The organism is Methylobacterium sp. Leaf465 (genome assembly GCF_001424705.1).
GTDB lineage: Bacteria > Pseudomonadota > Alphaproteobacteria > Rhizobiales > Beijerinckiaceae > Methylobacterium.
Genome location: NZ_LMRA01000001.1, coordinates 561,445 through 610,732, shown reverse-complemented (window position 1 = coordinate 610,732; position 49,288 = coordinate 561,445). Strand labels below are relative to the sequence as shown.

40 protein-coding genes, 1 tRNA gene and 1 riboswitch are annotated in these 49,288 nt (G+C 65.6%); of the genes, 14 read left to right on the top strand and 27 right to left on the bottom strand.

Annotation, left to right across the window (positions count from 1 at the left end; translation table 11 throughout):
- Nucleotides 1–74: 74 nt before the first annotated feature.
- The 11 genes from ASG51_RS02785 to ASG51_RS02725 all read right to left on the bottom strand — a co-directional run bounded on the left by ASG51_RS02785 (nucleotide 75) and on the right by ASG51_RS02725 (nucleotide 10,988).
- Nucleotides 75–1,426 (bottom strand): IS3 family transposase gene (locus ASG51_RS02785; RefSeq protein ID WP_156389537.1). Its coding sequence is split into 2 segments (ribosomal slippage): nucleotides 75–1,090 and nucleotides 1,090–1,426, totalling 1,353 coding nucleotides; the frame shifts between segments, so codons are not numbered across the junction.
- A 972-nt stretch (nucleotides 1,427–2,398) separates the two neighbouring features.
- Complete coding sequence (locus ASG51_RS02775; protein ID WP_156389536.1) at nucleotides 2,399–2,791, bottom strand: hypothetical protein; 393 nt, start codon at nucleotides 2,789–2,791, stop codon at nucleotides 2,399–2,401.
- 1,010 nt (nucleotides 2,792–3,801) lie between these two features.
- Nucleotides 3,802–4,032 (bottom strand): hypothetical protein, encoded by a 231-nt coding sequence (locus ASG51_RS02765; RefSeq protein ID WP_056378878.1) that lies wholly within the window; start codon nucleotides 4,030–4,032, stop codon nucleotides 3,802–3,804.
- Between the two features lie 111 nt (nucleotides 4,033–4,143).
- Nucleotides 4,144–5,007: a hypothetical protein gene (locus tag ASG51_RS23120; RefSeq protein ID WP_082513837.1), complete on the bottom strand. Its 864-nt coding sequence runs from the start codon at nucleotides 5,005–5,007 to the stop codon at nucleotides 4,144–4,146.
- 110 nt (nucleotides 5,008–5,117) lie between these two features.
- Nucleotides 5,118–5,486 (bottom strand): DUF2513 domain-containing protein, encoded by a 369-nt coding sequence (locus tag ASG51_RS02755; RefSeq protein WP_082513836.1) that lies wholly within the window; start codon nucleotides 5,484–5,486, stop codon nucleotides 5,118–5,120.
- A 62-nt stretch (nucleotides 5,487–5,548) separates the two neighbouring features.
- Nucleotides 5,549–6,244, bottom strand: coding sequence for a recombinase family protein (locus ASG51_RS02750; RefSeq protein WP_056378972.1), 696 nt, complete (start codon nucleotides 6,242–6,244; stop codon nucleotides 5,549–5,551).
- A gap of 60 nt (nucleotides 6,245–6,304) precedes the next feature.
- Entirely contained in the window at nucleotides 6,305–6,499 is a 195-nt protein-coding gene (locus tag ASG51_RS02745) for a hypothetical protein (RefSeq protein ID WP_056378872.1), read from the bottom strand.
- A 1,248-nt stretch (nucleotides 6,500–7,747) separates the two neighbouring features.
- Entirely contained in the window at nucleotides 7,748–9,325 is a 1,578-nt protein-coding gene (locus ASG51_RS02740; RefSeq protein ID WP_056378870.1) for a hypothetical protein, read from the bottom strand.
- 83 nt (nucleotides 9,326–9,408) lie between these two features.
- Nucleotides 9,409–9,494 (bottom strand) — tRNA-Leu (locus ASG51_RS02735).
- Between the two features lie 37 nt (nucleotides 9,495–9,531).
- Nucleotides 9,532–10,716: an FAD-dependent monooxygenase gene (locus ASG51_RS02730; protein WP_056378869.1), complete on the bottom strand. Its 1,185-nt coding sequence runs from the start codon at nucleotides 10,714–10,716 to the stop codon at nucleotides 9,532–9,534.
- A gap of 17 nt (nucleotides 10,717–10,733) precedes the next feature.
- Nucleotides 10,734–10,988 (bottom strand): zinc-finger domain-containing protein, encoded by a 255-nt coding sequence (locus tag ASG51_RS02725; protein ID WP_055956304.1) that lies wholly within the window; start codon nucleotides 10,986–10,988, stop codon nucleotides 10,734–10,736.
- 213 nt (nucleotides 10,989–11,201) lie between these two features.
- Here ASG51_RS02725 and map point away from each other — a divergent pair, with 213 nt between their 5' ends.
- From map to ASG51_RS02695, 6 genes are all read left to right on the top strand, one after another.
- The gene (gene map / locus ASG51_RS02720; protein WP_056378867.1) at nucleotides 11,202–12,032 is read left to right on the top strand and encodes a type I methionyl aminopeptidase; all 831 of its coding nucleotides are present in this window, start codon (nucleotides 11,202–11,204) and stop codon (nucleotides 12,030–12,032) included.
- A 10-nt stretch (nucleotides 12,033–12,042) separates the two neighbouring features.
- On the top strand, nucleotides 12,043–12,756 hold the full coding sequence (radC, locus tag ASG51_RS02715; RefSeq protein WP_056218856.1) for a DNA repair protein RadC: 714 nt from the start codon (nucleotides 12,043–12,045) through the stop codon (nucleotides 12,754–12,756).
- 103 nt (nucleotides 12,757–12,859) lie between these two features.
- On the top strand, nucleotides 12,860–14,299 hold the full coding sequence (locus ASG51_RS02710) for a circularly permuted type 2 ATP-grasp protein (protein ID WP_056218853.1): 1,440 nt from the start codon (nucleotides 12,860–12,862) through the stop codon (nucleotides 14,297–14,299).
- Nucleotides 14,300–14,427: 128 nt separating this feature from the next.
- Nucleotides 14,428–15,372, top strand: coding sequence for an alpha-E domain-containing protein (locus tag ASG51_RS02705; RefSeq protein WP_056218850.1), 945 nt, complete (start codon nucleotides 14,428–14,430; stop codon nucleotides 15,370–15,372).
- A gap of 37 nt (nucleotides 15,373–15,409) precedes the next feature.
- Complete coding sequence (locus ASG51_RS02700) at nucleotides 15,410–16,237, top strand: transglutaminase family protein (RefSeq protein WP_056273412.1); 828 nt, start codon at nucleotides 15,410–15,412, stop codon at nucleotides 16,235–16,237.
- A 31-nt stretch (nucleotides 16,238–16,268) separates the two neighbouring features.
- Nucleotides 16,269–17,021 carry a hypothetical protein gene (locus ASG51_RS02695; protein ID WP_056218845.1) on the top strand — a complete coding sequence of 251 codons (753 nt, stop codon included), beginning with the start codon at nucleotides 16,269–16,271 and terminating at the stop codon, nucleotides 17,019–17,021.
- Here the strand turns inward: ASG51_RS02695 and ASG51_RS02690 are convergent, their stop codons facing one another.
- The 9 genes from ASG51_RS02690 to ASG51_RS02650 all read right to left on the bottom strand — a co-directional run bounded on the left by ASG51_RS02690 (nucleotide 17,022) and on the right by ASG51_RS02650 (nucleotide 27,444).
- Nucleotides 17,022–18,095, bottom strand: a complete 1,074-nt coding sequence (locus tag ASG51_RS02690) for a nitronate monooxygenase (RefSeq protein WP_056273414.1) — start codon at nucleotides 18,093–18,095, stop codon at nucleotides 17,022–17,024.
- Nucleotides 18,096–18,113: 18 nt separating this feature from the next.
- On the bottom strand, nucleotides 18,114–18,770 hold the full coding sequence (locus ASG51_RS02685; protein WP_056273417.1) for a thiamine phosphate synthase: 657 nt from the start codon (nucleotides 18,768–18,770) through the stop codon (nucleotides 18,114–18,116).
- Between the two features lie 40 nt (nucleotides 18,771–18,810).
- The gene (locus ASG51_RS02680; RefSeq protein ID WP_056218835.1) at nucleotides 18,811–19,596 is read right to left on the bottom strand and encodes a thiazole synthase; all 786 of its coding nucleotides are present in this window, start codon (nucleotides 19,594–19,596) and stop codon (nucleotides 18,811–18,813) included.
- 36 nt (nucleotides 19,597–19,632) lie between these two features.
- A complete protein-coding gene (thiS, locus tag ASG51_RS02675) occupies nucleotides 19,633–19,845 on the bottom strand; it encodes a sulfur carrier protein ThiS (RefSeq protein WP_056218832.1) in 213 nt (70 codons plus the stop codon).
- Nucleotides 19,842–21,023 carry a glycine oxidase ThiO gene (gene thiO / locus ASG51_RS02670; protein WP_244479679.1) on the bottom strand — a complete coding sequence of 394 codons (1,182 nt, stop codon included), beginning with the start codon at nucleotides 21,021–21,023 and terminating at the stop codon, nucleotides 19,842–19,844. The genes thiS and thiO overlap by 4 nt, the downstream gene beginning before the upstream one ends.
- 101 nt (nucleotides 21,024–21,124) lie before the next feature.
- A riboswitch (TPP riboswitch) is annotated at nucleotides 21,125–21,253 on the bottom strand.
- A 45-nt stretch (nucleotides 21,254–21,298) separates the two neighbouring features.
- Nucleotides 21,299–22,546, bottom strand: coding sequence for an adenylate/guanylate cyclase domain-containing protein (locus tag ASG51_RS02665; protein WP_056218825.1), 1,248 nt, complete (start codon nucleotides 22,544–22,546; stop codon nucleotides 21,299–21,301).
- Nucleotides 22,547–22,784: 238 nt separating this feature from the next.
- Nucleotides 22,785–24,779: an RNA polymerase sigma factor RpoD gene (gene rpoD, locus ASG51_RS02660; RefSeq protein WP_056353193.1), complete on the bottom strand. Its 1,995-nt coding sequence runs from the start codon at nucleotides 24,777–24,779 to the stop codon at nucleotides 22,785–22,787.
- Between the two features lie 200 nt (nucleotides 24,780–24,979).
- Nucleotides 24,980–26,896 carry a DNA primase gene (dnaG, locus tag ASG51_RS02655; protein WP_056378863.1) on the bottom strand — a complete coding sequence of 639 codons (1,917 nt, stop codon included), beginning with the start codon at nucleotides 26,894–26,896 and terminating at the stop codon, nucleotides 24,980–24,982.
- Between the two features lie 86 nt (nucleotides 26,897–26,982).
- On the bottom strand, nucleotides 26,983–27,444 hold the full coding sequence (locus ASG51_RS02650; protein WP_056218815.1) for a GatB/YqeY domain-containing protein: 462 nt from the start codon (nucleotides 27,442–27,444) through the stop codon (nucleotides 26,983–26,985).
- Between the two features lie 208 nt (nucleotides 27,445–27,652).
- Here ASG51_RS02650 and carA point away from each other — a divergent pair, with 208 nt between their 5' ends.
- The 8 genes from carA (at nucleotide 27,653) to trxB (ASG51_RS02610) (ending at nucleotide 37,332) form a co-directional block, all read left to right on the top strand.
- Entirely contained in the window at nucleotides 27,653–28,894 is a 1,242-nt protein-coding gene (gene carA / locus ASG51_RS02645; protein WP_056273425.1) for a glutamine-hydrolyzing carbamoyl-phosphate synthase small subunit, read from the top strand.
- Nucleotides 28,895–29,106: 212 nt separating this feature from the next.
- Nucleotides 29,107–29,484: a hypothetical protein gene (locus tag ASG51_RS02640; RefSeq protein WP_056218810.1), complete on the top strand. Its 378-nt coding sequence runs from the start codon at nucleotides 29,107–29,109 to the stop codon at nucleotides 29,482–29,484.
- 163 nt (nucleotides 29,485–29,647) lie between these two features.
- The gene (gene carB / locus ASG51_RS02635) at nucleotides 29,648–33,133 is read left to right on the top strand and encodes a carbamoyl-phosphate synthase large subunit (RefSeq protein ID WP_056378861.1); all 3,486 of its coding nucleotides are present in this window, start codon (nucleotides 29,648–29,650) and stop codon (nucleotides 33,131–33,133) included.
- Nucleotides 33,134–33,258: 125 nt separating this feature from the next.
- Nucleotides 33,259–33,735, top strand: a complete 477-nt coding sequence (greA, locus tag ASG51_RS02630) for a transcription elongation factor GreA (protein ID WP_181017364.1) — start codon at nucleotides 33,259–33,261, stop codon at nucleotides 33,733–33,735.
- Nucleotides 33,736–33,742: 7 nt separating this feature from the next.
- A complete protein-coding gene (locus ASG51_RS02625) occupies nucleotides 33,743–34,255 on the top strand; it encodes a hypothetical protein (RefSeq protein ID WP_056353182.1) in 513 nt (170 codons plus the stop codon).
- A 50-nt stretch (nucleotides 34,256–34,305) separates the two neighbouring features.
- Complete coding sequence (locus ASG51_RS02620) at nucleotides 34,306–35,331, top strand: mitochondrial fission ELM1 family protein (RefSeq protein ID WP_056378858.1); 1,026 nt, start codon at nucleotides 34,306–34,308, stop codon at nucleotides 35,329–35,331.
- A gap of 14 nt (nucleotides 35,332–35,345) precedes the next feature.
- Nucleotides 35,346–36,281, top strand: a complete 936-nt coding sequence (trxB, locus tag ASG51_RS02615) for a thioredoxin-disulfide reductase (protein ID WP_056378970.1) — start codon at nucleotides 35,346–35,348, stop codon at nucleotides 36,279–36,281.
- 46 nt (nucleotides 36,282–36,327) lie between these two features.
- Nucleotides 36,328–37,332: a thioredoxin-disulfide reductase gene (gene trxB / locus ASG51_RS02610; protein WP_056378856.1), complete on the top strand. Its 1,005-nt coding sequence runs from the start codon at nucleotides 36,328–36,330 to the stop codon at nucleotides 37,330–37,332.
- Between the two features lie 217 nt (nucleotides 37,333–37,549).
- On the opposite strand, the gene ASG51_RS02605 is transcribed toward trxB (ASG51_RS02610), so the two are convergent.
- From ASG51_RS02605 to ASG51_RS02575, 7 genes are all read right to left on the bottom strand, one after another.
- Nucleotides 37,550–39,865: an AAA family ATPase gene (locus tag ASG51_RS02605; protein WP_056378854.1), complete on the bottom strand. Its 2,316-nt coding sequence runs from the start codon at nucleotides 39,863–39,865 to the stop codon at nucleotides 37,550–37,552.
- Nucleotides 39,862–40,362 (bottom strand): hypothetical protein, encoded by a 501-nt coding sequence (locus tag ASG51_RS02600; protein WP_056378852.1) that lies wholly within the window; start codon nucleotides 40,360–40,362, stop codon nucleotides 39,862–39,864. Before ASG51_RS02600 ends, ASG51_RS02605 begins: the two co-directional genes overlap by 4 nt.
- Nucleotides 40,362–41,000, bottom strand: coding sequence for a hypothetical protein (locus tag ASG51_RS02595; protein ID WP_056378850.1), 639 nt, complete (start codon nucleotides 40,998–41,000; stop codon nucleotides 40,362–40,364). The genes ASG51_RS02600 and ASG51_RS02595 overlap by 1 nt, the downstream gene beginning before the upstream one ends.
- 2 nt (nucleotides 41,001–41,002) lie before the next feature.
- A complete protein-coding gene (locus tag ASG51_RS02590) occupies nucleotides 41,003–44,584 on the bottom strand; it encodes a site-specific integrase (RefSeq protein WP_162245226.1) in 3,582 nt (1,193 codons plus the stop codon).
- 689 nt (nucleotides 44,585–45,273) lie between these two features.
- Complete coding sequence (locus ASG51_RS02585) at nucleotides 45,274–46,734, bottom strand: site-specific integrase (RefSeq protein ID WP_162245225.1); 1,461 nt, start codon at nucleotides 46,732–46,734, stop codon at nucleotides 45,274–45,276.
- A 185-nt stretch (nucleotides 46,735–46,919) separates the two neighbouring features.
- A complete protein-coding gene (locus ASG51_RS02580) occupies nucleotides 46,920–47,165 on the bottom strand; it encodes a hypothetical protein (RefSeq protein WP_056378844.1) in 246 nt (81 codons plus the stop codon).
- Nucleotides 47,158–49,158 (bottom strand): AAA family ATPase, encoded by a 2,001-nt coding sequence (locus tag ASG51_RS02575; RefSeq protein WP_056378842.1) that lies wholly within the window; start codon nucleotides 49,156–49,158, stop codon nucleotides 47,158–47,160. Before ASG51_RS02575 ends, ASG51_RS02580 begins: the two co-directional genes overlap by 8 nt.
- Between the last annotated feature and the right edge of the window lie 130 nt (nucleotides 49,159–49,288).

Here is a 49,288-nt window from a genome sequence, read left to right as displayed (position 1 = left end):
TGTCTGTCGTCAGATGATTTGGGACATTCAGCGGTGTTCAGGAGCGGAGGCTCTGGTCCATCTGGGGTAAGAGGTTAGGCAGCCTGCGCGTGATGGCGCAAGCGGCGATCCATCAGGGTCTGACGCTTGATGCGTTCCCGCTCGGCCAGGATCCCTTCGCCGCGTCCGAAGTAGACGTCGGCGGGTGTGAGGTTGCTCAGGCTCTCATGAGCTCGGGCATGGTTGTAGTGTTCGACGAAGTCGGCAATCTGCGTCTCCAGCTCACCGGGCAAGTAGGCGTGTTCCAGCAGGATGCGGTTCTTGAGCGTCTGATGCCAACGCTCGATCTTGCCCTGCGTTTGAGGATGGCATGGCGCGCCGCGGATGTGGGTCATGCCTCGGCTGGCGAGCCAGTCGGCCAGGTCGCTGGCGACGTAGCTCGGCCCGTTGTCGGAGAGCAGGCGTGGCCGCTGCATCACCCGCGCCTGATCGAGCCCAGCTGCACCCAGCGCCAGGTCGAGTGTGGCGGTGACGTCGCTGGCCTGCATCGTCGTGCACAGCTTCCACGCCACGATGTAGCGTGAGAAGTCGTCCAATACGGTCGACAGGTAGTACCAACCCCAGCCAACGACCTTCAGGTAGGTGAAGTCCGTCTGCCAAAGCTGGTTGGGCGCGGTGGTCTTATCGCGGAACTCGGCGGCAGCCTTGATGACGATATAGGCCGGGCTGGTGATCAGGTCCTGAGCCTTGAGGAGCCGGTAGACAGTGGCTTCCGAGACGAAGTAGCGGCGCTCGTCGGTGAAGCGCACCGCCAGCTCACGCGGACTGAGTTCAGGCTGCTCCAGAGCCAGGGCTACGATCTGCTCGCGGATCTCCGCAGGTAGACGGTTCCAGACCCGGCTCGGCTGCGAGGGATGGTCCTTCAGCGCCTCGGGGCCGCCGCGCTGGTAGGCGTCGTACCAGCGGTAAAACGTCGAGCGCGTGATGCCGAGCTTGTCCAGGGTGGCACGCACCGGCAGGTGGGATTGCTCAACGAGCCGGATGATCTCCAGCTTCTCAGAGGCCGGGTACCTCATGCCTCGTCGCCCCCAGCCCCGGTCATGCTTTTTTTGAGCAGACGGTTCTCTAGGACGAGATCAGCTACGACCTCCTTCAGCGCCCCCGCCTCGCGCCGCAGATCCCGCACCTCGTCCGTGGTGGCCGCACGAGCCGTGTCCCCCGACAGGCGCTTCTTGCCCGCCTCCAGGAACTCCTTGGACCAGCCGTAGTACATTGAGGCGGCGATCCCCTCGCGTCGGCACAACTCGGCGATGCTGTCCTCGCCACGCAAGYCTTCCAGCACCACGCGGATCTTCTCCTCGGAGGAGAACTGCCGACGTGTGGCCCGACGGATGTCCTTGATCACCGCCTCTGCCGGTTTCTTGGCCGGCCCAGATGTCTGCTTCATCTTCGCTCCTCAGGGGCTACGATGAACCAGCCATCCTCCGTTCGTGAAGACCCTCAATCTGTCCCACAGGTGCTGACGTCGGACANGATGTCTGCTTCATCTTCGCTCCTCAGGGGCTACGATGAACCAGCCATCCTCCGTTCGTGAAGACCCTCAATCTGTCCCACAGGTGCTGACGTCGGACACAGGCCGCCGTTCCCGTTGCTGTTGACGTACCAGGAGTGCGTGCCGTGCTCGGCCAAGATGGCTTCGTAGTTGGTCTGGTAGAGCCAAGCGCGTTCGCCTGGACGATTGCTCAGCGGGACGCCAACGACCGGACGGCCGTCATCATCCCGGCTGTGAAGGACAGCCGTAGTCATGGTGAGAGTTCCTTGGAGGATGGTGGAGGTGGTCCGGTCAGGCGAAGTGATGTTGCCGTGAACGGGGACCGAAGGCGGAAGAAGCGGTGCGGGAAACGCTACACAACTGGAAAACAATTGATGCGCCCAGGCAGGGGAAGCCGCCTGATTATTCCTGGGGTGGGTGGTAATTCCGAGGGCCCCGTCACGGCCAAGCGAATGAGGCGCCTCGGGTGGAAAGTAATCCCTCTCACGCGGCGGTCGGTACGGACCCTCCCCCGCGTTTCAGGAGCCGAGCGACCGGCGGACACTCCACGATGAGGTGGCGCCGCCCGGCCCAGACCTCGAAGCCCTGTGGTCCCCACATCCCATCGACGTAGCGCCGCCCACGGCTGAGGCTGTCTCGCTCGTAAAAACAGTCGAAAGATTTACCCAAGGTCACACCGGTTCGGCTCACCGCGAGCACCGTCACACCGGAGCGGCTGAACGTAATCATCGTCGTTGATCCCCAAGGGCCTGTTCACCGGCCCGCAAGGGAAAGTTCCCATGCCCACGAAAAAAGAACTAGACTTGAAGTGGAATTTTGTTATCACGACAAAAGTTTTGCGCCAATACTTACCCACATCCGGGTCGATTATTTAGAAGCGTTCCCAGTCGGGTTCGGCGCCTTGGCCTTCACCAGGGACTTGCGGCGAGCCTTTACCGAACGCTTCATCTCCATCTCTGCGCGCGGCGGCTTCATTCGCAAGCCAATCTCCGCAATGCGCTCGGCCAACTCCGCCCGGTCTTCCGGCTTGAGGCCGTAGCGATCCTCTGATGTCCACGGGATACAGGTGACCACCTTGGAGCAAACGCTCCTCAACTCGCGAACCTTGATGCGGGCGAGGGCCCAGCCGTCGCGGTTGCCCTGCTCCCGCTCCTGGGCGGTGACGATTTCGAGAAGGCGAAACTCGCGCTCGATTGCTTCGTGGAGGATGAGCGCCTGCAGTCGGTGAGGTAGATTGGCGGGTTGAGAGCGAACATCCAACGGCCTGAAACGCGACAATAGCCGGGCTTACCTTACCGCGACACGTCAGCCCATGACTCTACATGTCACGTTGTCAGGTGAGCGGAAATCTGGATTGGAGTGGATACCAACCCCGCAATCACGTCCTTGCCAGCCCCTATCCCTGCCTCCACTCGGCCGAGCGTGGTCCGCTCATCACCTGGAAAGCGCCGGAACAGAGGCGCGGGGGGGTTTTGGTGATGACGGCCTTGAGCTTGCGCACAGATGTCCCTTTCCGACTCCCGCCGGGGGTTAGCCTCGCAACTCCCCGCCTCGCGACCTAGTTGGATCTGATCCGCCATGTGTCGCCCGCCCTGCGAGCTGCACAAGGACCTCTGGGCTCAGAGCTAACCCGAAAGGCTGCACCGATGACGGACAAGCTCAAGAGGACGATACTTGGGGCGGTCATCGCCATCGCGTTGGCAGTGGCTGTGTCCTATGGGCTCATCACCCAACAGACCGCTGACGGCCTCCAGAACAAGGCCAATCAGGCGATAGCGGAGGACCAGGGAGTGCAACCGCAAACTCCGCAGCAACAGGCGCCTTCCAATCCCACCTCACAGGCACCCAGGGCGCCAGCACCGCAGCCGAACGATCCGGCTACGCCGACACCCAGCCCAGCGCCTCGGCAGTGACCTAAGCCCCCCCACTCTCCTACTCATGGGACCCGTAAGCTGGCCCCTCACCGCCTCCCGCCCTGGATGAGCCTCAGGCCCATCATCCCAGGCGGCAAGTCTGGCGGCGTAGGCGCCCGCTCCAGGTCCGGGAAGTGGGCATGACAGCGGGGCACGTACTGGTTCCCCTTCCGCCGCCCAGAGTGCTCCCGGTGCGGACAGTCCAAGGCAATCTGCTTCAAGACGTCCTCTAGCGGCGTCTCAGGGCCGAAGCGTGCGGCAAGCCTCGCCAGCCGATAGCTCCCCGTCCGGTGCGGGCACATGGTGCAAGCCACGCGGACCACGACATACGGGTAGGCAGCGAGGTTCGGGACAGCATCAGGCCTCCTTGGCGGCATCGTCCAGACCACCACGCACGTAGCCCCGCGAGATGAGCCGGCTGTGCGCTCGGGCTCGCCTGTCGCCTTCCATGAGGTCCGCTAGGGCATCCGTGATGGCGATGCGTAGCGCCTGCCCTTCGTTGCCCGCGGTTGTGACGAGGTAGGCTTGAGCGATGGCCTCGATGGGACAGGAGGAGATAGGTGGCCGGGTGTCTTCTCTCGGTGCCACGCGATGATGCCCCTTCGATCCGCTGTGAGAACGGATGAGGAACACGCCACAGGCCAATGGGTTCGGTCAAGGGTGGCGAGATTGTTTCGCAGGGTCCATCGAGTGCCCCCGCTACGTCAGCGGAGAGGAGCGGATCAGATCGAGTTTTCGGTTCTTCTCGTGGGCATAGAAGGTGGACCCGTCGAACCTCAAGCCCAGCCGGACGGGGACGCCGATGCTCCCAGCGACCTTCGCCATTTGCGAGGGCGCAAGGCTGTTGGAGGCTAGCTTCTCGCGCGCTTCATCAAGCATGATGCGAACGTTGTCTCCAAGGCGCACAGTGCGGAAGGCCGCGCCGCTAGTTGCGAGCGCTAGCCCTGGAGGCAGGAACGGCCGCCCGTCGATGTTGATAGTCACGTTTACACCCTTTTTGCGAAGCATTAAGAGCTGGTCATCGCTCATGGGCGGTTCGGGCAATATTCCCCTAATCTCCGTGTTCATGTCGGCTGGGCTTGTGTGCAACAGGGTGCGAAGTAGAGATTGCATGGCCCACGAGTTGTGGGGTTGCACGTCAAGAAGAACCGCTCTGGCTGGGTTGATGTAGGCGAACAGCAGTGGGCCGCTTCTCTTAACTCTCTCAGGTCGGTCGAATACGCGCCCAAGATGGAAGTGGCTTATCTGCCAGTCGTTGAACATCAGGTCCGCTTTCGGGTCGTCCTTTCTACGTCTCACCCTTTCGCTCAGCCACGGTGACACATCTCCGCCTGTTCGTAAGACAGCCGCAATCTCGCTGATAGCCGGCTGAGATGATAGATGGGCCTTAACCTGCTCAGAAAAGATAACTTCACGAGGCTGCCGCGGGATGAGTCGAGCCCGGTAGTTCAGCCAATCGTAGAGTACGTCACGCCACAGCTCAGCGTCAGCCCGCAGTGGACCGAAGTCGGCTTCAATGAGCGATCTAAGGTCAGCGGTTGTCTCGTCGGTGAAAGCTACCACTTCGGTCCTTGGCTTGGTGCATGCCGGTGCCGTAACATCGCGGACTCGTTCAGCGCCCGATACGCGGCCTTGTCTCCAATCTTGAGCTTCACCGCACTGAAGTCTAGGACCTAGGGGATAGGAATTCCAAGCTCTTGCAGTTTTTGCTTGGCAATCGCCTTCCCAATCTCGACCGTCGCTTTGAAGCCAACACCGCCAATCGTTGACGCCGCGCTCTTCGTCTTTTTCCAAATTTCTGGGTCACGTAGCGTGTCGATGAAGTCATGACCTTCCCAGGTCATACCTCTCACATAAACCCCGCCCCCTAGAGAGCGCGCCATCTGGTCAATGAGGCCATGCTCAACCATGAGGCTGTAGTGATATTCGAATTGCTCAGGCGTGAACTGAGAACCGGGCAAGCCTTCAGTAAGGTCCATTTGCTTGAGGCCACCCTCGATAGCCAGAAGGATTTCTCGAACCAGCTCCATGTCTCGTTTCATGCGCCTAGCCTCCCAACCTCTCCTTCACGTATGCCTGAACTGGGGATGTCCGGGAAACAAGTCTAGGCCATCTTCGGCGCCAGCTTCGCGACCACCCTCGACACCTGCATTGGCGACCACAAGCCTCCCCGCGCGGTTGGGATGCCGCGCTCGTTCAGTGCCCTTGCGATGCCGCCCAGGGACTCGATACCTGCCCCACGAAGCTCAACAAGGATGGGCCCGAGGTCTACAGCCCTTGCCTTCGACTTGGCCGTCCTAGTGGCTCTGCCGGCCTCCCTGGTGGCATCTGACATCACCACGCCCCGGTTCCCACCGAGCTTCGTCCCACGAGCCTTCGCTGCCTGGAGGGCGGCCCTGGTGCGGCTGGCAATCATGCCCGCCTCCAGCTCCGCCACGGACGCCATCTGTTGAAGCAGGAACCGGCCGGTGGGACCCTCTATCTCCGGAAGGTCACAGAAGCGGACCTCTACGCCGGCCTCTAGGAGGCGATGGAGGAAGGCCGAAGAGCGCGTAAGTCGGGAAACGTTCGCGACGATGAGCGGAATACGGTGCAAGCGGGCGGCTGAGAGGGCTCGCTCCAGCTCGGGTCGGTCGCTCTTGCGTCCGCTCTCGACCTCCACGAACTCGGCACGGATGCTCCAGTCGCCCCCGTTAAGGTAGCGCCGAACGGTTTCCTTCTGCGCCTCCAGGCCGAGCCCCGAGGCTCCCTGACGGGCCGTGCTCACACGGTAGTAGGCAACGAAAGCGCCTTGAGCCATAGCCATCACATTCCAGCCAACGAACGTTGGCCAGATTGTTATGGATTGGTTTGAGCGGCGTCAAGTGGTCTGAGACTTCGAAGGATCGTACCGGCCGTGTTCGTCTAGCTGGGACGACTCCACCTCTTCAGCGGTGCCAGGGATGACCTCTCCCTTCGCCACGTCTCTGATGCGGTCCTCTGGGCTCTTCAGAGGAGGATAGACCCACTCGTCCTTCGCCACGTCCCAAACCCTGAAGTGATGGACCGTCACCATGCGATGCTCTCCCGCAGTCCTTGGTTCGCTAAAGGTAGCGACCTGTGAGCGGCGGGCCAGCCATCGACGGTCTCGTCCAGCTTCGAACGCGCTCTGCGGCCCCCCCTCTCCCGCGCGCGCATCACGGGCGCCAGCGTGCTTCTCCCTGCGCAGGCACTCACGTCCAGGCGGGGGTATACGGGGGGGAACCGCGCGTGCCGTTTTGATCGATGTCCTCACAGATTTTTTCGGTGAAACAAAGGGTGCATTGCAAGCAGCGCCAAAAAACTCTCCTACACCGACTACCTCTTGATAGGCGTTCGCAAGGCACCATTTCAGACTTCGCACAGACAAGGATTTATGATTTTCTCTTACCAGCGTGGAGACTTTGAGTGATTACGTTTCCAACAAATCGGCCTCAGGCGCTTTTTGACGCTTTCAAGAAGGCAATCAAGGACAATGACATTACGACTTGGGAGGCAGACAGGGACGGAGATTTCACCCATCTCGCTTCTCAGTGGAAATTGAGAGGATACCTAAGGGCCGAGGTAGTGACTGGTAAGGCGTTAATTTTTACAATTTTGTTCGCAAAAGACGAGCCGCAAAAACGGCTTGTATATGCTTACTACGGATCGAAGATTATCGAAACTTTCACTAACCACTTCCCCAGCAGCTATGCCCCAAGCGCTACCATGACACCCAATGCAACTGGGAACGATGCTGCTTTCACGTAAAGGTAGCAAGCATACAGCATCCTCCCCCTCCCCTCGGAGCAACCCTTTAATGTTCCGCGGGGCCAGGCGGCGGTTATTCAACGGAATTTACACAGGCTCGCAGTGCTTTAGCATCAGCGCGCCCCGGGTAACGTCTCATCGTCATAGCGAGAGGCCCATCTTCGTTCGAGTGACCGACAACATCCGCTATCGTCCACGCTGTGAAGCCGGTAGCGCCCTCCTCCAGGGCTCCGACTGCCTTTCGGATGAACCAGAGCCGCCAGGAATGGAAATCAACGCGGGATACTCGCGCGCCTTGGGGCATGTCGTCCACTCAGTGCGCGCAGCCCTCCGCTGGTTTCGCGTATGGGCCCCTTCACGAGAGGGGAGATGGACACTCGGACTGGGCGCCTTCGGAGCTGTCTTGGGGCTGTTCATCGGCGGAATGGGGCTGGCGCTGTTAGGCACCGCCCTGCCCCTCAGCGGATGGATGGTCTTCGGGCCCCTGTTCGCCTTGGTTGGAAGCCGTGTCGGGGTATCCAAGCAAGCCGTCCGTTCACGAGACCGGCACCTCTAGAACGTACTTGGGAAACAGCCTCAGCTCCTCGGCCATGTCCTCCACCGTGGGGGTCTCGTAGTCGTCCCCTACGTCGTCCGAGGCGTGCCCACAGAACGCGAACCGTATCCTCCGCTCAATCTTCGCCCGCGCCGCACGCCGCTTGAAGGTGTGCCTCCAGGCATGGTTCGGGCTGATGTTCGTGTCCGTGACACCGAGACCCCGAACCCACTCCGCAAGCTTGTTTCGCTGCTTCACCCAAGGGGCTTGGACTGGGTTGGTCGGGTCCTCGCGGGTCACCCGCTGGCCCTCAGGGTCGTAGAACAGCGGCCCCTTCCCGGCTTGCTCAACGAAGGCGATGAGACCCAGCTCAATCAGGTGGTCGTGGAGCGGGACGACCCGCGCCTGTCCGCCCTTCACCGTCCCGGCCTCGGGGTTGATCTTCATGACCCAAAAGCCCGCTTTGTGGCGTGTGAAGTCCTCTGCGCGGAGCTGGGTCACTTCACCCGGCCGCGAACCCGTATAGGCACAAATCCAGGGCACCCACCGGCGTGCCGCGAGATTATGAACGGCCATGCGTCCGGGTGCTGGCGCGGTGGTCGCGTTGAGGATCACGCGCCATTCCTCTTCCAGGAACTCGCGCTCGCGGACCTTCGGTTGGGCCTTACCCACCGCCACGGTGACCCCCTCGAAGGGATTCATGGTGAGGCGCTTGTTGTCGCGTGCCCACCCGAAGGCGACACGGGCCGCCCTTAGCCACACATCGTTGACCACCCCTGCGGTCCGCTCGGGGGTGACCAGCGTGTTCTTCCAGGCGATGGCGTCGTCTCCGCTGATGGTCGCGATGTCACGCCCCTCGAAGTACGCCTCAAGGCCCCGGAAGACGGCCCGCCAGCGGTTCACCGTGGACGCTCCCGGCCGGCGCTCTGCGATCCATGCTTCGAAGAGCGTCCAGCACGTCAGGCGTGCCGCCTTCCCCGGTGCAGCCTGCTTGAACTTAGGGTGACGCTGAGGGCGCTCGTCAGGCTGGAAGTTGCCTGAAGCCTGCCGGTCTAGCAGCGCCCACGCGGCACGAAACTCCGGTTCGATCACATCCACCAGGAAGCCTTCAGCCTCGGGGGTGAGAGTCACCTCGCGCTCTGTGAGAAAGGTTCCGATGCGGCCCCGCTCGCGCAAGTAAGCGCGCGCCGCATCGCTCCCACGGCAGCTATGTGCCGCCTCCAGCCCCTCCAGCTCAACAGCCCCGGCCGCTTCCGAGACAGGGAGGTCCGCCCGCCATTCGAGGAACCATGCGTACCACTGACCCGCTAGCCCGTGCGCCTCCCGGTGGTTCAGGCTTCTCCCCTCGCCCCTCGCAGCGGCCCTCAGGGCCTCGATACGGCCCGTTACGGTCGCGTCCCACTCGCGCAGCTCTGCCTTCGCGGAACCCGTGGACAAGCTCCCAGGGCGACGGAAACGCTCCTCCTGTGAGACGCCGAACGCTTGCTTGTACGCTTCGCGAACGTCCTTGGGGATGCCCTTACGGGCGAACCAATCCCCGTTGGAGGCACGGCTAAGGGAGGTCATCGGAACGGCCATTTGTAGCGCCCTTTGTAGCGAGGAGCGCCGAAAAACACCTTGTTGCCAGCATCTTACTGGCACCGTTCACGATTTCAATGGATTGGTGCGGACGGCGGGACTCGAACCCGCACAGCCAAAGGCCGCAAGATTTTAAGTCTCGTGCGTCTACCGGTTTCGCCACGTCCGCATGCCGGCATCAGCGGTAGCGGGGCGGCCTCCGCAGATCAAGGCGTCCAGCCGTAGAGCCAGGCGTAGCGACGGTTCATTCCGTCCGGCCCGAGGCGGCCCATCACGACATTACGGATCGTGCCGACGAGAGCCCCCGCATGATAGGTCCGGCCATTGGCACGGGCGGCCCGGCGAACGCGGCGCACCCGCGCACGCCGCACCGCATCGTAGCGGGCCAGGGCGGCACCGAGATCGGCGCCGTCCGCGCCCAGTTCTCTGGCGAGGATCGCCGCATCCTCGATGGCGAGGGCGGCCCCCTGTGCGAGGAAGGGCAGGATCGGATGGGCGGCATCCCCGATCAGGGCCAGCCGTCCGCGTGCCATCGGACGGGCGGCACCCCGATCCTCCAGCGACCAGACCAGCCAGGAATCCGGTACGGCCAGGAGGGCCGCGAGGGGCAGCGCCGCGTCGCGAAAGCGGGCGCGCAGCACGGCCGGCTCACCGAGTTGGCCCCAGCCCTCGCTGCCCTTCCGCTCCGGAATCACGGCGACGACGTTGACGTGCTGGCCACCCCGGATCGGGTAATGCACCACGTGGCGCGCCGGCCCAAGCCACAGGCCCGTGGCCTCGCCCGAAAGTTCGGGTGGCAGGGCTTCCCGCGGAACGATGGCCCGCCACGCCGCGGCACGCCCGGACCTCAGGTCCTTGCCGTCGAGGTGGCCGCGCAGGCGGGAGCGTACACCGTCGGCCCCGATGACGAGGTCGGCGGAAAACCGCTCGGTCCGCGTGCCCGTGCCGCTTTCCAGGGTCAGGTCGACACCGTCCGGCCGCTCCGCCAGACCGGTCACGTCCCGTCCCATCAGGAGGCGGATACCCGGCCGGCCGCGCACAGCGTCGAGGAGCAGGGTCTGCAGGTCGGCCCGGTGGATGACGTAGTAGGGCGCGCCGAAGCGCTCGCGCAGATGGGCTCCTAGAGCGACGCCGCCTATGACCGTCCCACTCGTCAGGGCCCGCACCACCACTGCCGGCGGCTCGCTCGCCGCGCGTCGCAGGGCGGCGCCGAGGCCGAGGCCGATCAACACTCGGCTGGCATTCGGCGACAGCTGGATCCCGGCCCCGACTTCGCTGAATCCGGTGCGGCGCTCGATGAGGGTGACGGCATGGCCGGCGGAATCGAGGGTAAGCGCAGCCGTCAGGCCGCCGATGCCCGCGCCGACGATGGCGATGTTCAGGGCCGGCACGGAGCCGCCTCGCCTGATCAGGCGGCGGCCGAGGTCCGGTCGTCCCAGACGCAGATCGCCGGATCGGCGTTGCCAGCGGCCAGGGTCGGCCGGTAGCGGAACAGCGTCGAGCAGTACTGGCAGATGGTCTCGTCGTCCGTGCCCATGTCGAGGAAGATGTGGGGATGATCGAAGGGGGGCTTGGCCCCGATGCACATGAACTCCTTGGAGCCGACGTGAATGACCGCCACGCCGGGCTCATTGTGGAAATGCGGGACCGCCTTGTCAGCCATCGCCTCGTCCTGCCTGCCGGCCCGCCGAAGCCTCGTCCTCGAGGAAGGATCGTGCTCGTGCGGGCATCCGTGTTGTCGGGGTCTGCCGGGACCCGTCTCTAGCCTCTCCCTCGGCGCAATCCTAGTGCGCAGCGCGCGAAGGGTTGGCCTCGCGCGCGCGTCACCGTACATAGGGGCAGGCCCCGCCCCGGTTCCCCTCCGCGAAACGTCCCCATGACCCAGAACGAACAGGCCGTGTCCGAGAGCGGACGCCGCGCGCCCCAGCCGCCGATTCATGGACCGGAGGCCTTCGAGGGCATGCGCAAGGCCGGCCGTCTGACCGCGGAAGCCCTGGATCTGCTGATGGAGGCCACCGCTCCCGGCATCACAACGGACCATCTCGACAAGCTCGCCTACACCTTCGCCATGGACCACGGCGCCTATCCGGCCTCGCTGCTCTACCGCGGCTATCCGAAATCGATCTGCACCTCGATCAACCACGTGGTCTGCCACGGCATCCCGAACGACAAGCCCCTGCGCGAGGGCGACATCGTCAACCTCGACATCTGCCTCATCGTCGACGGATGGCACGGCGACTCGAGCCGGATGGCCTATGTCGGAGAGGTGCCGCGCAAGGCCCAGCGCCTGTGCGAGATCACCCACGAGTGCCTGATGCGCGGCATCGCGACGATCAAGCCGGGGGGCTCCACCACGGATATCGGCCGGGCGATCCAGGCCTATGCCGAGGCGGAGCGCTGCTCCGTCGTGCGGGATTTCTGCGGCCACGGCCTCGGGCGCACCTACCACGATGCCCCCACCATCCTGCACTACGTCGAGCCGAGCTACGACGTGAAGTTCCAGCCCGGCCAGTTCTTCACCGTCGAGCCCATGATCAATCTCGGCCGGCCAGCGGTGAAGGTCCTCTCCGACGGCTGGACCGCGGTCACCCGCGACCGCTCGCTCTCGGCGCAGTTCGAGCACACCGTGGCGGTGACGGAGACGGGGGCGGAAATCTTCACTCTCTCGCCCATGGGTCTGCACCAGCCCGCGCCGACCGCCGGTTGATTTCGGGCTCATGACCACCCGGCCGCCGTCCGCGCCCGACCCGTCGGACGGCGAGCCGCATTACCTCGGCCATCGCGACCGCCTGCGCGCCCGGTTCGCCCAGGGTGGGGCCGAGGCCCTTCCGGATTACGAGCTTCTCGAACTCGCCCTGTTCCGGGCCATTCCCCGCCGGGACGTGAAGCCCCTGGCCAAGGCCCTGATCCGACGCTTCGGCAGCTTTGCCGAGGTGGTGAGCGCTGAGCCGGCGCGACTTGCTGAAATTGAAGGCATCGGCCCCGGAGTCATCGCCGACCTGAAGCTCATCGAAGCGGCAGGGCATCGGCTGGCGCGCGGGGCGATCGCCGACCGCCCTCTGCTCTCGTCGTGGAGCGCCGTGCTGGAATATTGCCGCGCCACCATGGCTTTCGCGGCGCGCGAGCAGTTCCGCGTGCTGTTCCTCGACCGACGCAACCACCTGATCGCCGACGAGGTCCAGGGGCGGGGAACCGTCGACCACACGCCAGTCTATCCGCGCGAGGTGGCGCGCCGTGCCCTCGAACTCTCGGCCACCGCCATCATCCTGGCTCATAACCATCCCTCGGGCGACCCCACTCCCTCGGCCGCCGACATCCGGATGACCCGCGAGCTCATCGGGGTGCTGGACCCCCTCGGCATCCTGATCCACGATCACATCATCCTGGGTCGGGAGGGTCACGCCAGCTTCAAGGGCTTGAAGTTGATCTGAACGTGCTACCCTACACGCAAGGGCGGTGGGCGCGGACTCCGATCCCAAGACGCTGGCGCGCCTCTTGCCTAGACAAGAAACGGTGTTCAAGGGGGAGACGCGAATGGCGCTCGCTGCATTCGACGAGATGACCGGGCTGCCCGATGGGGCGCTGAGCAACCCCGCCGTGCGCGAAGCCTACGACAGCCTGAAGCACTGGCTCGACACCACGCCGCCCGAGCATTTCAACACCCGCCGCAGCCAGGCCGAGATGCTGTTCCGGCGCATCGGCATCACTTTCGCGGTCTACGGCGCGAACGAGTCCACCGAACGGCTGATACCCTTCGACATAATCCCGCGGGTCATCACGAAGCCCGAATGGGGTTTCCTGGAGCGAGGCCTCAAGCAGCGCGTCACCGCCATCAACGCCTTCCTGAAGGACATCTACGGGGCGCAGGAATGCATCAAGGCCGGCGTGATCCCGGCCGACCTCGTCTACCGCAACCCGCATTACCGCATGGAAATGCGCGCTTTCCGGGTGCCGCACGACCTCTACGTCCACATCGCCGGCATCGACATCGTCCGCACCGGGGAGAACGACTTCTTCGTGCTGGAGGACAATGCCCGGACCCCGTCCGGCGTCTCCTACATGCTCGAGAACCGCGAGGTCATGCTGCGGCTGTTCCCGGAGCTGTTCTCCCGCCACCGCGTCGCACCGGTGGAGAACTATCCCGACGCCCTGCTGGCGACCCTGCGCAGCCTCGCGCCGTCCACGGCGACCCGCGACCCCACCGTCGCGCTGCTGACGCCGGGTCGTTACAACTCGGCCTTCTACGAACACTCGTTCCTGGCCGACAAGCTCGGCGTCGACCTCGTCGAGGCCTCCGACCTCTTCACCAAGGACGACGTCGTCTACATGCGGACGACCGAGGGGCCCCGCCGGGTCGACGTGCTGTACCGCCGTCTCGACGACGATTTCCTCGATCCGCTAGTCTTCCGCCCGGACTCGGTGCTCGGAGTCCCCGGCATCATGAACGCCTACGAGCGCGGGACCGTGACCCTGGCCAACGCCGTCGGTACCGGCATCGCCGACGACAAGGCGGTCTACAGCTACATGCCGGAGATCGTGAAGTTCTTCACCGGCGAGGAGCCGATCCTGCACAACGTGCCGACCTACCGCTGCCGCGAGAAAGAGGCTTTCGCCTATGTGATGGACAATCTCAGCGAGCTCGTGGTGAAGGAGGTCAACGGCTCCGGCGGCTACGGCATGCTGGTCGGCCCACACGCCACCAAGCGCGAGATCGAGGAGTTCGGACGCAAGCTGAAGCATGCGCCGGACGGCTTCATCGCCCAGCCGACCTTGGCCCTCTCCACCTGCCCGACTTTCGTCGCATCCGGGGTCGCACCCCGGCACGTGGATCTGCGCCCCTTCGTGCTGTGCGGCTCGGACGAAATCCGCATCGTCCCCGGGGGCCTCACCCGGGTCGCGCTGAAGGAAGGGTCGCTCGTCGTGAACTCAAGCCAGGGCGGCGGCACCAAGGACACCTGGGTCCTCGACGCCTGAGCCATCGCGCGGCATCCGGCGGGGCCTTCCGTCCCGGGTGCCTTTCCAAGTCCGTGCCGGCTCCGGCATAGTCCTTTTCGCCCTGCGGCCTGCGTTTCCGACGCCAGCCGACGTCCCGATGGAACCCCATGCTGTCCCGGACCGCCGACAACCTGTACTGGCTCTCGCGCTACGCCGAGCGAGCGGAGTTCGTCGCCCGCATCCTCGATGCCGCCCTGCGCCTGGCCGCCCTGCCGTCGAGCTACGGCGGCGGCGAGACCAACGAGTGGGCCTCCGCCCTGGCCTCGGCTGGCGATCCGGACGTGTTCAAGCCGCTCTACGCCAGCGTCACGGAAGCGACCGTCTGCGATTTCCTTGCCTTCAGCCCCCACAATCCTTCCTCGATCCGCTCCTGCATCGAGACCGCGCGCGAGAATGCCCGCAGCGTCCGCACGGCGCTGACCACCGAAATGTGGGACGCCATCAACGGCGCCTGGCTCGAACTGCGCAACTACGAGGGACGCGACCTCAACCGCGACGAGTTCACCCGCTTCCTGGACTGGGTGAAGGGCGTCTCCCTTGCCTTCGACGGTTCGGCCTACCGCACGATGCTGCGCAACGACGCCTACTGGTTCACACGCCTCGGAACGGCGATCGAACGGGCGGACAACACCGCCCGCATCCTGGACGTGAAGTACCGCATCCTGCTCCCCGCCACGGAGAAGATCGGCGGCAGCCTCGATTATTTCCAGTGGACCACGATCCTGCGCGAGGTCTCGGCCTTCAACGCCTATCACTGGGTCTACCGCGAGAGCGTGAAGCCACTCCTGGTGGCCGATCTTCTCATCCTGAACCGGCAGATGCCGCGCTCCTTCACCAACTGCTACGGCATGCTGGTGGAGCACCTCGACCTCATCGCCGACGCCTACGGGCGGCGCGGCGCGAGCCAGCGCCTGGCCAGCAATACCCTGGCACGCCTGGAAGGCGAGAACATCAACCGCATCTTCTCATCCGGCCTGCATGAGTTCGTGACGGAGTTCATCGTCGAGAACAATCGCCTCGGCGCAGCGGTCATCGAGCAATATCTGGTATAGGGCCGGCCCCGGCCCGACGCCGCGCAAAGGTCGCCGCATGCGAATCCGCGTCTTCCACGAGACCAACTATACCTATGAGCAGCCCGCCCGCGGGCTGATTCAGGTCCTGCGTCTGCGTCCTCGCGACCATGACGGCCAGTATGTCCGGCGCTGGCGCATCGAGCCCTCCGTCGACGGCCGCGTGAGCGAGCGCGAGGATGGCTTCGGCAACGTGGTGCACTGGTTCACGGCGGACGAGCCGGCCGAGGCCCTGTCGATCCGGGTCACCGGAGAGGTCGACACCCTGGAGATGCACGGCATCGTGCGCGGCACCATCGAGCGCCTGCCGGACGTGTTCTACCTGCGGGATTCAGATCTCGCCCTGGCCAACGACGCCATTCAGGCCTTCGCCCAGGAGATCGCGGCGGCCGGCGACCCGGCCCCCCTACCGTGTCTGCACCGGCTGCTCGCCGCCGTGCACCAGCGGGTCACCTTCGTCCCCGGCCCGGCCAGCGCCAGCACGAACGCCGCGCAGGCCTTCGTGCAGGAGAAGGGCGTCTGCCAGGACATCACCCATCTCTTCATCGCGGCGGCCCGCCACCTCGAGATTCCCACCCGCTACGTCTCGGGCTACTACCACCACGCCGACCGGGATGCGGATCAAGGCTCCGGCCATGCCTGGGCCGAATCGCTGGTGCCGGGGCTCGGCTGGATCGGCTTCGACGCCGCCCACGGTATCGCCACCACCGAGGCGCATATCCGCGTGGCTGTCGCCCTCGACTATCTCGGGGCGGCTCCGATTCGCGGCAGCCGCATGGGCGGCGGGACAGAAACACTCGACGTGACGCTTCGCGTCGAGCAAGCACAGGCTTCCGTCCAGTCCTGATCGCGGACGGACGCGCGAGAAAGACCGCTCCATGACCTACTGCGTCGGTGTCCTCGTCGAGGAGGGGCTGGTGATGATCGCCGACACCCGGACCAATGCCGGGCTCGACGACATCTCGACCTACCGCAAGCTCCACCACTTCAACGTGCCGGGCGAGCGCGTGATGATGCTGGCCTCCGCCGGGAATCTCTCGATCACCCAGTCGGTCCTCAGCCTTCTGGCCGAGGGAGTCGAGGGCGATGCCGGCGAGCCGAAGATGAAGCTCGTAGAGGCGCCGACGATGTTCCAGGCGGCCCAGCTCGTGGGCCGCGCCATTCGGCGGGTCCGCGAGATCGAGAAGGCGGGGTTCGAGGCGGCCAACCTGCGCTTCTCGGTCTCGCTGTTGTTCGGCGGACAGATCGGCTCAGACCCGATGAAGCTCTACCTGATCTACTCGGCCGGCAACTTCATCGAGTGCAGCGGCGACGCGCCTTTTCTGCAGATCGGGGAACACAAGTACGGTAAGCCGATCCTGGACCGGGCGGTGAAGTACGAGACCGACCTCTACGACGCCCTCAAGGTCGGCCTCGTCTCGATGGATTCGACGATGCGCTCGAACCTCGGCGTCGGCCTGCCCATCGACATCGCGGTCGCCCGCCGCAACGCCCTCGACCTCGAGGTAAACCACCGGATCGAAGCCGGCGAGAGCTACTTCCACGATCTGCGGGAGCGCTGGTCGGCGGCGCTGCGTGCCGCCCATCGGGCCATCCCCCGGCCGCCCTACGGCCCGGCCACGGCGAAGTAATCACGCCCTCGCGCGGCCGAGGAGCCTGAGCGCGCCCTCCGCGAGCTCAACGGTCAGGCGACCCGCCTCAGTCTCGCGGGCAAGGGGCGCCCCCTGCCCGGCCCAGAGGGGCGAGAAGTCGCCGGAGCCGCGTCGCTCGGCCTCGATCCGCAGGGGCTGAAGCCCGATGGCGGCGGTGGGGAAGACCGGCACCTCCGCGTGCCAGGGCCCGAGTTCGCGCATGACGCGGTTCACGAGTCCCCGGGCCGGCTTGCCCGTCAGGACGTTGGTGATCGTGGTGTCCTCGTCGCGGGCGCGGCGCAGGGCTTCCTGGTGCGGCCCCGAGAGACCGGCCTCGGTGCAGCGCAGGTAGGCCGTTCCCAGCTGAACGGCGGAGGCGCCGAGCATGAAGGCGGCGGCGATCCCGCGGACATCGGCGATGCCCCCGGCCGCGATGACGGGCACGTCCACCGCGTCGACCACCTGGGGCACCAGAGCCATCGTGCCGACTTGCGTCGCGGGATCGCCGCCGAGGAACAGGCCGCGATGCCCGCCGGCTTCGGCTCCCTGCGCGATGATCGCATCGACCCCGCGCTCGGCGAGCCAGCGCGCTTCGCGCACCGTGGTTGCGGACGAGAGAATGATGCAGCCGAGCGCCCGGACGCGGTCGAGGAGCGCCGCTTCCGGCAGGCCGAAATGGAAGCTGACCACCGCCGGCCGGACGTCGGCGACGGCCGCGAGCATCGCAGCGTCGAAGGGCGACCGCTGTGCCATGACGATCAGAGCCGACGGATCAAGGCCGAGTTCCGCATAGTAGGGCGCGAGCCGGCTGCGCCAGGCGGACTCGCGCGCTGCATCCGGCACGTCCGGCACGTGACAGAAGAAGTTCAGGTTGAACGGCGCGTCCGTCCGCGCCCGAATCGCCGCCGCTTCGTTGCGTACCGTGTCCGGGTTCATCGCCGCGCAGGCGAGGGAGCCGAGGCCCCCGGCCGCGCTGACGCTGGCGGCAAGGGCCGGCTTCGGTCCGATCATCGGCGCCTGGATGATCGGATGCTGCACCCTTACGCGCTCGAGAAAGCGGTTCTTTCCCCACATGCGCTGCCTCCTTGCCTGTCACCGCTCGTCGGATGTCGCGCCGAGGCGGGCGAGATAGGCGCGCACCTCGGCCACCGGGTCCACGCCGTGCATCAGTGCGCCCATCACCGCGACGCCGGCAGCGCCCGCAGCGCGGCATGCGTCCACGCGGTCGACCGTGATTCCCCCGAGGGCGATGACCGGCATGCCGAACACGGCGGCGGTTTCCAGGGCCGCCGCTCCGAGGGCGGGACCGTAGCCGGGCTTGCTCTGCGTCGGAAAGATCGGGCTGAGGGTAGCGTAGTCGGCGCCGGACCGCGCGGCCACCGCGATCTCCTCCAGTGTGTGCGCCGAAACCCCGATGCGACCGCCGGATAGGCGCCGGCGGGCTTCGGCGATCTCGGCCGCGGTGGTTCCACCGGGCAGATGGACTCCGTCGGCCCCGAGTTCGGCGGCGAGCGCCACATCGGCGCCGATGGTCAGTGAACCGCCCTCGGCCTGAACCAGGCGCGCGATATCCCGGGCGAGCGCGCGCCGTGCATCCGGCGCCAGGTCGCGCTCCCGAAACCAGACCCAGCGGGCGCCGGCCCGCAGGAGGCGTTCGAGGGTGGCGCGGATGTTCCGGGTGGCGACCTCCGGTACGTCGGTCGCCGACCTGTCCGTCACCACCAGCAGCCGCGCGGGCAGGCCGCTCATCGCCGTGCGCCGGTAGCGGGCGCGTCGGACGCAACCCGGCTCACGAGCCCACGAGACCGAGTTGCGGGCTCGACGGCTCGGCCCGGCCCCGCTTCGGGATGCGGCCGGCAAGATACGCGTCGCGACCGGCCTGGACGGCGTTGCGCATGGCACGAGCCATCCGCACAGGATCGTCGGCCTTGGCGACCGCGGTGTTGAGGAGGCAGCCGGCGGCGCCGAGCTCCATGGCGATGACCGCGTCGGAGGCGGTGCCGATGCCGGCATCGACGATCACCGGCACCGGCGAGCGCCGACAGATCAGCTCCAGGTTGGCCGGGTTGGCCACACCCATGCCGGAGCCGATCAGCGAGCCCATGGGCATCACGGCGGCGCAGCCGAGATCGGCGAGACGCTGGCAGACCACCGGATCGTCGTTGCAATAGGGCAGCACGGTGAAGCCGTCATCGACGAGGTGGCGGCAGGCATCCAGCAGCTCGGCCACGTCGGGATACAGCGTTTCGCGATCGCCGATGACCTCGACCTTGATCCAGTTCGTATCGAGGGCCTCGCGGGCGAGTTCGGCGGTCATGATCGCGTCGCGCGCCGTCTCGCAGCCGGCGGTGTTGGGCAGGAAGCGGTGCCCCTTGAGCCGGCGCAGCGTATCTGAGCCGTGCCCCTGGAGCGAAACCCGCCGGATCGAGGCCGTGACCACCTCGGCGCCGGACGCCGCCACCGCATCGAACAGAATGCTCTGGGTGGGGTAGCCGGCGGTACCGATGAAAAGACGCGAGCCCAGGCTCACACCGCCAATCACCAGCGAGTCAGTGTCGTTCGCGATCTCGGTCATTCCCACCTTCCTGTCATGATGTCTCCCCCCTATCGATCATCCGCCCTGCATCGCGCGGACGATCTCGACGCGGTCGCCGTCGCTGAGGGCGGTGAGCGCCCAGTCCCGGCGGCGAACCACGGACCCGTTTAGCGCGATGGCGATGCCCTGAGGGCTCTCGATGCCGGTCTCCTCGGCCTCCTCCCGGAACAGGGCGTCGAGGTCGGCAGCCGTGCTCTCGCGGGCCTCTCCGTTGACCGTGAGCTTCATGCGAACACCCTCTGCGGTGCCGACGCGAAGCGGGCTCGACCAAAATCCCGGGCGTAATCCGGCAGCGTTCCCTCGGCGACCAGGGCCGCGACCGCATCGGCGGTGGCGGGGGCCAGCAGGTAGCCATTGCGGTGATGACCGGTGGCGACGACGAGGCCGGGCGCCAGGGCATCGATGATCGGCGCATCGTCGTCCGAGGTCGGCCGGAAGCCGCTCCAGATCGCCTCCACTGCCATCTCCTCGATGCCGGGCAGGACGCGGCGGGCGCCCTCCAGCAGGGCGTAGAGGCCGCCGGCCGTGACGCCGGGGACGAAGCCGCAATCCTCCACCGTCGCGCCGACGATGAGATGGCCGTCGCTCTTCGGCGCCATGTGAACCTGCTCGGTCCAGACCATGTGGGCGAGGGTGCCGGTGCGGGCCGTGGTCCGTAGGGCGAGGGACTGGCCGCGCAGGGGCCGGACCGGCAGGGCGAGATGATCGGGCAGGAGTCCCGTCTCCCCACTCCAGGCGCCGGAGGCGAGCACGACGGTGTCGGCCCGGCTGATGCCCTGGGCCGTACGGACGCCAGTGACCCGGTCGGCACTCCAATCCAGCGCCTCGACCGCGCAGCCCTCCACGATGGCGACTCCTGCGGCGAGGCAGGCCCGCACGAGGGCGGCCATTACCCGGCTCGGATCGACCTGATGGTCGTGCGGGCAGTACAGGCCGGCGGTGACGGCGGGGCGCAGGCGCGGCTCGCGGGCCCGGGCCTCGGGACCGGTCAGCCAGCGAGCGTCGAGGCCGGAGCGCTTCTGCAGATCGTGCCGGAAGCGCAGGCGCTCGACCTCGTCGCGGCCGATGGCCAGCACCAGGGTGCCCTCCTCTCGGTAGTCGATGTCGAGGCCGGCCGCGGCCTGAAGGGCATCGCGGAAACCCGGCCAGCGCGACAGGCTCTCCAGGGCCAGGGGCAGCAGCGGGTCGGAGCCGGGCTCGTGCTCGGCAGCGGGAGCCAGCATACCGGTGGCGGCGAGGCTCGCCCCGGCGCCGACGGTGTCGCGCTCCACCACGGTCACCGATCGCCCGGCCTGCGTCAGGCGCCAAGCGATCGACAGCCCGATCAGGCCGGCGCCGACGACGACCACGTCACTGCGTGCCGGGGCAACGGCGGCCGGCGGCGCAACGCCATGCGTCCGTCGCAGGTTGAGGAAGGCGTTCGGGGTCACGTCCAACACAATCTCCGCAACAGGCGTCGAGATTGGTGGGGCTGCAGCTTCGCGTCGTGAAGCGTGCCGGGCTCGAGGAGAAACCCGCGGTCCAATCCCTACGCCGGTATGAACCGGGTCAGGTTCGAAGGATTTCCGCGCCGCCATCCGCGAGCGGACGGCCATCGGTTTCTCAGCCCCTTGCCGGGGATCTCCCTGGAACACCCCTGATGTGGGCCGTCCGCGCATCGGGGTCAATCCCCGAGCGGGTCTCAGGCAGCAGGCGGGCGCGCCGGCCGATAGACACCCATGGGTTCGGCGAACCCATCGAGCGCATGTTCGCCCAGAGGCTCAGGCATGTCCCAGAGGAAGTCGACGAAGGGCTTCGTCATCAGGATCGGTTCGCCCAGCGTTCGGTTCAGCCGGGCGACGCGGCTCGCCAGGTTCACGTCGCGTCCAATCACGGTGAAGTCCAGTCGGGCGCCGGAGCCGACATTGCCGTAGGCGGCCTCGCCGTGATGCAGGGCGATGCCGGCGGCCACGGGATTGGCGAAGCGGCCGAGCGCATTGGCCTCCGCGAGGGCCGCCATGGCGCTCTGCGAGGCGGTGAGCGCCCCCTTGGCGGCACCACCCAAATCGTCTCCGGGCTCGCGAAAAATCGCCAGCAGGCCGTCGCCGAGATATTTCAGGACCTCGCCGCCCTCGCGCTCGATGGCCGGCACCAGGCAGTCGAAGAAGATGTTCAGGAGGTCGACCGCCTCTTCCGGCGTCATGTCGGCGGAGATGCGCGTGTAATCGCGCATGTCGGCAAACAGGATCGCCGAGCGGATGCGCTGGACGTGACCGCGACGGATGGAGCCGCCGAGGATCGCCTTGTGCGGCTCGTCGCCGACATAGATCCGCAGGACGTGATCCAGCTGCTTGTTGACGCTGCGCATCTCCATGACCGCCGCCAGTGTCGGCATAACGAAGCGGAGAATCGCCACGTCCTCGTCGCGGAACCCCGCTTCGGATCGGGTGGCGAAGGAGATGCCGTTGCGCGTGCCGTTGGTGAAGAACAGCGGCGCGACGATGTAGTGCCGGTAGCCCTCGGCCTTCAGGTCCGGAATGACAGCGAAGGCCTCATCCGGGGTCTCGGCGAGATCGAGGATCAGCCACGCGCCGGTTTCGTGAACACGGAAGAACGGGCTTGCCCGATAGGCCTTGTCCGACGCTTCCCCGTGCGGGAACAGACGGACCGTAGAGCCCGTCTCGCGGGTCCAGAACCGCCCGACGCCGGAATATTCGGAATGCAGGGCGTCGATGGCCGTGGTGGCGCGGTCCACCGGCACATCCAGCGCGATCAGGCGTTCGGCGAGGCCGGAGAGCAGGTCTTCCGCTTTCGGCATGCGGGCCCCCTCGCTCAGCAGCCAGTCGCGCAGGGCCACGCATTGCTGGAGGGCGCCGAAGGGGACGTCGGCCGCCTCCGAGCCATCGGCTTCGGCGGTGGGGGAAGGCTGGGGCGGGCCTTGATCGAGCATATGGCCAAGGTGGGTTGGAAGATGGCGTCCGGCAACGGCCACCGCTCTGGTTTCGTGCGTATCGTGCCGGCGTCACCGCTTCAACAGTGCAGACTGGGCCGGACGCCGGAGCCGACGCCGTTCGGCGCGCTTCATGCGCATCGATGGCCGGGAAGTCGAAACGAAAGAGCCGACCCCGAGAGGAGCCGGCTCATTCGCAGGGGTCGTTGGCCGGGGCGAGCCGGCGCAAACGAAGATGTCAGTTGTCGAGGAAGCTGCGCAGCTTGCGCGAGCGGCTCGGGTGCTTGAGCTTGCGCAGAGCCTTCGCCTCGATCTGCCGGATGCGCTCGCGGGTTACCGAGAACTGCTGGCCGACCTCCTCGAGGGTGTGGTCGGTGTTCATGCCGATGCCGAAACGCATGCGCAGCACCCGCTCCTCGCGGGGCGTGAGCGAGGCGAGCACACGCGTCGTGGTCTCCCGCAGGTTAGATTGGATCGCCGCGTCGATGGGCAGGACGACGTTCTTGTCCTCGATGAAGTCGCCGAGATGGCTGTCCTCCTCGTCGCCGATCGGGGTCTCGAGTGAGATCGGCTCCTTGGCGATCTTGAGAACCTTGCGCACCTTCTCCAGCGGCATGGCCAGCTTCTCGGCCAACTCCTCCGGGGTCGGCTCGCGACCGATCTCGTGCAGCATCTGGCGCGAGGTCCGGACGATCTTGTTGATCGTCTCGATCATGTGCACCGGGATGCGGATGGTGCGGGCCTGATCGGCGATCGAGCGGGTGATCGCCTGCCTGATCCACCAAGTGGCGTAAGTCGAGAACTTGTAGCCGCGGCGGTACTCGAACTTGTCGACGGCTTTCATCAGGCCGATGTTGCCCTCCTGGATCAGATCCAGGAACTGCAGACCGCGGTTGGTGTACTTCTTGGCGATCGAGATCACGAGGCGCAGGTTGGCCTCGATCATCTCCTTCTTGGCTTGGCGGGCTTCGCGTTCGCCCTTCTGGACCATGTTGACGATCTTGCGGTACTCGCCGATCTCGAGGCCCGTCTCCGACGCAAGGGTCAGGATCTGCTCGCGCAGCCGGGCGACCTCGCTCGATCCCTTCTCGACGAGGTTCTTCCAGCCACGGCCGCCGAGGCTGCCGACGCGCTCCATCCAGTTCGGGTCGAGCTCCCAGCCCTGGTAGTGGCGCAGGAACTCGTCGCGGGCGACGCCGTGGCTCTCGGCGTAGCGCATCAGGCGGCCCTCATGGGAGATGAGGCGCTTGTTGATGTCGTAGAGCTGCTCGACGAGGGCCTCGATGCGGTTGGCATTGAGGGAGAGCGACTTCACGTCGGTGACGACGGCGTCCTTCAGCTCCTCCTGCTTACGCTCCTGCGCATCGGTGCGGGTGCCGCCCGAGGCCTTGAGCTCGGCATGCTCGATCTGCAGCTTGCGCAGCTTACGGTAATTGTTGGCGATGTTGTCGAACGTCTCGAGGACGCGCGGCTTGATCTCGGTCTCCATGGCTGCCAGGGAGACGTTGTTCTCCATGTCGTCCTCGTCGTCGCCCTCGGGCGGCGTCGGCGCATCCCCCTCGCCGTCCTCGCTCTCCTCCGTACCGTCGGCGATCTGCATCGCGTTCTTGGCGTCGGGGCCCGCATAGGTCGCTTCGAGGTCGATGATCTCGCGCAGGAGCACCCGGCCGTCGACGAGTTCGTCGCGCCAGATGATGATGGCCTGGAAGGTCAGCGGGCTCTCGCAGAGCCCGGCGATCATCGCCTCGCGACCGGCCTCGATGCGCTTGGCGATGGCGATCTCGCCCTCGCGGGACAGGAGCTCCACGGAGCCCATCTCGCGCAAGTACATGCGCACGGGATCGTCCGTGCGGTCGGTGGGCTCCTTGGTCGTCTCGGCGCGCAGGGCAACGGGCTTGGTGGGGGCGATCTCGGCGACCTCGGTCCCCTCCGCCCCGTCCTCGTCGTCGGCCTCGCCGTTGCCCTTAGCCTCCGTCGTCTCCTCGGTCTCCTCCGCCTCGACGACGTTGATGCCCATCTCCGAGAGCTGCGACAGCACGTCCTCGATCTGGTCTGGGTCGGACTGACCGTCGGGCAGAACCTCGTTGATCTCCTCGTAGGTGATGTAGCCGCGCTTCTTGGCGAGCTTCACCATCCGCTTGACGGAGGCATCCGTCAGATCGAGGAGCGGCCCGTCGGTCTGTTGCTCCGGAGCAGCATCCGTCTCGTCCCGTTCCGTTGCCTTCGTCGCCATGGTCCGCCTATGGTTGTCGTGTCAGCATCGCGCGGGAGCATGTCGCTCACTCCGCGTCGTCGACGCTGAAATGCATGTGATGTGCGGTCCGCCGAAGTGACAGCCGCGTCGAAGTCAGATCCCGGTATGCAAGCGAGACGCTTGACCGATTGTTAACCATGAGCCGCCAATGGCGGCCGAATTCATTCGCGGTGCACGTCTCAGGGTGTCGACGCCTCATCCGGCACCACCTCGTCCGCCTCCGCACCAGCGATGACGGCCATACGGGCCTTTACGTCGCACAGCCAAGCGAAGTTCGCCTCCGTCTCGTCCTCGACCAGGGCCCGCTCAGCCAAGCGGAGTTCGCTATTTAGCGCTCCAGACTTGCGGTGCAAGATCACGGCCTGACGCAATGCGTCTTCGAGACGCACAGGATCGGCATGCGCGTCAAGGGTCCATCGATCGCCCGGGCGCACATGACTGGCGAGCCGGGAGGCGGCTTCCGTGAGCCCGGCCCGCTTCAATCGGCTGTCCAGAACCGCGACGCCGGGCTGATCCGCGTCGGCGTGGCTGTCGAGCAGGAGGGAGCGCAACGCCTGCGCATCCGGGTCGCCCAGTTCGAGCTCGGCGAGATCCTCCGCCTCGATCCCGAGCAGTTCGGGGTGGACGAGGAGGCTGGAGACGATCATCGCCTCGCGGTCGCGAAACGCCACCGGGCCGGAGGCGCTGGTCTCGCCGGCATAGAGCGGATTGAACTTGGTGGTGATTCGCGGCGAGGGTGGCGGATCGCCCGGACGGGGCTGGCGCTGGAAGGCGGGTCGCGCGGACGCCGCCCGCGGCTCCCAGGGGCCGCGGCGCCCGGAGGCGGCCTGCGGAGAGAGAGCGCGCAGGCGGCCCTCGATCTCGTCCCGGTAGAATCCCCGCACGGTCTCGTCGCGGATGGAGGCGACCATCTCGCGCAGCGATTTGGCGAGACCGGCTCGCCGCTCGGGCGTATCGAGCGGCGCCCCGTCGGTGGCGCGCGACCACAGCACTTCGACGAGGGGCCGGGCCGCGTCGAGCACCCGGTCGATGGCCGATTTTCCCTCGGCGCGCAGGAGGTCGTCGGGGTCCTGGCCCTCGGGCAGCATGGCGAAGCGCAGCGACTTGCCCGGCGTCAGGCCGGGCAGCGCCACATCGAGGGCCTTGAAGGCCGCACGCTGGCCGGCGCCATCGCCGTCGAAGCATAGGATCGGTTCGTCGGCGTTGCGCCAGAGAAGGCCGATCTGCTCCTCGGTGAGCGCCGTGCCAAGCCCCGCCACCGCGTTGGGATGGCCCGCCAGGGTCATGGCGATGACGTCGACGTAGCCCTCGACGGCGATGATGACGCCGCGATCGTGCGCAGGCTTGCGGGCCTGGTGCAGATTGTAGAGGAGCTGCCCCTTGTGGAAGAGCGGCGTCTCCGGCGAGTTCATGTACTTCGCCTTGGCGTCCTTCTGCATCGCCCGGCCGCCGAAGGCGATGACGCGCCCGCGCGAATCGGCGATCGGAAACATCACCCGGTCGCGAAATTTGCCATAGGGAACGCGGATGTCCTCGCCGGCCACGAGCAAACCGAGCTCGACCATCAGGTCGCGGTCGACATCCTTGGCGGCGAGGTGGTCGCGCAGAGCGTAGCGGTCACCGGGCGCGTAGCCGAGACGGAAGCGGCTCCGGGTCTCCGAGCCGAGCTGGCGCCGGTCGAGATAGGCGCGTGCCTCCGCACCGGCGCGGCCGCGCAGCTGCTCCTCGAAGAACGCGGCGGCCATCTCCATGACGTCGAAGGCCCCGGCGCGCTTGGTCTCCTGCTCGCGGGCATCGGCGCTTGGCGCCGGCAGGGTCACGCCGGCCTCCGCCGCCAAACGCTCCACCGCCTCCGGAAAGCTCAAGCCCTCCGTCTCCATCAGGAAGGTGAAGACGTCTCCGTGCTTGCCCGAGGAAAAGCAGTGATAAAACTGCTTCTGGTCGTTCACGTAGAACGAGGGCGACTTCTCGGCATTGAACGGCGACAGACCGCGCCACTCGCGGCCCGCTTTCTTCAGCCGGACGCGCCGCCCCACGATATCGGATGCGGGCAGGCGCGCACGGATCTCTTCAAGGATGTGGGGCGGGTAACGCACGGCAAGAACCGGACCTCTGCGGCCGCCCATCTTAGCGACCCGGGCTTAAAGAGTCCCCAACGCCGATGCGGGGCGCTGGGACGCCCTCAGGCCTTTGCGTTCAGCGCCTCTTTCACGAGGCCGCTCGCCTTGGCGAAGTCCATGCGGCCGGCATAGGCGCCCTTCAGGGCGGCGATGACCTTGCCCATGTCCTTGGGCCCGGCGGCGCCCACTTCGGCCACGGCCTTGTCGATGGCCGCCCGGGTCTCGGCCTCGTCCATCTGCTGCGGCAGGAAGCCGGCGATGATCGCGACCTCGTTGCGCTCGTTCTCGGCGAGCTCGGGCCGGCCACCCTGGTCGTAGACAGCGGCCGATTCGTTGCGCTGCTTGATCATCTTCTGCAGGAGCGCGAGGATTTCCTCCTCAGAGGCCGGCTCCTTGCCGAGGCCGCGCGCCTCGATGTCCTTGTCCTTCAAGGCGGCCTGGATCATCCGGACGGTGGCGAGCTTCGCCTTGTCGCCGGCCTTCATGGCTTCCTTCATCTCGGTGGTGAGACGGGCGCGCAGCATCGTGTGACTCCTGAAAAATGAACCCAGGGCAGCGGATCAACGGCGTGGTCTGCGAATTGCTGCGCGAACCAGGGTTCTTGAGACGCACCGACGCGAGGGCCACATTGACCCTAACACGGCACGCTCGCTATGAGCGCCGCACGACAAGCCGCCCGCATGCGCCGCTATACGGCGCCGGGATCGGCCGGACATAAGCGAGATCACGCCGATGCTGCAAGATGATGGCGTCCAGACGCCTGCCGTGCCCGCGCCCCCCGCTCCCTGGGCCGAGCCCCTGGCTACAGCCCTTCTGGTCCTGGCGGACGGGACCGTGCTGGAGGGCTTCGGCATCGGCCAGACCGGAACCGCCGACGGTGAGGTCTGCTTCAACACCGCGATGACCGGTTACCAAGAGATCCTGACCGACCCGTCCTATGCCGGCCAGATCGTCACCTTCACCTTCCCGCATATCGGCAACACCGGTACCAACGACGAGGACCTTGAGAGCCTCGATGCGGCGCCGGCCTCCGGCGTGCGCGGCACCGTGATCGCGTCCGCCGTGACCAAGCCATCGAACTGGCGCTCGTCGAGCCACCTCGACGCTTGGCTCAAGGCCCGCGGCATCGTCGGCATCACCGGCGTCGACACCCGGGCGCTCACCGCCCTGATCCGCGACAACGGCATGCCGAACGCCGTCATCGCCAACGATCCGGAGGGCCGGTTCGACCGCGAGGCCCTGAAGGCCCGCGCCGCGGCTCTCGCGCCGATGGAAGGTCTCGACCTCGTGCCGCCGGTGACGAGCCGTGAGCGCTCGGAATGGTCGCAGACCATCTGGGACGTGAAGGCCGGCTACGGCGACCGCAAGCCCGGCACCGGCCTCAAGGTCGTGGCGATCGACTACGGCGTGAAGCGCAATATCCTGCGGCTTCTGGCCGAGGCCGGCTGCGACGTCACCGTGGTGCCCGCCACCACCACCGCCGACGAGATCATGGCGATGGAGCCCGATGGCGTGTTTCTCTCGAACGGCCCGGGCGATCCAGCCGCCACCGGCGAATACGCGGTCCCGGTGATCCGGGCATTGCTCGCCGAGAAGGTGCCGACCTTCGGCATCTGCCTCGGGCACCAGCTGATGGGCCTGGCGCTGGGCGGCCGCACCGTGAAGATGGCGCAGGGCCACCACGGGGCGAACCATCCGGTGAAGGACAAGACCACAGGAAAGGTTGAGATCGTCTCGATGAATCATGGCTTCGCGGTCGATCCGGCGAGCCTGCCCGAGACGGCGCTAGAGACCCACGTCTCCCTGTTCGACGGCTCCAATTGCGGCCTCACCCTCACCGACCGGCCGGCCTTCTCGGTTCAGCACCACCCGGAGGCCTCGCCCGGCCCACGGGACAGCCACTACCTGTTCGAGCGCTTCGTCGCCCTGATGAAGGCCGGCAAGCCCGAGACCCTGGTCACCACCGCCGACTGATTCGTATGGCCGGACGGAGGCGATGCCCCTTCCGGCCACCGCGGCGGCGGCAGGCCAGCCCTGCACGCAGGCGATGCCAACCGCGAGAAGGTTCCCGCCGCGTCACAAAAAATCCGGCATTCCGGGGCATCCCGGCATCGTTAACGGCCCGCTAAGGACGGCGTTCGAAGATCGTCGCCGGGTCGGTTCCGACGCTTGCCGGGGATTTCCACATGACGTTCGACGACGCGCGCGACGACTTCTCGCGCCTGCATCGCCTCTTCACGTTCCATCTCGGCGTGGCCGTCAGCCTCGCGTGGATGACCGCCCTCTACTCGGCCTGCTATGCGCCGTGGGTCCGCAACATCCGCGCCTTGATCGACCCGGCCGCGAGCCTCGACCGCGTCGAGAGCACCTGGTCCTTCCTGTTCGCGCTACCGGTGGTGATGACGCTGGCCTGGATTGGCCTGTATTTCGGCCGCGAGATGCTCCGCCGGAGCCAGACCCTCTCCAATGCGGCACTCGAATTCGCCGCCGCCGCCGTGGTCGCCTTCGGGGTGTTCTACCTGTCCATCGACCGCGCCGTCTCGGCTCTCTACCTGGGCTTCTGAGACGCTTCAGCGCTTCACCTTCGGCCCGCGCCCTTCCAATGGCGGCGGGCTGCGTGTAAGTGCCAGGATCAACGACAATCCACGCCGCTAGCGCCCCCAGGCCCGTGCCGCTTCTCCGGCACCGCGCATGGCCGGGCGCGCGTGCCTGCAGCCAAGGCGCCCGATGCCGAAACGCACCGACATTTCCTCGATCCTGATCATCGGTGCGGGGCCGATCGTCATCGGTCAGGCCTGCGAGTTCGATTATTCCGGGACCCAGGCCTGCAAGGCCCTCCGCGAGGAGGGCTACCGGATCGTGCTGGTGAATTCGAACCCGGCCACGATCATGACCGACCCGGACATGGCGGACGCGACCTACGTCGAGCCGATCACGCCCGAGATTGTCGCCAAGATCATCGAGAAAGAACGCCACGCCATTCCGGGCGGCTTCGCCCTGCTCCCGACGATGGGCGGCCAGACGGCGCTGAATTGCGCCCTGTCCCTCAAGAAAATGGGCGTTCTGGAGAAGTTCGACGTCCAGATGATCGGCGCCACCACCGAGGCGATCGACAAGGCCGAGGACCGCCACCTCTTCCGCGACGCGATGACCAAGATCGGCCTGGAGACGCCGAAATCGGCCCTGGCCAACGCCTCGGCGGCCAAGAAGGCCGACCGCGAGAAGTACCTGGCCGAGGTCGCCCGCATCGAGGCGGCGAACGAGGGCGAGGCCCGCGCCGCCGCCCTCGCCGCCTTCGAGAAGACCTGGCACCGGGGCGAGTCCGAGCGGCGCAAGCGCTACGGCGAGCACGCCATCGGGCAGGCGCTGATCGCGCTGGCCGAAGTCGGCCTGCCGGCGATCATCCGCCCCTCCTTCACCATGGGCGGCACCGGCGGCGGCATCGCTTACAACCGCGAGGAATTCCTGGACATCGTCGAGCGCGGCATCGACGCCTCGCCGACGAACGAGGTCCTGATCGAGGAGAGCGTCCTCGGCTGGAAGGAATACGAGATGGAGGTCGTTCGCGATAAGAACGACAACTGCATCATCGTTTGCTCCATCGAGAACATCGACCCGATGGGCGTCCATACCGGCGATTCCATCACCGTCGCGCCGGCTCTGACGCTCACGGACAAGGAATACCAGGTGATGCGCGACGCATCCCTGGCGGTCCTGCGCGAGATCGGCGTCGAGACCGGCGGCTCGAACGTCCAGTTCGCGATCGACCCCGCCACCGGCCGGATGATCGTCATCGAGATGAATCCGCGCGTCTCGCGCTCCTCCGCCCTGGCCTCGAAGGCCACCGGCTTCCCGATCGCCAAGGTCGCGGCCAAGCTCGCCGTCGGCTACACCCTCGACGAGATCGCCAACGACATCACCGGCGGCGCGACACCGGCCTCGTTCGAGCCGTCGATCGACTACGTCGTCACGAAGATTCCCCGCTTCGCCTTCGAGAAGTTCCCCGGCGCCGAGCCGACGCTGACCACCGCCATGAAGTCGGTGGGCGAGGCCATGGCGATCGGCCGCTGCTTCGCGGAATCGCTCCAGAAGGCCCTGCGTTCCCTCGAGACCGGCCTCACCGGTCTCGACGAAATCGAGATCGAGGGACTCGGCAAGGGCGACGACCACAACGCCATCAAGGCCGCCCTGGGAACCCCGACGCCCGATCGCCTCCTGAAGGTCGGCCAAGCCCTGCGCCTCGGCGTCAGCCACGAGGAGGTCCATGCCTCCTGCAAGATCGATCCGTGGTTCCTGGAACAGCTTCAGGCGATCATCGACCTGGAGAACCGGGTCAAGGCCCACGGCATCCCGAACACCCCCGGGGCGCTGCGCCAGCTCAAGGCGGCCGGCTTCTCCGATGCCCGCCTGGCCGTGCTCGCCAAGACCAACGAGGACAGCGTGCGGGCGGCGCGCCGCGCCCTGGGCGTGCGCCCGGTGTTCAAGCGCATCGACACCTGCGCCGCCGAGTTCCAGGCGCCCACCGCCTACATGTACTCGACCTACGTGGCGCCCTTCGCCGGCACGGTGGTGGACGAGGCACGCCCGACCGACGCCAAGAAGGTCATCATCCTCGGCGGCGGCCCGAACCGGATCGGTCAGGGCATCGAGTTCGACTATTGCTGCTGCCATGCCTGCTTCGCGCTCTCCGAGGCCGGCTACGAGACCATCATGGTCAACTGCAACCCGGAGACGGTCTCGACCGACTACGACACCTCCGACCGGCTCTATTTCGAGCCGCTGACCCAGGAGGACGTGCTCGAGATCATCGAGACCGAGCGTCAGGCCGGGACGCTCCACGGCGTCATCGTGCAGTTCGGCGGGCAGACCCCGCTAAAGCTGGCCCGCGCCCTGGAAGCCGCCGGCGTGCCGATCCTCGGCACCTCGCCGGATGCCATCGACCTCGCCGAAGACCGCGACCAGTTCAAGCGTCTCCTCGACAAGCTCGGCATGAAGCAGCCGAAGAACGGCATCGCTTACTCTGTGGAGCAGAGCCGGCTTATCGCCTCGGATCTCGGCCTGCCCTTCGTGGTACGTCCGAGCTACGTGCTGGGCGGCCGCGCCATGGCAATCATCCGCGACGAGGCGCAGTTCGCCGACTACCTCCTCGACACTCTGCCGAGCCTGATCCCGTCGGACGTCAAGGCACGCTATCCCAACGACAAGACCGGACAGATCAACACGGTCCTGGGCAAGAACCCGCTCCTGTTCGACCGTTACCTGTCGGACGCCACCGAGATCGACGTCGACGCCCTCTGCGACGGCAAGGACGTCTTCATCGCCGGCATCATGGAGCACATCGAGGAGGCGGGCATCCACTCGGGCGATTCCGCCTGTTCGCTGCCCTCGCGCTCGCTGTCGCCGGAGATCATCGCCGAACTGGAGCGGCAGACCCGGGCCATGGCCCTGGCGCTGCAGGTCGGCGGCCTGATGAACGTCCAGTACGCCATCAAGGACGGCACGATCTACGTGCTGGAGGTGAACCCGCGCGCCTCGCGGACGGTGCCCTTCGTCGCCAAGGTGATCGGCGATCCGATCGCCAAGATCGCCGCCCGCGTGATGGCCGGCGAGTCGTTGGCGAGTTTTGACCTGAAGGCGAAGGTCCTCAATCACATCGCCGTCAAGGAAGCGGTGTTTCCGTTCGCCCGCTTCCCCGGCGTCGATGTGCTGCTCGGGCCGGAGATGCGCTCCACCGGCGAGGTCATCGGTCTCGATTCGAGCTTCGGCGTCGCCTTCGCCAAGAGCCAGCTGGGTTCGGGCACCCTGGTGCCGAAGGGCGGCGCGGTCTTCGTCTCGGTGCGCGATGCCGACAAGGAGCGCATCCTGCCGGCGATTCGGCTTTTGTCTGAGTTGGGCTTCTCGATCATCGCGACCGGTGGCACCCAGCGCTATCTCGCCGATGCGGGCGTTCCGACGGAGCGGGTGAACAAGGTTCTGGAGGGCCGGCCGCACGTCGTTGACTCGATCAAGAACGGCGACGTTCAGCTCGTCTTCAACACCACCGAGGGTGCTGGCGCGCTCTCGGACTCCCGGTCCCTCCGCCGCGCGGCCCTCTTGCATAAAGTGCCATACTACACCACTCTTGCAGGAGCGATGGCGGCGGCCGAAGGGATCAAGGCCTATCTTGGAGGCGATCTCAAGGTCCGCGCTTTGCAAGAATACTTCGCGGCCTGAATTCTCTCGCGGCATCCGTATTGAACGGAAGCCGTGTTGTTGGCGGTTCGGGAGTAATTTACTCTGGCCCGGAAGGAGCGGCACGCTCCGGCCGGGCTTATTCATTGTGGCGCGAGACGATGACGATAGACAAGGTTCCGATGACGGTGCGCGGTTACGCAGCGCTGGAGGAGGAGTTGAAGCACCGCCAGCAGGTGGAGCGCCAGCGGATCATCCAGGCCATCGCCGAGGCCCGCGCCCTGGGCGACCTGTCGGAGAATGCCGAGTACCATGCCGCCAAGGAGGCGCAGTCCCACAATGAGGGCCGCGTCCTGGAGCTCGAAAGCATGATCTCGCGCGCCGAGGTGATCGACGTGTCGAAGCTTTCCGGGACGAAGATCAAGTTCGGGGCCACGGTGAAGCTCCTCGACGAGGACACCGAGGAAGAGAAGACCTATCAGCTCGTCGGCGAGCCCGAGGCGGACGTGCGCTCCGGCCTGGTCTCCATCACCTCCCCGATCGCCCGCGCGCTGATCGGCAAGGGCGTTGGCGACACTGTCGAAGTGACGACGCCGGGCGGCGGAAAGTCCTACGAGGTCGTCGCCGTCCAGTACGGCGGCTGAGCCGCCCATGCGGTTGGGCCCCTTCCGGGCAGCGGCTCCGCTACTCGGTCTCGTCGCACTGCTCGGATCGGCCTGGGCCGAGGACTTGCCGAGCCTAGGCGGCGAGCGCCTGGCCGGCGTCGACGTCGATGTCCGACCCCTGCTTGCCCTCGGCGGCGGCGTTCCGGCCCTGGCGCTGCGTGAGGATCTGCTTTCCGCCCTGAAAGCTGAATTCGCCGACCGGCTCGGCGGCCGCGGGCCCGTGCTACTGGTGCGGATCACGGGTCTCTCGATCAATCCCTATGCCGGTGGCGACGGCGGACGTGGCCGCCTCGGCGGTGGCACGCAGAGCGATTATCTTGACGGCGAGGCCCTGCTCATCGGACGTCGGGGCGAGATTCTCGCGCGTCATCCCCAGCTCTCCGCGGTCCCGTCGAGTTCGGGCGGGGCCTGGTACGACCCGGCTTCCGAGCGCCGCCGGGTGACTGCCATCGCCCAGCACTATGCGGGCTGGCTCCGGCGCGCCCTGCCCCAGGATTGAGTGGACGGCGTGGCGGATGACTCCGCTCGAGGATTGACCTGGATCACCTGATGTCGGCAGCGTCCGCGATGCCCTCCACCACCGGCGCCGCTGCGCCGCTTCCCGACCTCGCTCAGGCCAGGACCTGGATCGTCACCGACGGCAAGGCGGGCGACGAGAACCAATGCGTCGGCCTCGCCGAAACCCTCGGCCTGCCGTTCGAGATCCGTCGGATCGCGCCCCGCCCCCCCTTCGGCTGGATGGCACCCTGGGGACCGACCGACCCGCGGGACCGGCTGGGCAACGCACGCGGCGCCTTGTCCGGGCCCCTCCCCGATCTGCTGATCGCGTCCGGGCGCCGGTCCGTCCCGTACCTCCGCGCCGTGCGCACGGCGTCCGAGGGCCGCACCTTCACGGCCTTCCTGAAGGATCCCCGCATCGGCCACGACGCGGCGAACTTCGTCTGGGTGCCCGATTACGACGACCTGCGCGGCCCCAACGTCTTCACCACCCTGACACCGCCGCACCAGGTCACACCAGAGCGTCTCGCCGAGGCCCGCGCGCACCCGGACCCGCGCCTGTCCACCCTGCCCTGGCCCCGCATCGCGGTGCTGATCGGCGGCGACAGCCGACATTTGAGCTATCGTCCGGCGGATATGCGCAGGCTCCTGCGCGACCTCGACAAGCTCACCGAGGGCGGCTGTTCCCTCATGGTCACCGTGTCCCGGCGCACGCCGCAGAACCTGCGGGACGCTCTGCGTACCATGGTGGCGACGAAAGGCGGTTTCTTCTGGGACGGTGGCAGCCCGAATCCCTATGTTTCGATGCTGGCGATCGCCGATTCGATCGTCGTCACCTCGGATTCGGCCAACATGGTCGGGGAGGCTGTAAGTACCGGGGCTCCCGTCCTCCTGTTCGACCTGCCCAAGACCTATATCCGCCACAGGCGGCTCTTCGCGGGACTCGCGATGGCCGGGGCCCTGAAGCCCTTCGTCGGCCGCCTGGAGGAATTGCACTACCAGCCCCTGGATGCGACCCCCGTCATCGCAGGCGCGATGGCCAAGGCCTATGCCGAGCACCGCGCGCGATGGGCCTGAAGGAGACGAGAGCGATGGCGCACACCCATTCCAAACTCATCATCATCGGCTCCGGCCCCGCCGGCTACTCCGCCGCGATCTACGCCGCCCGTGCCATGGTGGAGCCGCTGATGATCTCGGGCTTCCAGCCCGGCGGCCAGCTCATGATCACCACCGATGTCGAGAACTATCCGGGCTTCGCCGAGGCGATCCAAGGTCCCTGGCTGATGGAGCAGATGCGCTCCCAAGCCGAGCATGTCGGGACCAAGATCGTGTCCGAGTACATCACCAAGGTGGATTTCCAGGTCCGGCCGTTCCGGCTGGAGGCCGATTCCGGCGAAACCTACTCGGCCGACGCGGTCATCATCGCCACGGGGGCCCAGGCCAAGTGGCTCGGCCTGCCGTCGGAGGCCAAATACCAGGGCTTCGGCGTCTCGGCCTGCGCCACCTGCGACGGCTTCTTCTTCCGGGGCAAGGAGGTCGTGGTGGTCGGCGGCGGCAACACCGCCGTGGAGGAGGCGCTCTACCTCGCCAACCTCGCCGCCAAGGTCATCGTGGTCCACCGCCGGGGCGAGTTCCGCGCCGAGCGCATCCTGCAGGAGCGCCTGTCCAAGCACCCCAACGTCGAAGTGGTGTGGCACCACGCGGTCGAGGAGATCTGCGGCAGCGAGAAGCCGCCGTCGGTGACCCATGTCCGCCTCAAAGACACCCGCACCGGCGAAATCACGGAGCAGCGAACGGATGGCGTGTTCATCGCCATCGGCCACCAGCCGGCGACTGCGATCTTCGAGGGTCAACTGGCCATGCGCGACGGCGGCTACATCGAGACGGCGCCGGGCACGACACATACGGCGATCCCCGGGGTCTATGTCGTTTTCTCTGTACCAGGTGCCCCCCGGATGTGTGTGTATTCAACCACTTCCGTCTCGAACGATAACCGGTCGCAGCTGCTCCTTGAAGCTGCAGCCTAGAGCGCATTCAAGGCCCCCCCGCTTCATCGACACATCAAGGCTGGCCATGACCACGCATAAGACGAAGGTTCTCATTATCGGTGCCGGGCCGGCCGGTTACACCGCGGGCATCTACGCAGCCCGAGCGAACATGAAGCCCATCCTCGTGACGGGCATCCAGCCGGGCGGCCAGTTGACCATCACCACTGACGTCGAGAACTACCCAGGCTTCGCACAGGCCGTTCAGGGCCCGGACCTGATGGAGCAAATGCGCCTTCAAGCCGAGCACGTCGGGACCCAGATCCTCTACGACACAATCGTATCGGTCGATCTGTCGAAGCGGCCGTTCGTGGCACAGGGCGACGGTGGGGACACATACGTCGCCGACACACTCATCGCGGCCACTGGAGCCCAGGCGCGGTGGCTGGGACTGCCCTCCGAGATGGAATTCAACGGTGCGGGCGTGTCGGCCTGCGCGACCTGCGATGGCTTTTTCTATCGCGGAAAGCAGGTTGTCGTCGCCGGCGGCGGGAACACCGCCGTCGAGGAAGCGCTCTACCTAGCCAACCTGGCCTCGAAGGTCACCGTCGTCCATCGGCGCGACCGTTTCAGGGCGGAGCCTATCCTGCAGGACCGCCTCTTCGCCCACCCTAAGATCGAGGTCATATGGAACCACACGGTCGATGAGGTCCTTGGGCGGCGGGAGCCCGTGAAGTCGATGACTGGCCTCCGGCTCAGGGATGCGGTCAGCGGTTCAACGAGGGAGATGGCAGCCGACGGCTTGTTCGTCGCCATTGGTCACGATCCCGCGACGAAGTTGTTCGCCGACCAGCTCGAACTTCTGGAAGGCGGCTACATCAAGATCGTCCCCGGCACTACGAAGACGACGGTGGAGGGCGTCTACGCGGCCGGCGACTGTGCGGAATTCGTTTACCGACAGGCGGTGGTAGCAGCCGGGATGGGGTGCATGGCGGCGCTTGAGTCCGAGAAATTCCTGGCCGAGCATTCCTCAAATCCCAAGGTCCGGAACGAGGAGGCACATGAGGTCGAGATGATCGGCGCTTACGACTAGGCTCGGTCGAACCCCGGGCCTTCACCGCCGACGTTCCAGGGAGAGGGCTCCGCCTCTTCCGCATGCCAGGCACCGTCTCTATTCCGCCGAGGGGACGGGGCCCTCCACCTTGCGTGCCGTTGGCTTAACCAGGCCGGGGGATACCCCTTCCGCCTCCTCGCCTTGGCACCTGCTACCCTCGTCGTCCTGGACTCCGCAGCGGTGCGGTTCCGGCACCTCATGCTTGATCAAGTGCCTGGACGTCCGGGAGCGACAGGTCGAAGGTACAGCCGACCATGCGCCGGGCATGAGCGGGTGGACGGGACATGGCAGCCTTGAGAGCCTCTTCGGAACCGACGAGAACTACCGCCTCCTCGGCCCGGGTCAGCGCCGTGTAGACCCAGGTAGGGTCCATATTCCGGGCTTCGATCAGGGCGACCACCACGGTGCGTGCCTGGCTTCCCTGAGCCCGGTGGCAACTTACGGCGTAGGCTAGGGCCAGGTCGAACAGGTCCTTGTCCGTGAGGGTGACGGTTTCCCCATCGAACTCGCACGTCACCGTGCCCAGGTCCTCGTCGACGGCCGTGACATGTCCGAGGCTGCCGTTGCGCAACCCCTTCTCGTAGTCGTTTCGTAGGAACGTAACCGGCTCGCCGACGCAGAACTCGTTGCCCATGTAACCACGTACGCTCTCCACCTTTCCAGGATCGGCGGCCTCCAGCGACGCGACGTGGGCCGAGTGGAGGCGGTGATTGAGATGCCGGACCGTGCCGTCCGGCGCGGCGGCACGGCTGTTCACGGCCGAAAGCACCATCAAGCCCGTGGAATCCGGACCATGACGGCCCAGATCCGCGACGACACGCTCAACGGACTCGCTCACCTCGCCCGGTTCCACCACCAGAAAGCTCACTCCGGGACGTCCCGGCTGATAGGCGGGGAGGACCGGGATGCGACTTCCCCGTACCTCTCGGGAGATGGCCGGGATACCACTCCCATCCGACTGTCGGTGCACGGTCTCAAGCCGCGACGTGATGCCCCGCTGTTCCACAAGGTGATGGAAGATCAGGCCGAACCCGACAGGAGGCAGTTGGAAGGCGTCACCAACCAGGAGCAGGCGACAGCCTTGCGGCATCGCGTCGACGAGGCGGTGCATCTGACTGAGGTCGACCATCGAAGCCTCGTCGATGACCAGGAGCGTGCGGTTGGTGAGCAGCGGAAGCTCCCGTCCGGCATCGGGGGCAGCCTGCCGCTGGCTAGTCCCTCCCCACTGAGTTTGGCCGTCGACTCGCTTCTCCAAGCCGAGGATGAGACGATGAATGGTCACCGCGGGCGATTGCCCAGGTTCGCTGCGACCCGTGCCCTCCGTCAGCCTCAGCGCGGCCTTGCCTGACAGGGCGGCCATCTGGACGTGGCCACCCAGGTGTTCCCAAAGGTCAACGATGGCTCGGCAGGTGGCCGTCTTTCCCGTACCGGCTCCTCCGGTCAGACAGGCCAGTGGCCGGCCCATTACGGCAAGCACGGCGTCGCGCTGTTCGGGGTGAAGCGAACGACCCCGGTTTTCCACCATCGCGAGGAGCCGCCGCAGGTCCACCGCGGACGGGATCTTGACGCCGGTACGCTCGCGGCCGCCGGCGAGACGTCGGAAACGGACCAGGAGGTCTTCCTCAAGCACCGCGCAACCGGGAGAACGCCACAGGTCTCCGGACTCGATCAGCGCATGGTTCGCCATCCCGACACGTACCACCTCCTCGTCCAGTTCCATCTCCGCATCCAGCCCGAGCTTCTTGGCAACGCGGCTTCCCAGGACGGAACGGTGAACCGCCGTGTCTCCCTCTCGAATGGCGTCCAGCATGACGGCGTCGATTGCACCGACGATACGTGTCGGGTGGGTATGCGCATCCCCGATGCCGCCACGGGCCTTGAGGATGCGAAGGGCGAGGGGATCGACCTTCGACCAGGGCAAGGGGCCTGACAGCACGTAGGGATTACGCTGGAGGAGGGGCAGCGCCTCGGGACCGAACAGGCGCAGGATACGCCGTACCGTTCCGCCGTCCTCCACCCCCTGCTCCTCAAGCCATCGAACCGTCTCGTACTCGCCCTTGGTTTCCGCCAGGGTGCGGAAGACGGCGACGGCGAGCCGGGCGGCCAGGTTCGGACGCTCGGGGTCGATGATCTCCGTCAGCTGTTCCAGCGTCACGGACCCATCCAGGAGCCCGTCGAGCCGCCCCCGCAGGGCTTGCGCGATACGCTTGGCACGCGCCGGGCCCAGGCCGCCCACGACCTGAAGCCAGGGAACGACCAGCTTCCCGGATGGCATGAGACGAACGAATCCGTCCGGGCGCCCGTAGAATTGGAGGCCATGACGCACGCTTTCGTGCCACTGGCCCTCGATCCGGTAGACCTCCCCGTCAACCGGATGGAACGCCTCCCCCTTCGCGACCACCCTGACGCTCTCGCGCCCGGTCGTGATGCCCGAGAAGATGGTGGCCCTATCGCCGGCCCAGACGATGGACGTGACCTGGACGGTCAGATGCTGGACAGGTTGGGTGGTCATTGAACGTCGTCCGTACGCAAGACCATGCCGGTGCGTTGGATGAACGCGAAGCGTTCACGAAGGCGGGCGTTCTCGGCTTCCTTCTCGGCAAGCTCACGTTCGAGGTGAACGATGCGCGCCCTTGCGAGGGCATGTCCCTCGCTCTGGTTCTTCACGTCCTTGCTCAGCCTGACGATCCGATCCTCCGCCGCATCGCTGGACTTCGCGGTCTCGGTCGTCTTCGTGGCAGTCAGTCCCTGGTCCTGCGCCGCGACGTCGATCAGCGCTCCCCACTCGGCCTCGTTGTAGACGTACTGTCTCACGCTCTCGGGAACCTCGACGCCCCGTTCCTCGCCCCATTGCCGGAACTCCTGCATCAAGGATCGAACGTTGATCCGGCCGCCCCGGCTGGGAAGGTTCGGGGATGCACGTCCGCCCTGATCGTATTCGGCGAACCTTTGGTCGAGGAAGGTTCTGAGTTCGTCCAGCAACTCTGGCACCGTCGCGGTCCTGGGCATCAAACATCCTCATTGAGCTGATTGCGTGTCCGTGGCTGCTTCCGGAGCCACTCGACGAAGGGCGTCGTGTCGGGCGGTCCCGCGATGAGGCTCTTGGAGCCGACCTGTGCGGTGTTCCTGATCTCGCCCTTGTCGAGGACGATGCCGAATTCTTCCTCGGTCAGGTGGGTCAGCAATCGCCCCAACACCGTCGCCGTGCGCTCGAAAGCGATCCGGTACGCCCTGCCCTCACCGTCTCCGTCGGTCGTCGGCGCCGGCAACTCCGCATTGACGCCGTTGCGCTCGATCAGCTTCCGTAGCCTCACGTTGTCTCGCCGGAGCAGGTTGGTGTTGATGTCGGCGTCGAGCGCCTTGGCGGCCAGCGCCGCGCGCGGCCGCACGTCATCCTCCGGAGCTGGGATCAAGCGAGGATTCTCGGCGACGAACCGCAGGATCTCCGCCCGGTAGCGCTTGTTCCGTGACAAGGTCGTGGCGTGCAGACCGCTGCCCATGGCAACCGCGTTGCGCAGGGCATGGAACGTTTCGTACTTCGTACGGCGCGGGAGGGCCTTGAGGGCACGACGCACCTTCACGAGGTTGGCTTCCGTCACCTCCCGCTGGTGGAGACCGAAGTTGTTTTGGCCCTTGCGCGCGCCCACAGTCACTCCTCCGGCGGGGCGGCTAGGCGCGGGCTTGCGCCCGTACCCGCCAGGGAGCTGACGCTGGAGACGGCCTCCAACGCAGATGCAAACGTCGGGGCAATGCCGTGAGCCTTTAGGGCAAGGTGTAGCCCCGACACAAAAGCTCGAACCGGATCGACCTCGTAGAGCTCAATCTCCGCCTCGATGGCCCTCATTGATGCGAGTAGCCTCTGCCGCAACTGGATCGCCTGCGCCCGGAGGACTGGTGTCTCGAAGCCCGGGTGGCCGCTCGCGTCAGTGAGCCTATGCAGGATGAACTCGGCCATGCTCGCGTCGCGCGTGACCATCCTCAAGTGCAGGCGAACGGCGTCGGGCATCCCGACGTGGAACAAGTCCACTGACGCGTGCCCGAGTTCGTCCAGGCTCCGTGTCAGCGCGAGGAGCGATGTGCGCCAGCCCTCGTACTCCGTGGCGTCGAGGCGGCGTCGATGCTGCACCGCGTCGACCGTGGCGTCGGGTTCAGACTTCGCCTTGAGACGCTCCACCAGACGGCCGCCCTCACGGACCTGTTCCAAAAGCTGGCGCATCTTTGCGCCGATAGACGGCAAGTGGTCGACGGACTTGACCGCCAAGGGGCAAACGCCGCACCGCCGCGGCTCCACGATGACGTCCATGACGTCGCTCGGGCACATCTCCCCGACAGGACAGATGTGCGTCTCGCGGAAAATCACCTGCGACATCGGTGTGGAGCGCAACCTCATGATGCCATCGACGTCCTGGAGATCCTCGTTAAGGAGGGACAGCGTCTGCAGCCCAAAGGCCGCCTCCGTCCTCACCCGATCCGCCTGGAAGCTCTTCCGCAGGGCGCTGTTCGCGTTGTCGGCCCGGATGTGGACGGGGTTCTCAGGATCTGGCTCCCAGACAGAGTTCGAGGCGGCGAGCACACGCGCGCCGACCTGCTCCTGGTTCTCGACCGTGTAGTGGTAGGTTGTCGCCGTGTTGGTGTGTCCCACCAACCACCCCGTGATCTCGATGGGCAGCACGCCGGATCGAGAGGTGATGAAAGTGGAACGTGCCGAATGGGGCGTATGCTTCAGGCGAACCTTGATCGGCGAGCAAGGACGGCTTTCCTCGCCGTCCAAGTGCATCACGACCTTCGGCATGCCCGTGAGCGGATCCATTTCGGGAACGTATCGCCACATCCCATTAGAGGCCTGCGAGTTCAATGCTCGCCGATGCCAGAGACAGAACGAGACGAGGAAACGATCCCACGTCGTCGTATAGGCTTGGTTTGATACCGGGTATTCCTGGTATGGCGACCGGAACAGGGGGAAGACTGGGGCGAACCGCGTGTACTCCCGTCTCTCGTACTGAACGGCGACTTCCTGAAAGTCGTCGACCATTTGATCTTGGAATGCCGCCTCGCGCATCAGAACCTCAAAGGCCCTACGCACGATCAGCGTATTCCACGGACGGTCCCGAACCTTGTCGGTATTGACCTGCAATGGCATGAGCTCCGCCCCAGCCATGTTGCCGGCGGCCAGACGGTGGAATGCCTTCTTGCAAAGCCACTGGACTCCTTGGAAACGAATGCCCGTTTCCAAGGCGACGATGATCATCCGCAGGCTCGAAAGGTGCGGAAGGACGACCTTGCTCACCTCCTGGGCACCAAGCTTCACGGACCGCTCCGCCCATGTGGCGAGTTGTGGTACCTCCGAGATGGTGTAGCTATTGCCATCGTATTCAAAGGTAACGTTCAGTCCGTATTCTGATGCCTTGAAGGCCTCGCTCTTGCGTACCCTTCTCCAGATGCCCTTCACGTCTGACTTAGTAAGCTTCCCCGCGAGAATTTGGTTTGAGATCTCGATGAAGAAGCTCTCGCAAGCATAAGCGTATCGCAGGATGAACGGCATGAGAGCCTTGGGAATGGGCGTCTTATTCGTCTTCTGCGGGGACCGGCTGATGTTCCTGTCAAACTCCGGCATCACTGGATTTACGAAATCTTGTCGTGAAAAATTGAGCTTCGGCGCCTGTGCCCTGCAGAACTCAAAGAAACGAAAGGCAAACGAGATAAAGGCGTTGAGCCCATTATCTCCCTTGCTCATGCGGATGTCCCGGTAGAAATCCAGGAGCGGAACGGGGGCCGCGCCGTTTTCCATGCCCTCGACCCAGTTGCCGAAGCGCGTGAACTGGGACGGGTCTGTAGGGAGACTGACGTCCAGACCCGGGTGGAGCTCGATCCACCACGGAAGGTAGCAGCATAGGTAATCCTGGATAAGATGACGGCGGGTTTCTGCCTTCCCGAGGGACTCGTATCCTTGTCGCACCCGGTGCGCAAAGAACTCGTCGAGCGCTGAAGACCATGTAGACCAAAGGTCGACCGGGAATGCATGCATCCGCGTCGGATACGGGTTTCCCTTGTTGCGGAACGTCCCGCGCATCCTCAACGCCTTCATGTAGACGAGGATATCCTCAGGAGCGTTGACCTTGTTAGCCAACAACTCGAACTTCACGTCCTGTAGGACCTTCTCGCCATCAAGGACCGCATGCCGGAAGTCCTCACGATTTTCGTCGTCGATGAGGTCGAGTTGGGCGGCGGCAAGGCGCCGGGCATAGGCTTGGTTCGGTACGCTCGCTTGAGCACGACGAACGCTCTCGGGATCGGCAAGAAGTTCGGAAGGCGTCATATCGCCGACGCCCCTGAGGTGAAGATGGACCCAGTAGCGATAGCTTCTGATATCATCCAGGGAGTACGCGAACCCGTGTCCCTGACCAGACTTTGCGATGTGCGCGAGGGCTGCCAAGATCGCAGTCGACGGCTGGCTGTCGCGTACTCCCGGAAGTCCACCCGAACGGATCTTTCTAACGACCTCCATTGTCGATGGGCCGAACAAGTCCAGGTCAATGTCTGAGAATGAACGCCAGCCCGACGCAAGGACAAGGCTTAGTCCCAGTGTGCTGCTTTGAGCGTCGGGATTATCGAATTGACAAGTTGCCAGGGCAGGTGCGAGCTTTCGGAATTGCTCGTTCCAGACGTCGGTTCGAAGTCTGAATGTCAACGGAAGACGGACCAAACCGTCACTCCACATCATAAAATAAGCATACTTGAACCACAAAGTGATAACTCCGCGCGTCTTCTGCGCCATCGGAGGAATTCTAAGGGCACTTTCCACCTTTCTAAGCTTTTCCTTAGGTGGATTGTTTGTATCAAGACGATCCAGCATCAGAAATGCATCGATGAATTCATGGACGCTCATCACCTTGGCTGCGGCCAGTAGCTGCTTGCGAATACGCAGCATGGTGCTGACGCGAGTCGTGATCTCGCCGCGACGACCCCGAGCAATGTCGATTTCCGCGGCCTCTTGAACGCGTTGTGCGAACTGGGTTTGCAGTTGCTCCGTCTTGCCCACGACGATCAGACCATCCGTGAGGTTGATGACCGGGATGTCGAACCGAGGGTGCCGCAACTCATCCGGCGGGCTGATTGGAACACTTTGCGGCCCAGCGGCAGCCGACGGGTCGTAGGTAGTGCCTTCGGAGGAAGGAAGCTCAACCGACGTGGCAATGGCGACTTGGGCATTCTCAGGTACATGCTTGTTCATTTGAGGCTCCTCGGGCTGGCGTCCGAGGCGCTGGGGCTTTCCCCGGCGGTCGTCGGACAAGGCATCGCCATCCCGGGGAGCGCCTCGGGCCGGACATCGACTGTGCTGTGGGATTTCAGTCCGCTTGATCGGCTGCCGCGCGGGGCGCGGCGCCTGTTCGGACGTGACCATCAGGCAGTCGGGGACCGGAGAACCGAGGACCCGACGCCATCAGGGCGGTCGTATTCGCGATAAAACAATCATGGGTTGGGCTCCGGGAGCCGCCGAGACACAGCTGAAGCGCAAGTGAGACTGCGCGGTGCCCATGGCGGTGGTTGGGTTCTGCAAGGGAGAGGGAGCAGGTTCCGCGTAACCTCGAACAAGGGCGCACCCCTGCAAGGCTGATCTCGGAACAGGTGGTAATTCCAGCCTTCCAGGCACCGGTTGCATCCGGGATGCGGGAAGGTTCTTAAGCGGCCAGGTCCACCAGCCGCAGGTCAGCAGCGACCCTAGGCTATTAAGCCGGTTTTGCTTAAGGCCTGCGCGAACGCGGCCTGAATTATTGCGAAGCTGCTCATGTGTGCCAGCTGAACATATCGGAGGGGCCTGCGTCCAGGAAAAGCGTCCGCTATACGGAACCTCTTCATGGCCAAGGTTTACGGTCCCTAATTGAAAAACGAGAAATTGCGAAAGACGGGACCTTACGAAGCTTAGTCCTCCCTCCTGCCCGGTGGCAGTCGACGTTGGAAGGCCCCCTCCTTCTCGATCCGGTCCGCCGTCTTACGCAGTCGCTCGGCGATGCTGGTTGGCAGGAAATGCCTTCCAGCATCCGCGGAGGCGTCCATGCCCGCGAAGACGACCTCATCTGCTGCCTCGACCCTCGCCTGGACGATATGCGTGTCATGCCGGGCATAGACCTTCGTGCTCTCGATGCTCTTATGACCCATCAGCATCTGGACCTCGGTGAGCTTCAGGCCGGGCCCGCCAGGGACGGGAATGAAGTTCAGCATGTAGATGCCATAGCTGTGCCGTAGGGAATGCAGCGTCCAGACGTGATCGGGTGCTTCCGGAGGACCTTGCACGTCGGCGCGGAGTACGGCCCTCTTGAACTGCTTCTGGTGGGCGGCGTCGCTGGCCTCCACCAACGGACGTGCCCTATCGCGGCTGTCCAGCTTCTGGAAAAGGAAGTCGTTCTCGTGGTCGGTCGTCCCGACGAACTCTTGACTAAGATAGGCGCGAAGGGCCTCCCAGAAGCTGGTCTGAACCGGTTCATACATGTAAACCCGGCTCATGGTGCGCCCCTTGAAGCGCAGGAACTCTCCCTTCGGCATCTCACGACCGAATCGGCTCAAGTTGGGGTCATGAACCCAGATCTCCCCGGTCGAGGGGTCTACGTCATCGAACCGAAGATTGAGGGCTTCGTGCAAGCGAAGGCCTCCACCGGCAAGGAGAGACCACAGTGCTCGATCCCGATGACTCGTCGCGCAGGCCAGCAGGTCTGCCAGCCTGTCCAGAGGAAACTCCTTGTTCTCAATGCCGACCCGCGTCTGGCGGCCGAGGGGCGCTTCCAGGTGCCTCGGTCGGTCAATTCGATTGAGAATGCGGATGTTGCCGCCAAGCAAGGATTGCTTCAGGCGCACCCTGTCGAAGTGCGACCATCGCCGCACACCGTCGATGGCTGCATAGGTCGTGCGCAGGTCCAGCCAGTCCACGGCCACGTTCTCGTCGCTCAGGGCGGACATTGCCTTCAGCGCCTCATTCCGCGCAAACGCGAGGAAATGGTTCACCGCGGCCAGGGTCGGGAGGAAGCTGGCTGGCGCGAGTCCGGCGAAGCCGATCTCCCCGGCGTAAGTAGCGAGCGTTGGGAACTCGGCCCACGCGACCCTAGGTCCATCCCTGAGAAAGATCGGGTAGGCTGTGAAAGCCTCGGAGATGTCATCGGGCCGGGCTGCCTGGCCGAAAACCTCGCATTCGATGAGGTAGTCGACAAACCGCGCCGCGGACTCGACGTAACGCTTCAGGCTCGTCGCGCGATTGCCGCGGCCGTCGATATAGCGCCTGAACCGTAGCAGCGCGTCGATCTCATAGCCGTCGTCGTTGACGAAGATCTCCTCGGACTTGCCGGTATCCTGTCGCCGGATCACGGTCCGGGTGAGATGCTTCAGTGGCATCGCCATCATCTCCTGAACGGTTGGCGTCGCACGAAATTCGAGCCTGTCGCGGCGTCGTGAAGCTTCATCTGCAGCGCCGGCGCATGCGACGGGTTCGACTTCGACAGATGTCGGCCGGGTCGCTTAACGCGCCGGCTCCGCCTCGGCGGCCTCGTCCAGGATCTGGACGAGGCCGCACCACCCGATCACGGGGTCTTCTGGATCGATCCCGGCCGCGCCGGCGGCAGGGGGAATTTCACGACATTGCCGACCGCACGTGGTCGCATGGCCCGCTCCAGGGCGGCCTCCTCGGCCAACTGCAATCCGAGTTCGATCTCGACCATGACGGCTCCCAACATCGCATCGAAGCTAATGGGATCAAGGTCACGACGAACCCTGAGGATTCCCTTCATCAGGAGGGCGACCTGGTCGTCAAGCTCGGACTCATTCATGACGGCCTCCGGAAATCGTCACGGCTGATTCGACCGGAGAGGCATTCGGGGTAGAGGGGCCGATCATGCGTCGGAGGGTCGGACCGTCGAGGATGCGGGACTCGGCAAGGACGTGCGCTACGCGGTCGATCACGTCCGCGTTGGCTGCAACATGCGCCAAGGCCTGGGCATAAAGGTCGGCGAGATCGCGCTCCACGACGGCCCTGAAGGCGGCGTCGGTCCGGACCAGGTCAAAGGCCTGTTCGTCCGTCGCGCGCATCGCGATATTCCCCCCGAGGCCCAGGGACGCGTGGCAGGACGCGACGGTGCGGGTCGCGATGCCGAGATCGGACGAAGGATGTCCTCCGGCGCCCGCGGAGACGCCACCCCAAAACTCGTCCGCCGCCCGACCGGCAAGGGTCGTCACAACGTAGGCATCGAGTTCGGCTCTCGTGGGCGAAGCCCCGCACAGCATGCGCGCACGCATGCTGCCTGCCATCGCACCGGTAGGAATGATCGAGACCTGAGAGACCTCGGACACGCGAAGGAGCTCAGACAGACAAGCGTGGCTCGATTCATGGCGGGCGGTCGCGAGGATCTCGGCCCAGGGTCGTACGTCTGGCGGGGCGATCTCGGCCAGCAGGTCCGATGCGGCCAGGGAACGTTCGGCGATGCGTGCGGTGCGCCGCGCCGCCTTCACCCATCCTGCGATCTCGGCACCCGTAGACCCGGCTCCCAGGGTGGCGAGGCCCGACAGGTCGAACCCTGGCAGGTCATCTCCGAGATGGTGCCGGAGGATGCCGGCGACCGCAGTGGCATCCGGTGGCATAATGGTGATGACGCGATTGAGCCGACCCGGCCGGATGAGCGCCTCATCCAAGGAAGAGGCATGATTGGTCGCGCCGATGATCACCAGCTTTCCCGCATCACCAGAGACGGCGCTGTCGAGAGCTAGGAGAATATGCCCAACAATCGGAGCCCAGTAGTCTGCGTTCCGACCGAGGGCGGAGCGTCGGGGCAAACCGTCGAGTTCATCCAGAAGTAGTACCGCTGGACCGTTTGCAACCGCCTGGGCGAGCAGGGTATCGACGAACTTGATGATTTCATTGATGTACCCGGCGGTCGAGGAGAACCAGTGCGCAACCGAAGTCGGAACGAGGGGCATTCCCAAGGACTTGGCTACAGAGCGCGCAAAGGATGTCTTTCCTAGTCCAGGAATACTTGCCAACACGACTGCGCGGTCGATCTGGCTCCAGGGGATCTCGCCCCGGCGCCATGACTCGACGTCGTCGACGAGCTTGATCGCCCATTCCTGTGCACCGCCCGCGTATCCATGAAGGTCACGAACGAGCGGAACGTCGTCGAGATGGGGATCGCCCATCGACCTGGATCGCGTCATGGCAGTTAGCCGGCGGACGCAATCGACGGGGGAGGATTGGATGCGGATGGCGGTACAAAGGTCGTAGAACCCAAGTCCCGACGCGACCCTGGGCGGAAGCTTGCGCGGACGGCCCTTCGTGACCTCCAGGATCACGTTGGAGATGACCTTGTTGGACGGCGTGGTGATTTCGATGCGGATGTCGGCGCCTGCCACCAGCGCCGATGGCAGGTAGCGTTCCGGTGAGGTGCTGATCCCGCAAACGTTGTGGTTGGCACCAAGGTACCGACCGATTTCCTCGTTCCCGACCTCTGCGCGGTCCTGGAGCCTCGCACTGCCATTGCGAGCTACGATGTGGGGGAAGGGTCCGTGCCGCCTGATGGCCCGCTTGATCGGTTCGATCCAGTCGGCCGAGGGCACCTGAACGACGACGCCGACCGCCAGGAAACCCCGGATTCTGGCGCGGGCCCGGATCGGGAGCGCCTCTTCGAGGATCGCCCGGGCCAGGACATCCGAAACCTGGCGGGATTGATGCGGTTCGAGTTCGTCCTCTTGGGCCCCGTCGAGAAATTCGTCGAGGCAGCCCTGCTGCTCGACCTTCGGGGGCTTCGTAAGCGATGGAGACTTCTTGGCCATGAATGCCTCGCGTCACGAGGCGGCCGGGCTCGCGTCATGGCGCGCCGGTCAGGCCTCGTAAAGTGTTTCCGGGATGGGCGCTGATCTGCCTGTCGGCAGCAGGGCTATCCCTATGAGGCAGCGGTGAGCG

What these genes read in the sequence shown, in the direction of transcription:
- ASG51_RS02755 (WP_082513836.1), bottom strand. Translation starts at nt 5,486, where the DNA reads ATGAAACGAGACATGGAGCTGGTTCGAGAAATCCTTCTGGCTATCGAG.
- ASG51_RS02750 (WP_056378972.1), bottom strand. Translation starts at nt 6,244, where the DNA reads ATGGCTCAAGGCGCTTTCGTTGCCTACTACCGTGTGAGCACGGCCCGT.
- ASG51_RS02745 (WP_056378872.1), bottom strand. Translation starts at nt 6,499, where the DNA reads ATGGTGACGGTCCATCACTTCAGGGTTTGGGACGTGGCGAAGGACGAG.
- ASG51_RS02740 (WP_056378870.1), bottom strand. Translation starts at nt 9,325, where the DNA reads ATGGCCGTTCCGATGACCTCCCTTAGCCGTGCCTCCAACGGGGATTGG.
- ASG51_RS02725 (WP_055956304.1), bottom strand. Translation starts at nt 10,988, where the DNA reads ATGGCTGACAAGGCGGTCCCGCATTTCCACAATGAGCCCGGCGTGGCG.
- map (WP_056378867.1), top strand. Translation starts at nt 11,202, where the DNA reads ATGACCCAGAACGAACAGGCCGTGTCCGAGAGCGGACGCCGCGCGCCC.
- radC (WP_056218856.1), top strand. Translation starts at nt 12,043, where the DNA reads ATGACCACCCGGCCGCCGTCCGCGCCCGACCCGTCGGACGGCGAGCCG.
- ASG51_RS02710 (WP_056218853.1), top strand. Translation starts at nt 12,860, where the DNA reads ATGGCGCTCGCTGCATTCGACGAGATGACCGGGCTGCCCGATGGGGCG.
- ASG51_RS02705 (WP_056218850.1), top strand. Translation starts at nt 14,428, where the DNA reads ATGCTGTCCCGGACCGCCGACAACCTGTACTGGCTCTCGCGCTACGCC.
- ASG51_RS02700 (WP_056273412.1), top strand. Translation starts at nt 15,410, where the DNA reads ATGCGAATCCGCGTCTTCCACGAGACCAACTATACCTATGAGCAGCCC.
- ASG51_RS02695 (WP_056218845.1), top strand. Translation starts at nt 16,269, where the DNA reads ATGACCTACTGCGTCGGTGTCCTCGTCGAGGAGGGGCTGGTGATGATC.
- ASG51_RS02690 (WP_056273414.1), bottom strand. Translation starts at nt 18,095, where the DNA reads ATGTGGGGAAAGAACCGCTTTCTCGAGCGCGTAAGGGTGCAGCATCCG.
- ASG51_RS02685 (WP_056273417.1), bottom strand. Translation starts at nt 18,770, where the DNA reads ATGAGCGGCCTGCCCGCGCGGCTGCTGGTGGTGACGGACAGGTCGGCG.
- ASG51_RS02680 (WP_056218835.1), bottom strand. Translation starts at nt 19,596, where the DNA reads ATGACCGAGATCGCGAACGACACTGACTCGCTGGTGATTGGCGGTGTG.
- thiS (WP_056218832.1), bottom strand. Translation starts at nt 19,845, where the DNA reads ATGAAGCTCACGGTCAACGGAGAGGCCCGCGAGAGCACGGCTGCCGAC.
- ASG51_RS02665 (WP_056218825.1), bottom strand. Translation starts at nt 22,546, where the DNA reads ATGCTCGATCAAGGCCCGCCCCAGCCTTCCCCCACCGCCGAAGCCGAT.
- rpoD (WP_056353193.1), bottom strand. Translation starts at nt 24,779, where the DNA reads ATGGCGACGAAGGCAACGGAACGGGACGAGACGGATGCTGCTCCGGAG.
- ASG51_RS02650 (WP_056218815.1), bottom strand. Translation starts at nt 27,444, where the DNA reads ATGCTGCGCGCCCGTCTCACCACCGAGATGAAGGAAGCCATGAAGGCC.
- carA (WP_056273425.1), top strand. Translation starts at nt 27,653, where the DNA reads ATGCTGCAAGATGATGGCGTCCAGACGCCTGCCGTGCCCGCGCCCCCC.
- ASG51_RS02640 (WP_056218810.1), top strand. Translation starts at nt 29,107, where the DNA reads ATGACGTTCGACGACGCGCGCGACGACTTCTCGCGCCTGCATCGCCTC.
- carB (WP_056378861.1), top strand. Translation starts at nt 29,648, where the DNA reads ATGCCGAAACGCACCGACATTTCCTCGATCCTGATCATCGGTGCGGGG.
- ASG51_RS02625 (WP_056353182.1), top strand. Translation starts at nt 33,743, where the DNA reads ATGCGGTTGGGCCCCTTCCGGGCAGCGGCTCCGCTACTCGGTCTCGTC.
- ASG51_RS02620 (WP_056378858.1), top strand. Translation starts at nt 34,306, where the DNA reads ATGTCGGCAGCGTCCGCGATGCCCTCCACCACCGGCGCCGCTGCGCCG.
- trxB (WP_056378970.1), top strand. Translation starts at nt 35,346, where the DNA reads ATGGCGCACACCCATTCCAAACTCATCATCATCGGCTCCGGCCCCGCC.
- trxB (WP_056378856.1), top strand. Translation starts at nt 36,328, where the DNA reads ATGACCACGCATAAGACGAAGGTTCTCATTATCGGTGCCGGGCCGGCC.
- ASG51_RS02605 (WP_056378854.1), bottom strand. Translation starts at nt 39,865, where the DNA reads ATGACCACCCAACCTGTCCAGCATCTGACCGTCCAGGTCACGTCCATC.
- ASG51_RS02600 (WP_056378852.1), bottom strand. Translation starts at nt 40,362, where the DNA reads ATGCCCAGGACCGCGACGGTGCCAGAGTTGCTGGACGAACTCAGAACC.
- ASG51_RS02590 (WP_162245226.1), bottom strand. Translation starts at nt 44,584, where the DNA reads ATGAACAAGCATGTACCTGAGAATGCCCAAGTCGCCATTGCCACGTCG.
- ASG51_RS02585 (WP_162245225.1), bottom strand. Translation starts at nt 46,734, where the DNA reads ATGCCACTGAAGCATCTCACCCGGACCGTGATCCGGCGACAGGATACC.
- ASG51_RS02580 (WP_056378844.1), bottom strand. Translation starts at nt 47,165, where the DNA reads ATGAATGAGTCCGAGCTTGACGACCAGGTCGCCCTCCTGATGAAGGGA.
- ASG51_RS02575 (WP_056378842.1), bottom strand. Translation starts at nt 49,158, where the DNA reads ATGGCCAAGAAGTCTCCATCGCTTACGAAGCCCCCGAAGGTCGAGCAG.